The sequence below is a fragment of the Alphaproteobacteria bacterium genome (assembly GCA_016699735.1).
Classification (GTDB): domain Bacteria; phylum Pseudomonadota; class Alphaproteobacteria; order Micavibrionales; family Micavibrionaceae; genus JAGNKE01.
Map to the genome: position 1 here is coordinate 288,358 of CP065008.1, position 55,749 is coordinate 344,106.

A 55,749-nucleotide genomic window follows, 5' to 3' on the forward strand; every position below is an offset into this window, starting at 1 on the left:
CGGACAAGATGTGATCGTTCTGGCCGACCTGATCGATTTGGATGCTTTCGATCCCCTCACCCAATCCATCAACGACTTCATCCTGACTCTGGAAGTGGACGGCAACACGGTCATCGGCGTTGACGCCGACGGCACGGGAACGGAAGCAAGCTTGCAAATAGTGGCAGCACTGGCAGGAGCGACCGGACTCGGCTCCGCCGAAGACATGATCGCCGCTGGCAGTATCGCTATCGTATAAGAAAAATAACGAAACCGAAAAAGGCGGCTTCTGCCGCTTTTTTCTATCAAAGATAGTGCCTTCCAAAGCCCGTTTCTTATTTTTTCTTCGTTTTGGCTTTCTTTTTGGGTTTTGCCTTTGGCATATCTACATTGTCCTCGATATGCTGAATCATCAATCCGGCAATATCAATCTTGGTTGTGCCCTCCACGCCCTCCAACCCCGGCGATGAATTGACCTCCAGTACCTTCGGCCCTTCATGCGAACGGATCATATCGACCCCGCAGACTTTCAATCCCACGAGTTTGGCCGCTTCGATCGCCATTCTGCGCTCCTGCGCGGTAATCTCAACCTTATGGCCCGATCCGCCCAGATGGATATTGGCGCGGAACTCCCCCTTGGCGGCCCGCCGTTCCATAGAGGCAACAACCTTTCCGCCGATCACAAAACAGCGCAAATCAACACCCTTGGATTCCTTGATAAATTCCTGCACGAGAATATTCGCCTTAAGACTCTTGAACGCGTTGATCACACTCTCCGCCGCTTTTTCGGTTTCCGCCAAAACCACGCCCTTGCCCTGTGTCCCTTCCAGCAGCTTGATAACGACGGGCGCCCCGCCGACCATTTTGATCAGGTCTTTCGTATCCAGTGGCGAATTAGCAAAGCCCGTTTTGGGAATGTTGATATGCTTGTCGCTGCAAAGCATCTGAAGCGTTCTTAACTTGTCCTGAGCCCGCGTAATCGAAATCGGCCCGTTCAGGCAATAGGAGCCTTGCAGTTCAAACTGACGCAAAACGGCACAGCCGTAAAACGTCATTGAGGGACGGATACGGGGAATCACCGCATCAAACCGCTCCAGAATTTCCCCCCCGCGATAATGGATTTCCGGTTTGCGCGCCGTGATATCCATGTAGCAATTTTTGATGGCGATGAAGCTCATCTTATGGCCGCGCTGTTCCCCGGCCTCCATCAGACGCTTGTTGGAATAAAGCTCGGGATCGCTGGCAAGAACGGCAATTCTCATAAAATTCTCTCTCTGTAGAAGATCATTCGTAAAGCTTAATAACGTCAGTCATGCGTCCCAGAAGCAAGGATTTGGAGGGATCGACGATAAACCGTGCTTTTTTAAGCGCCTCACGCCCCAGAAGCATCCGGAACTGCATCTTGTGGCGGGACGTCAGGGTAATCTCGGCAGGAAAAGTGACGCCGGAAAAAACCAGCGTCGTTCTGATCACGCAACGCTTTTCCCGCTCTCCGTTGGAACTGATAACATCGCGCTTCTGGATCAACGGTGCCTCGCAATCACAAACAAGATCACTGTTATTCTGCAGGGGATTGATCTTGAACCGGACAAACCTGTGTTCTCCCTTTTTTATAACGCGGATATCAAAGGCATGAAGCGCGGACGTCCGCGCTCCTGTATCCACCCGCGCCTTCACCGCAGGAAGACCAAGGTCAGGCAGCGCACACCACTCAGACTTGCCGATCAGGGTCTTATCCGGCCGCGATCTCTTGACCTTGCGCCGTCTCTCGGGTTTGTTGAATAATTCCATACTGGGGTTTATTACTCACAAAACAGGCAATTTCAAGAACATATAAACAACGAACCTACGACTTACGCCCCAGAATCGCAAAAATCAGCATCCCGAGTGCCGCCAGCCCCAGCATAGCCATCATCCGCTCGGGCCGAGCGATGATATGCGGATGGACTTTGATCCCCTGCGCGAGCAATCCGGCCCGGGCCTTGTCGGCATCGCCCAAGAGCTCATGCGGGCTGGTTCCCAGAACATCGCAAACCCGCACCAGCAAATCCATAGACAAACCGGTCTGGCCCCGCTCGATCCGCGACCAGGCCGACTGAGTCAACCCGAGCAAACGGGCAAGCTCCTGCTGCTTGAGGTTCTGATTCTTCCTCAAATTTTCCAGCAATTTACCGACGATGGCCGGGTAAGACGTTTCAGCTTGCATAAAAGCTCATATATGCGTAATATGAATATATGCTATTGTAGCAAATAATAGGCAACATATGAAACTGAAAAAACTGAACCCTCTCAAGAGAAAACGCGCCAAACGGAACAAACTCAAACTGGGCGATGTAATATATGTTCCGCTCTTAGGAATCTGGCGACACTATGGGATTATCGTCAACGAATGTTCGTTCGGAAACCATACGGTCAGAACCGTGCATAGAAACACCGAAACCCCTCTCAATCAAAGCTATGATGAATTCGCCAACGGCGAAAAAGTATACAGAATCTCCTACCCCTCAAATAAACAAAGGGAAGAAGCCGTCCGCAAAGCGCTGTCCGAAAACGAATTCGACTATCACCTGCTGTTTAATAATTGCGAGAACTTCGTAAGACGGGCACACGGGCTAAAAAATGTGAGCCTTCAGGTCTTGGCCGGGACGGGGCTAGTTTCGGCAACATTAATTTTGGCACTACTAAGGAAAAGATTTCCCTCAATTTAAAATCATTTCGGGGGCTTCTTATCCGAAGAAAATTCTGCAGCTTTCTTTTTCTGATATTCCTCAAGCAACTCGCTGGCAGGCTTATATCCAAGCTCTGAAGAAAATTTTAGCCAGAGAATACAATCTTCATAAGATAAATCCCCCCACTCACCTGAAAAACAGCCCTTTCCAGCCCTGAATTCATTGCTGCCTTTGATGCAACCAGAAATCCCTTCACAGGAAAACCACTGCGTTGCAAGCATTTTGTCTCTGCTGGTGCCGACCCCAAAGGCTGTCATAGACCCTATGATAAACCTAGCCTCACTATCCCCGCTCATCGCAAACGGCATGATCTCACGATACGCAGTTGAATAGTCTTTGTTATGAAAATAACTAAAGGCGTCGTTTTTTCTTCGAAGAGTTATGACATAATCCATTGCACCCCATAAAAAGTACGGCACAAAAACAAGGCCAAGAAACAGAATGATGACGTTCTTTTTTAGAAAGCCGGAAGGAATCTTGTGATGTTTGGTAGCAGGATTCATAACAACTGATTATTACATAATAAAAGTCCGAAACTATATTAACAAATTACAACATATTACCCAACACTCAAGAAAAAATATCAAAAAGCGGACCCCCTCATACAGGGAATCCGCTCATAAAGTAACTTTAAAAAAAACCAGACTAGAACCGATAAGAAACCCCGGCCCCGACAATCCACGGATCCATATCGACATCGGCCTGAATAGCCCCGTTGTTCAGGGAGGCATCAACATCGAGCCAAAGCTTCTTGACATCTAGGTTAACGCCCCAATGCTCGTTGACCCAGAAATCCGCCCCGGCCTGCAAACCATACCCGAAGCCGTTATCGACCTTAAGATCGGTAAATCCTGTGGCCGCATCCTCAGAATAAAAGACCGAATAATTCACACCGGCCCCGACATAAGGGCTGAATTGCTTATCGGGGGTAAAGTGGTATTGGAGCATAAGGGTCGGAGGAAGAACCCATGCATCGCCCAACGCCACATTCCCTGTATATTCAAGATCATGCTTGGAAGTTGCCGCGATCAGCTCAGCAGCGATATTCTGTGTAAAGAAGTAGGAAACATCAACCTCAGGGGTAATCGCATAATCGGCGTCGACTTCGCCCCCGATATTAACACTGGAATCCACATCGGGAATGACGTCAATCGCACGGACACGGACCTGAAACCGTTCCTTGGACCACGGACCGCCAAGATCCTTTGCAAAAACAGGCGTTGCGAAAGCGGCAACCGAAACGGCGGCAGCAAGACTGAGAGCAAGAGCTTTATTAAACATAACCATTATCCTTTTCTGATCAAAGGCTGTTTCTAACCTTGCCGGAAATATGATCGAAAAGGCGTGGTAAGGAATTGATTTTCGTCAAAAAATCTATTGTTTTTCAGATTTCACAGAATTTTTTTCAGGCATCTTTTGAGGCCCGCCATCGTCATCCATCAGGATACGGATGGCTGCACCCTCAAGATCATCATATTGCCCGCTCTTGATGCTCCAGATAAACGCCCCAAGCCAGATCAGCCCCAGAAGAAGGGCAATAGGAATCAGATACATCAGAACGCTCATATCCGTCCCCGCAGCCTGAACGAATTGGCAATGACAACGATCGAAGAACCGGACATGGCCAGCGCCGCCACCATCGGCGTCACCATCCCGGCAAACCCCAGCGGGATCGCAATCGCATTATAAATCATGGCCAGAACAAAATTTTCCTTAACAAGCTTCTGGGAAAAAGCAGCTACACGGCGAGTTTCGCAAACGGGGCCAAGATTTTGTCCCATAAACACAATATCAGCGGCGCTTTGCGCCATATCCACGGCTGTTCCCGGCGCCATAGAGACATCCGCGCCAGCGAGGACAGGAGCATCGTTTAGCCCGTCCCCGACCATCAGAACCTTATGTCCGCCTTTTTTATACCCCTCTAGAATGTCAAACTTTTGCGGCGGTGTACGCTCGGCAAAAACATCCTCGGCCCCGATCCCCGCCTGCTGCGCGATATCAAGAGCCACATCACTCCGGTCTCCGGACAAGAGAACAACCCTCAGGCCATCGTCCTTTAAATTCTGGATCGTGTGCCGCGCATCCTCGCGTAAACGGTCGCTGAAAGAAAAAACAACGGGCACTCGTCCCTCAACCGCCAGCCACAACTCCGGCCCCTTGGCGGCAGGAGCGTCCACCGGGCCACACCATTTCCGGCTACCGATCTTGATGCTCTTGGCCTCATAAACCGCCGAAAGCCCCTCCCCCGGATGCTCCTGCACATCCGAAAATTTTAAAAGCCTTCCCTCATAAGCCTCCACCAAAGCTAGTGAGAGCGGATGACGGCTGTGAGACGCCAGGGAAGCCGCCAGCTTCATATCCTCCGGCGCGGCCTCCTTCTCCAGCTTGGGATGCCCCAAGGTTAAAGTGCCCGTCTTATCAAAAATAACCGTATCCGCCTTTGCCAGCCGCTCCAACGCATCGCCCGACTTAACCATAACATGAGCTTTCATCAAACGGCTGGTCGCCAGCACCTGCACGACAGGAACGGCAAGACCCAAAGCACAGGGACAAGTGATAATCAAAACGGTCACGGCAATCATTAGCGCTTCCTGCCAGGCAATGCCGATCACCGCCCACCACAACAGGAAAGCCGAAGCAGCCAGAATATGCACGATGGGCGTATACATCTTGGCCACCCGGTCCGCCAGACGCACATAATGCGCCTGCCCCTGCTCCGCCTTTTCCATCAGCCGCACGATATCGGAAAGCAAAGAATCTTCGGCGGCTTTAGCGACACGTAACGTCACCGGGCCGGAGAGATTCATTGTCCCTGCATAAACATCCCCGCCAACAGGAACAAGACGCGGCAAGGTCTCCCCGGTCACCAGCGACGTATCGACCTCCGCAGCGCCGTCAAGCACCACCCCGTCGACCGGAAATTTTTCCCCGGCGGAAACCAGAACCACCATGTCTTCCTTTAAATCCCGAATAGGCACATTGCGCGTTTGCCCGCTTTCAACCACACGCGCAAAACCCGAAAGGGTGGACATCAGGTCGGTCGCCGCGCTCCGCGCATGACGCCGCGCCCGGAAATCGAGATACCGCCCGATCAGAAGGAAAAACAAAAGCATCACCGCTGAGTCGAAATAAACATGCTCGGCATGGCGCAGAACTTCAAAGACGCTCATCACACAGGCCAGAATGACCCCGACCGAAATCGGCACATCCATATTGGTATGCCCATGGGATAAGGCCTTGAACGCAGAGCGAAAAAAGGGCCGACCGGAAAATATCACGGCGGGAATGGCAATAAGCGCCGAAACCCAATGCATAAAATCACGGGTCACCAGCCCCATCGTCTCGTTATCAGTCGTCCAGAGCGCAGAAGACAGCAGCATGATATTGCCCATCGCAAAACCGGCAACACCAAGGCAGATCAGAAGAGACTTCTCCTCCTCTGTCTCCTCCAGATGGGCGCGGGCATCAAAGGGCCGAACCTCGTAACCGAGTGTATTGACCAGCGCAACCAGCTCATTCCCACGCTGCGCGGGGCCGCGCCAGCGTATATTCAAACGCCGCGTGGAAAAATTCAGCCGCGCCCCCTCGATATCCGGCAGCGCGGAAAGCGAAGATTCGATTTTCTGGATGCATCCCGCGCAGTGAACACCGCTCACGATAACATCAAGTGAATACGAACCCTCGGGTGTCAGTCGCACCAGCGACTCATAACCGGAGAGAGGATCGCCGTTCATCGTAGAATTTACTTCGTGACAAACCGATACGTTGTCCGATACGACTGCCCGTCCCATTGTGCCTCCATCTTCGCAGTCCATACGCCAGACAGGGGCGCATGGAGTTCGGCAGCATAGACGCCGCTGTCTATGGGCGTCAAAATAAGTTCGAAATCATACCCTGCCTGCACAGGCCGGATCATTTTTGCGGTCACTTTGGCCGCCTCAATGGGGTGTCCGTCCCTATCCTTTAATGAAAGTTTCAGCAAAGGCGCATCATAGGAAACCTCATGCTGAACGCCCAATTCCTTCTGCAAACGGCTTTCTTCCAACAAACTATCGTAAGCCAACCCCTTCTCATAGGCCTTGTCGGTCACAACTCCGGTTTGCGTAGTGATGGCGATATAAACAAAAATGGAATCTAAAATGATGAATACCGCAAAAAACAGAACAAAATACCAGGGAATCCATTTATCGCTCGGCCTCGGTCCGGTCTCCGGCTTCATGGAATAAACCTCAGGGTCTCTCGCTGATAAAGACGCTCTCATAGGCATCCTGCACTCCTGTTTCGATATCCGTCAAGGTAAACACAACCGGACGGGCTTCCCCCGGCTTGACAGGGGCGCTGACGAAGAGATGATAGTCGCCGACACTATCCGCTTGAACGGGCAAAGAAACAGCACTTAACTCCCCTGCACCCTTGACCTCAATTTGCGTCTGCTCCAGGCCGGAAACACTAACCTTGAAGTTTTTGTCATCGTGCGTCTTGTTGAGAATCTTCAGCGTATATCCGTTACGGATCGTCCCGTCCGACAACTGAACGAATAAGGGATTGCGGTCGTGCAGAACATGCAGCTCCAGAGGCGCCCGCATAATCAGCCCGTAAAGCATGATACCGCCCACAACGGCCAGAATGATGGAGTAATAAATCGTGCGCGGACGGATGATCCTGAATTTCTCCTCAATCCCCTGCGCCCTTAATTTGATATGCCGTTCCGTATCGTATCGGACGAGCCCTCGCGGCAGACCGACTTTATCCATAATGTTGTTGCACGCATCGACGCACAACCCGCAAGCAATGCATTCCATCTGCAGCCCGTCACGGATATCGATTCCCATCGGACACACCTGAACGCACGCCGTACAGTCCACACAATGGCCGCGCCCGTCCCACGGATCGCCCTGCTTGTGCTTGCCACGCTTCTCGCCCCGCGCTTCGTCATAGCCGATGATCAGGGTATTATCGTCAAACATCGCCGACTGGAACCGCGCATACGGACACATATAAATGCACACCTGCTCCCGCGCAAACCCGGCCATCAGATAGGTGCTGAAGGTCAGTCCGCCGATAAAGGCCAGAACGGTCGGAGAAACATTAAATTCAAAGAAACTCCAGACCAGTGTCGGCGCATCATTGAAATAAAGAACGAACGACCCCGCCGTACACCACGCAATCGCCAGCCAGCAAAAATGTGTCACGGCAAGCTTCCAGACTTTCTCCCAGTTCCACGGACCTTCCTGCAGCTTCTTGCGCTTGTTCCGGTCGCCCTGAACGATCCGCTCCACCCAGACAAACAAATCCGTCCAAACCGTCTGCGGACAGAAATACCCGCACCACACCCGCCCGAACAGGCTGGTTACAAAGAACAGGGCAATCGCGGCAAGGATAAGGATACCCGTCAGAAAATAGACTTCCTGCGGCCATATTTCGATAAAAAACCAGTAGGCGCGGCCATGAGAGAGATCGATCAGTATGGCCTGATCCGGAGCATTCGGCCCCCGATCCCAGCGTAGGAAGGGCGCCAGGTAATAGAGCCCTAGCGTTCCGACCATCGCGACCCATTTGAGCTTCCGATACCGTCCCCAAACCCGCTTGGGGTAAATCCGTTCCTGCTTAGCAAAAAACGTGATGGGCTGTTCGTTATTCTCCGTCATGACCAGATGTTTCTGTGTTGTCGACCGCAGGCAAAGTCTCCATAGCTTTCACCGGATTAACTTCGGCCCCCTCGGAAGGTGCAACCTCAGTTTCTACCGGAACGGTCGGCGGCACAAGCTCGTTTTGACCCTGCTTTTCCGGTCCGGAAACCACAGGCTCTTCTTGCGGAACAGCCTCAGGAACTTCGACAGGTGCGGCTTGTACGGTCTTTCCGGTCTCCCCGCCGCCCAACTCGTGAACATAGACGGCAAGCTGCCTGATCGTATTCTCATCAAGCCGCCCGACCCAGTTCGGCATCATTCCGGCGCGGGCATAGAAGACCGTATTGAAGACGGATTCACGGTCACCGCCATAAAGCCAGATCGAGTCCACCAGATTCGGGGCGCCAAATTCACGCAATCCTTTTGCATCCTCGCCATGGCAGGAAGCGCAGTTCTGCTCGAAAATCCCCTGGGCTTCTGTGAAATCCTTACCCGCCGCGTTCTGAGGATCGGAAAGGCTCAGGACATAATCGACGACTTTCTCGATCTCCTCTTTGTTGAGCAGATCTTCGACTCCGAACGCAGGCATCTGTGATACACGTGTATCATCATGCTTGGACCGGACACCAAACTGAATGGTCTGATAGATAGACTCGATATCCCCGCCCCACAGCCAGTCGTCATCATTCAGGTTGGGATAACCCTTCCCGCCCATGCCGCCGGTCCCGTGACAGGTCGCACAGTTATCCTTGAAGAAAGCCGAACCTCCGGCCATAGCAAAGGCATAAAGCTGCTCGTCCTCGAAAATTTCGTCGAAAGAAGCCTTCTCGAATTTCTCCAGATAGGCTTTCTGGCGGTCCACAATCTCCTGCTGCTCAGCAGCCAATTTCTTATACTGGGTCCAGCCGTAAGTGCCCTCGGTCGCACCGCTCAAAGTCGGCCAGGCCGGATAAACCACCCAATACCAGATCGACCAGATCACGCAGATATAAAACACCCACAACCACCAGCGCGGCGCCGGATTATTTAACTCTTTAATTCCGTCCCAATCATGACCCGTCGTCTCCACTCCTGAAACGCTGTCGATCTCTTTTTTGGGTGGAGTGTGCCCTTTTTTTGCGTCACTCATAATCGCTCTCCTTAAGGGGAATACCTGCATAATCTTGATAAGTTTTCTTCGAGCCGGGCCGGAAAACCCACAACGCCATCAGCACAAAGAAGCTAAAGAAAAACAAAAGTCCGATCAGTCCGGCGTTCTGTGCAAACCAGTCCATCATGGCGCAGCCTCCTCAATCTCTTCGGTAGCGTTGAAATCAACCATGGTTCCGAGAACCTGCAGATAGGCCACCAGAGCGTCCATCTCGGAAATAAGGTTTGGTTGCCCGTCGAAATCCCGTGCATTGACGCTCTCGCCGTAGCGGGCTGTCAAGCCGGACGTATCCATCTTGGCCTCTCCGGTCGCTTGGGCAACGGCGTCTTTCTCGGCGTTCTCGATCATCTCGTCCGTGTAGGGAACGCCAACAATCCTGAGCGTTTTCAGATGCTGGTCCAGATCGTCGATCTTCGCACCGGTACGGAGCAGGAAGCTGTAAGAGGGCATGATCGACTCAGGCACAACATCACGAGGACGTTTAAGGTGCGCGGTATGCCAGTCATCGGAATACTTGCCGCCGACACGGGAAAGATCAGGTCCGGTCCGCTTCGATCCCCACTGAAAGGGATGGTCGTACATGGACTCGGCCGCCAGAGAATAGTGTCCGTAACGGGCAACCTCATCCCGCAAGGGCCGGACTTGCTGCGAATGGCAATTATAACACCCCTCGCGGATATAGATATTATACCCGGCCAGTTCCAGCGGCGTATAAGGCCGCACACCTTTCACAGGCTCGATGACCGTCTCCATCCGGAACAAGGGGATGATTTCCACCAGCCCTCCGATCAGGACGACCACGACCACACAGACAAGAAGCAAAATGGAATTTTTTTCCAGTTTTTCGTGTTTTTTCAAAAAGCTCATGCGACTGCTCCTTTTAATACGCCGTCGTTTTTATATTCTTTTTCACAGACATCGCCCTTGATCGTCCGATAGAAATTGTAGGCCATGATCAGGGCGCCAATCAGGTACAGCGCACCGCCCAAAGCCCGGATCAGATAGAACGGATGCATGGCCATGACGGACTCGACGAACGAGTATTCAAGGAAGCCCATGTCATTGTAGTCCCGCCACATCAGACCTTGCATGATGCCGGAAACCCACATCGCGGCGATATAAAGCACGATCCCGATTGTGGCGACCCACAGATGCAGGTTAACCAGCTTCATAGAGTACAGCTTCTCGCGGCCCCAAAGTATGGGAACCATGTAGTAAAGCGCTCCGAAACTGATAAACCCGACCCAGCCCAGCGCACCGGAATGCACGTGACCGATGGTCCAGTCTGTGTAGTGGGAAAGCGAGTTCACCGACTTGATCGACATCAGCGGCCCTTCAAAAGTACTCATCCCGTAAAAAGCCAGCGAGATAATCATGAAGCGCAGCACAGGGTCTTCGCGCAGCTTGTGCCAGGCACCTGAAAGCGTCATCACCCCGTTAATCATCCCGCCCCAGGACGGCATCCACAGCATGACCGAGAACGTCATGCCCAGAGTCTGCGCCCAGTCAGGCAAAGCCGTGTAATGAAGATGATGTGGTCCCGCCCAGATATAGATAAAAATAAGCGACCAGAAATGCAGGATCGAAAGCCGATAGGAATAAACCGGACGCTCAGCCCGCTTGGGAACGAAATAATACATCATGCCCAAAAACCCGGCAGTCAGGAAAAATCCCACAGCATTGTGCCCATACCACCACTGGATCATGGCGCTCTGAACCCCGGAGAAAACCGTATAGCTTTTGGCACCGGTCCACGACACCGGAATAGACAAACCGTTTCCAAGGTGCAGAACAGCCACCGTGATGATGAAAGAAAGATAGAACCAGTTCGCCACATAAAGGTGCGGCTCTTTGCGTTTCATGATCGTGCCCAGATAAACCAGCAGGTAAGCCACCCAGACAATCGTCAGCCAGAGATCGACAAACCACTCCGGCTCGGCATATTCTTTTCCCTGCGTAGCCCCGAGAACATAACCCAGAGCCGCCATGACGATCACAAGCTGATACCCCCAGAAGGTAAACATCGCCAGCCCGTCATTCCATAATCTTGTCCGGCAGGTACGCTGCACGACAAAATAACTGGTGGCAAACAGCGCGTTCCCCCCGAAAGCAAAAATCACCCCGGAAGTATGCACGGGCCGCAAGCGCCCGAACGTCAGGTAAGGCTCAAAATTAAGATCGGGAAAGGCAAGTTGCAGGGCGATAAGAAGACCCACGAGAAACCCGACGATCCCCCAGAAGACCGTGGCCAGCGTAAACAGCCGGACGACGTGATAATTATACTCTTGATGCTCTGTGACGGCCTGTGCACTCATCTTGCCATTCCTTTTCCTTTAAAAAACAAAAGCGCCCGCCAGCAAAACCAGCCACAGAGCACTAAAAACCATAAAACCCTGCTTCACCTTGACAGTGCCCAGGAACCTGAAACTTTCCAAAAAACTGCCGCCCAGTGCCACCGCGATAAGCGCCGGAACCGTTCCCAGCCCGAAAGCCGCCATGGCCACCCCGGCTTGCAAAGCGGACGGTGCAGTGGAAGAGGCCATCAAGGCGGACACAACCAGACCGCAGGGCATAAAACCGAGCAAAACCCCAAGAGCATAGCGGGACGCCGCATCACGCTCACGCACTAAGGGCTGATAAAATCGCGATATCCAGCGAAAGGGCACGGAGAGACGTACCCGCGCAACCCAAGGAAAAGCCTTGGCAATCGTAGGAAAAGCACTGACTAGAAACATCAGGGCCGCCAGCAGGAGCATCGGCGCCACCAGAACGGTCCGCAAGGGTTGAAAGAGGAAGGCAAGGTTAAGAACGCTGCTGAAAAGAACCGCAAGGAATACGTAAGTAGTCAGACGGCCAAAATGATAAGGCAGAAGCAAGGAGTTTCGAACCCTCGATAACGCGCCAGCACGACGCTCAATGGACCCACTTTGAGCCAAAACAAAGGGTGAGCACATCAGGGCGCAATGCGTGAATCCGCCCGCCAATCCCGCCAAAAAAAGGCTGAGGGGCAGACCATACCCGGTCACAAACTGATGGATGCACTCTCCAAACATGGGAATCCCAAAGATAATTTCGCGGCAATTCTGGCCTCAAGACCACAGCCATGCCTTGACCTTTATCAAGTGAATCCTATAAAAACACAGGATGAAACAAGTTAAAGTTAAAGTCAAAGAGAAAGCATCAGCCGCAAATTCCACGGATTTCCTGAAATCAATACCCTTGTTCAGCGGATGCACCGGAAAAGAGCTAGAATTCCTCTTGGAGGGGCACGTTCTTGAACTCTGCAACAAGGACCGTATGCAGTTTGTGAACGGCGATAAAGCCGAGCGCTATTACATTATCAAAAGCGGCTGGGTTAAAGTTTTCCGCGAAACACTCGACGGCGCACAAGCCATTATTGATATTTTGACGCAAGGACACGCATTCGGCGAAACCTCGATCTTCGAGGAAAACCGATACCCCTACAGCGCCGAAGTCGTCGAACCGTCTGAAATTCTATCGCTGTCCCTGAAAAAACTTCAGCACCTGATAGAAACGAACCCAAAATTCGCCCTCTCAATGCTCAGTTCGATGGCGCGTTACCGTCGCCAGCAGGATCAGGAAATCGAACACCGTTCTTTGCAAAACGCGCCGCAGCGCATTGGGTGTTTTGTCTTGAGGCTGGTTCCCAACCAGAACGAACTCAAGGGTCGCCCGATCACTATTCACCTACCCTACGATAAAACCCTGATCGCCTCACGACTGGGAATGCAGCCGGAGACTTTCTCCCGCGCTCTTTCCAAATTGAAAGCGGCAACCGGAATCACCATAAAGGGCTCAACGCTGGAAATGGTGAGCATCGACTCGCTTGTTCAGTTCACCTGCACGGCTTGCACGTCCGAATATCCATGCAAGGACACCGGCTGCAACGCCTGTACCTGACGCTCATTCCACCCTGCTATGAAGGCTATGAAGCCACTCCCAGTCGATCTTGGCGGGATTATTGATATACTCATAAGGATTACGGATTACGCCTTCAAGATAGCTCTTCGTGACCTTCCATTTTTTTTGCGGGAGTGAGTTAAAGCGCTCCTCAGCCAGAACAACCCGGCAGCTTTTCTCATAAACGATACAAAACCCCTCCGCAGGCTGGTCATCGACAATTAAAACCTGAACGGAATTACCACTCAATGCTTGCCGACCCAAACCGTCAAGAATCTGCCGAAAGGGAAAACGGTGCTTATTATTATCCAACGCCTCGTTGCAAACAGAGATATAACGCTCAAAAAGCGCACGGTTGCTGGGATCATTAAGCGAATGCACGGATAATCCTCTGAAAAAATAAAGACACTATCCCCAAACGATCCCACAAACGCGAAAAAATAGCCTTGATTTTGGTCAAAAACAGAAAAAACGGGAAACAGTCCTAATGGGGAAGCAAGTCCGGAGCAGGAACCAGATGGTTTTCATCCCTGATCCTTTCAAGAGTATGCATCAGCGCCTCCTTGCGCTCCTCGCGTAATTCCCGCGCATCCCGCCCGTCAAGCGTTTCGCCGATATAATCAAAATACGGCGAAAGTTCGCGCAGTTGCTGCGCCTCCGTCTTATCGGAAATATTGCTGGTTACAACGTTGAAGGGGGTATTTTCGACATACCCGAGCATGATCTGGCGCAGGTCACCCATCGCATCAGGGGGTGTATTGGCCTCTCTATCGGCACCAGACCCGTAGAAAGGAACCGGAACGAAGACATGCCCGGATTGTTCCGCAAACAGCCAGCTTAAACCATGCTCGTAAGGGCTGGGTTCAGGCAGAAGCGCATGATTTCCGGTTATATGCGCCCTCCCGGCCTGAAGAAATAGAATCTGAATATCCGGGTTGCGGTCCAGAATATCCTCGGCCTCGTGAAGCATATAAAGATTCCGTGCCAGCATCCCGAACTGGTGCAGCGCATTGACAGAGGGATAGCCGATTTCGCCCGGCTTGATATGTAAGAAATAAGCCGCCTCGGCAATCGCGGCGGCGGCCTTGGGATCATCCGCAAGCAAATGCTGGGCCGTCCGGTCATCCGTGATATATCGAGACCAATCCCTCGGGGCATCCGCACAGAACACTGGAATTCCATGATTGTCGAGATATTGGTGTAAAGCCGTCCGGCTCAGCCGCGCATTGTTACTTCGAATGGGCGTCGTATCAGCGGACAGCTTTTCCCGCAAACGCTCGTTCCCGGGACGACGGAGAAAGGATTGCAGACCCGCCTTATCGGCAGTCCCGCCCTTCATTTCATCATCAATATGCAGATCGATGTTGTTCGGCGGCCACTCCACGGCAAACGCGCACGAAACGCCGTTAACCACCATCTTATGGACGACATCGTGTTCAAGCACGATATGGGCGCCATTCTCGTGCAACTCCCCGAACCCCACGACAAGCTTCTGTCCGGATCGAGCCGTATCAAGGCGGGTCAAAATTTCCTGCGAAACCAGTTCGCCGTTAAGCCTTATGGAATCGATAAGATAGGGCGTCGTATGCAACGAAGGAGTATGCTGATAACTGAAGCTGTACGACGTGAACTGCGGATTGACAGATTGCACCTGCTCAACCTGCCCGCTACCTCCGGCTTTATCCGCAGGCTCGTCCATAACCGCCCCTAAAACTGTCCGCCTTGGTCCATGACAAAGTGTAAGGCTTTTGGGCCCAAAAGTCTATTTTTGCGATAACAAGACCGGATCGGCTAATCTTTCCGGATATAGGTCGCTTCAGGAAATCTCACGCTCTGCACAAAAGCCGAGGATGTTCCGTCATCCTTGGGTTTTGTCGTATCGAACTCGAACGCGATGCCGGAAAGCGGCGGCGGCTCTATCCCGAAGATATCCTTAAAGGTCTTCTTAAGGTTCAGCCGCGTGGTCACCACCTCTCCCGGCTGGGGGTGCGCGGCGCAGATAAACCGCCCGCCCTTGTGATAAAACCGCCCCTTGAGCGGCGCACCGATGGGGTCGTTCTCACACAGATGCAGGGCAAGGAAATACGGGCTGTCCGGCACGATGGCCGACCCGCTGTCGATCATCTCTTTGCCGAAAAAAGCATAGAACATGATCGCCTCGTTCCGCCGCCCGTTCTGATAAGACGCCCCCGCCGGAAACTTGTTCACCCCCCACACGATCTCCACATCCTGATCGCCGGTCAGCTTCCCTTTCTTGAGCGCGATGATCGACTGCGCGGGCTTCAGCGCCTCCATCGTCAGCCCCTGATCGGTCAGAGAAATTTTTGTCTTCTTACGGTTATCCGCCGAACGCTCCAGCATGAAATTCCGCTCCGCCAGCCACGCATAGGCGTCCTGCCCGCTGAACTTGCGGAAATCGACCTCGGCCTTGTCCGCGAAGGCTGGATAAGAAAAAATCACGCAAAAACAGAAAAATAATAAATAAAAGGATTTCATAAAACCCACTGCCTAAAAATAATACCTGTAAGGAGCTCATATACTAAATCTTTATAATGCCAAACAAATAAAAAAATAGTTATGTGTGCGCTTTTTTCTTTTTATTCCGCCGCCAAAGACCCCGAAAGAGATAGATTGCCTTCATTAATTTCTATTTCTAAAATTTTCCTACCAATAAATTCTGCTATTGGTGGTGCTACTGCGTTGCCAATGAATCTCCCTCTGCGACCGTCCATCCCTCTGGGAACCCCATCAGTTTCTCGCACTCTGTCCAAGTCAAGTTCCTGGCCACATAAAATTGGTCTGTCGGTATGGCCGCCTTGATGTTTTCCAGTTTGGGCACGTATCGTGGGGCTATAGCTTTTTGCTTTGGTATACCCGAAGCCTCCGCGACGCTGAACCAAAAGCGGAGTGTTTGAAATAAACTTTTCCGAAAAGTAGGATCGAGTTTGCCTCCTCTTCCTGCTCTCCTCTCCCGCCGAATGATCCCTAAGCAATTCGCCGCCGTTAGAATAGAACTGATAGGCGGACTCTGATCTATAAGATCCAATAAAGAAAACTCTTTCTCTATTATGGGGAAGGCCCGTGTCGAGAGTGTTGCACGTAAACCATACCCCCAGATACCCGATTTTTTCAAGTTCGTCGATAACTGACTCAAACGCACATCCTTCGTCTGAGCTAAGGAGCCCTGACACATTTTCCAAGACAAGCCACTTTGGCTTAAGCTTTCCAGCAAGGTGTGCAAGCTGGAAGAACAACCCACTTCTCTCTCCGCCAATACCTTTTCTCTGCGTGTTTGCATGGCTAACATCTTGGCAGGGCCACCCTCCTGCCCACAAGTCTGCTTGAGGGATGTCGAACTCTTTGAGCGTAAGGATATCGCCATGTAAAGGTACCTCCGGCCAATGTCTTTTTAGAACTTTTTGGCAATACGGGTCTATCTCGCAATGAAAAACTGGTGTCATCCCGGCTCTTTGAAAACCAAGATCGAAACCACCTATACCTGCAAAAAAGGATGCAAACCGCATTGATAACTATGCTAAATAAGTTAAGATTTATCGTAAGTTTCTATTTTGTTCTTTATAGCTTAACTTGCAAGGAATTTCCATGGCCAAAAATAGAGCCAGTAAGGGCTTTTTATTGGAGCCCGCAGAAAAAGCCAACATTTCCGTTGGCAGAAGAGAAAAGTGGTTAAAAGATGCTGTTGATAATTTTGTAACGACTACACCAGCTAACAAAAAATATTATGAGGTTATTTTGAATGCACTCTGGCCGAGTAACCATGGAATACCCGGCCCTATTCTTACAGAAAAAGAAATTCGTGCAGAGGTCGATAATTACAGAAAAACTATAGGTAAAGAACCATACAAAGACGTATTTCGAAGATTAAGGGAGTTGCAGGGGGAGGAAGGTTTTACCTGTATTATAAAAGAGGGAACAAAATACCAAATTCAGTCCTTAGAGTTAGGCTCCAAACGTGAGCCGCGAATAAAACCTGACAAAAAACTCTGGGCTGAAATCAAAAAGAGGTTTGACTACAAGTGCGCTCATTGCGGCTCCCAAGAACCAAATATAAAACTTAGCCCAGACCACAAAGTTCCTCGATCTCGGAGTGGTGGCAACGAAACAGAAAATTGGCAACCTCTTTGTGAACAATGCAACAACCTTAAAAGCTCGGCTTGTCGCGGCTGCAATTTAAATTGTTATGTGTGTTCGTGGGCCTTCCCAGAAACATACAAACCTATTGTTATTTCTGATGAAAACAAAGAACTGATCAAGCGAGAAGCAGAGCGCAAAAAAATTCATCAAGCAGAATTGGCAAACGAAATTATCCGCAACTACTTTAGCAAACAAAAATAACCCAAGCATGATTTTACACAATACTCAAAAAAGGGCTGTCACTCCTCCCCCTTCTTGCCCTCATAATCAGAGCGTATTGTCCCAAGTTTGCGCGAACGTGCTTGTTCCTCTTTCAGGCGCTGCTTCTCCTCCGCCCTCTCGAGCGCTTCGGACCACTCGTCCGCGGAAAAATCCGGCATCCGGTTCTTCTCCGGTGATGATTCCTTCCCAGGAGCCAGGCTCCGCTTCATGGTTGACGACAATTTTTTGCCATCGTCTGAAGACTCCGTCATAGGCATCGACCTCTCTTTCAACTGTTCCGCCCTCGGGCTGCTCAAATTTTAATGTCACGGGCGCACCGACATTCATCACCGGCTTCCCCAGCGGATCCAAAGTATATTCAGCGGCCTTCACCAGCCGCTCCTTCGTATAGCGTGTCCATTCCTGCGCGTTGGCGGGCTTGACCCGGTGAAAAAGCAGCGCATGGTCGAAAAGCCCCCGGCTCATCAGATCGTCCCAGTTCCGTGCGAAATCCTTCACCATCTGCACGGAAATGGGCGTCAGCGCCCCCAACTGGTTGTTTTCCGTCCGGTGACGCCGCATCGTATCCTCGTCCAGAAACAGCCCGGTCGCATAAGCCTTGTATCCCGCCTCATGGGTCTCGTTCGCAAGAGTTTCAATCCATTCCGGATCCTGAAGATGATCCTGCAAAACCACCGAATACTTGTTCTCCACCGCCCAGTGGACCAATCGGTTAACCGCCTGATGGTAATCACCGACATGCTCCTTCAGAAGCTCCGGGTGAAAATGCCGGATTCGGTCATCGTCCGTGAAACATTCGGCGATCATGTCATGCCCGATGAAGAGAGTGTTTTTCGGGAAAAACCCCTTGCGCTCCATCAGATCGACCATGGCGCTCTTCCCGACGGCCGCCCCTCCGGCGGAAATAAAAAACACCGGCGGCGCACTGGGATCGGTATTGGCGTTGCGCTCTCCGGCATGGGGCTGCGAAATCATAATCAGCTCGGTGAACTGGTTGATCCGCATCTCGTCATAGAACTGCTCGACAGTAATCGCCGTTCGGTCGCCAAGCTCCAGACTGTCGCGCCCGTCATCCTCCATGAAGGCGGACGCCCCGAGTTCATCTTTAAGATCATTGTAAAATTTCTCAGCTTTGGGATCGGTGCGGTCCACAAACAGGCCCGCCAGAGTTATCAACTCACGGTTGGTCAGGCTGTCATAAGACATTCCCGAGAGTTCCAGAGCATTATTGAGCCTGAGCATCATGTCGGGAAGAGGCTGCGTCGAACCCACGATCCGCCTGTTGTGCCACAACGCCCGCGAAATGACCGTCCGCACATCCGCCTTCGGCTCAAGACTTAAGGATTCAGACAACGCCCCAAACGCAGCAATACCGACAACCTTGACTCCGGCGTGCTGCGCGGCATCGAGCTGGTTTTTCAGCGACGCGCCGGTCTGCACATGGTCATCGGCCAGCAGGACAAAATCACCCGCCTTGAATTGCGAAAAATTATAGATATTCTGGCGGCTGAACCGCTCATAGGTAGTGGCTTCCCGCCGCGGCAGTCTTTGGTCGCTGTCCGCCCGTAACAGACGATGCTGATCGTCCGAGACAAAACGGATATTCTCTCCCCTTTGCCGCGCAAGCTCTGTCAACACCTCTGCCAGTTCCAGTGAATAGGCCGTAGCCAGCGCATTTTTACTTGTTTTTCCCAACACCGTCGGTTCATCGGCTTTATAGTCCCGGACGATCGTGGGAACATAAACGGTCAGATCGGTTTGCCCGGAAATCCCGCCGTCCGTCATATTTCTTTTGACGCTTTCATAAACTTGCTCCGCATGAACGGACGGTCTGCCGTCCGCCCACAAAGCCTTAGAAGCCAGTTCGAGAGCCGCTTCTGCAGCCTCCTCGGGATCGGTCACGCCCTTACCCTTGGCGATTAGACGCCGCGCATGAAAAGCCTCCGCAGCCCCCTCTTCGTTATAAACCTCGGAAAAATTCATATAAGCAGGAACGATTTCAGGAACAGACAAACTGTCCTGCCAGGGAATGCGCTGCGGAATTTTAGGACTGGTCATCGAATGGGCTTATCACCAAATTATTATGTCTAATTTAATGATAAAAGCGTACCCGATCAGATGATTTTCGGCAAGCTTTTCGCTCGAATCTGCCCCTTGATCACCGGCAACCGACTAAAAACCGTTATGTGACCGCTCCTAATGATTCACGGGCTCTCTGTACCAAGGATTCTCTTTCTTTTTAGCCTGCTTGGCCTCATAGGCCTTCTTATCGTTGGCCAGAGCCGATTTCCGCGCACTCATGTAATCCTGATGAATCATATTCCACAGATCAAAATCCCCATGCCGTGCGGCTTTCTTGAGCTTGGGCAGATAGTCTCGATCCACCCGCTTCGCGCTTTGCGCGTGGTTAGCCCTGTTTTCCTTTCGGACCTGATTCTCAAGATACTCCGTCCGGTCACAAAGATAACGGATATCCCGCTCGATCTGCTCCTTTTTGATCTCGGCAAGTCTCTCCTTATCGATCTTATGGGCGCTCACAGGCAGGGTAAAAACGCATAAAAAAGACAATAATACAAAAGCCATAATATGTTTCATCTTAAAATCCTCATATAAATCCGCGAAGATTATACGTTCATGAAAGAAATACCATTCGCAGAGAAAAGGCTCAATTTAAACTGACGGAAAAATATGGTGCCGTTGGGGAGATTTGAACTCCCGGCCCACGCATTACGAATGCGTTGCTCTACCCCTGAGCTACAACGGCGTACCCTGGAGAATAGCGTATGAACTACACAAAACCACCCATGAATTCAACGAAAACTTGAAATTTTCCGCCAACACCGCTATACCCATACGCGGAAGGTTGCCGGGCGGATGCTTGTGCATACCCGGTCAGGTCCGAAAGGAAGCAGCCAACGTCGAGTTTTTCGGGTCGCGCAGCCTTCCACTTTTCCCCCTCTTCCCGGCTTATACAGCCCTAAAACCCCAAAGTTATTGCGGCCAAGCCTGAATCGCATTAAGAATCAGGAATGACCTCGGAAAAACAGCAAGCCTACCGCGTTCTGGCGCGCAAATACCGCCCGCGTAACTTCGATGAGTTGATCGGACAGGAAGCCCTCGTCCGCACCCTCAAGAACGCCATAGGATCCGGCCGGATTGCCCATGCTTTTATGCTCACAGGCGTTCGCGGCATCGGCAAAACGACAACGGCCCGTATTATCGCCAAGGCGCTGAACTATAAAGGCCCGGACGGCACATCCGGTCCCACCACAGGGCCGACCGACGATTGTCCCCTCTGCCGCGCAATCACGGAAGACCGCCACCCCGACGTGATCGAGATGGACGCCGCCAGCCATACCGGCGTGGATAATATGCGCGATATTCTCGATGGTGTGCGCTACGCCCCCGTGGAAGCCCGTTATAAAATCTATATCATCGACGAGGTGCATATGCTCTCGGCCTCGGCCTTCAACGCCCTGCTGAAGACGCTCGAAGAACCGCCCGAACACGTCAAATTCATTTTCGCCACCACGGAAATACGCAAAGTTCCGGTGACCGTTCTCTCCCGCTGCCAGCGCTTCGACCTGCGCCGCGTCAGCTTCGAAACCCTCTGCGCCCATTACAAGGATATCTGCGCCAAGGAAAACGTGGCCGCACAAGACACCGCCGTTGAAATGATCGCCCGCGCCGCCGATGGCTCGGTGCGCGATGGGCTGAGCCTGCTGGATCAGGCAATGGCACTCTCCGGCGAAAGCGTAACCGGAGAACTCGTCCAGAGTATGCTGGGCCTCACCGACCGCCTGCTCACATTGGACCTCCTCGAAAACATCCTGACCGGAAAACTGCCCGAAGCCCTGAAACTAATGGACGATATCTACCGCAAGGGCGGCGCCCCCATCGTGATTATGCAGGATCTTCTGGGGTTCACCCATCTTCTGACAAAATTCCGCGCCGTCCCTGAAATCGGTAATGCATCGGAAACTCTCTCCGGCCTGATGCTCGAACGCATCAAGAACCTTGCAAACCGCCTGACCATGCCAACGCTCGGCAAGACATGGCAAATCCTGCTCAAGGGACTGAGTGAAGTCCACGAAGCGCCAAACCCTCAAGCGGCGGCAGAGATGGTCCTGATCCGCCTGTCCTATGCCGCCGACCTCCCGGACCCCGCCGATCTGATCCGCAGCCTGAAAGACGGGCAGGCGCCCGCATCAAAAACCCCGGCAGCCTCCCCTTCGCACGAGAAGGCGACCGAGCCTGTAGCAACCCTCGCCCCAGACATTCAAACGCGAGATCAAAGCCCCGCCATCGAAACGTTGCAGGACATGATCGCTCTTCTGGAGACCAGCCGCGAAGCAAGGACCGCCGGAGAGCTTTATCAATACGCTCATCTTGTAAAGCTCGAATACAAAACAGAAGGCGAAAATCCCTTTGGCCATCTTGAATTCCGATTGAAGCCCGAGGCCTCACCAAAACTGGCACAAAATCTGGGAAAAACGCTTCAGGACATCACCGGCCAACGGTGGCTGATCTCCCTCTCCGAAAAGCCGGGGCAGCCAACCTTAGCGGAACAAAAAGAACATGCAGAAAAACAGGAAATCGAGCAGGCATCCAGACATCCCGTAATTACGGACATTCTAAAAATCTTCCCCGATGCCCGCATCATCAGGGTTGAAAAAACGCCTGAAGATCAGGATAATGCCCCGAAAAATAGCAACACCCGTCAAAGTAAGGAAAAAACAGGATTATGAACTTCCAGCAGATGATGAAACAGGCGCAGGACATGCAGCTGAAAATCCAGCAGATGCAGCAAAAGCTCACGGATGTAGAGGTTCAGGGTGAGTCCGGCGGCGGAATGGTCAAGGTCGTGATGACCTGCTCCGGGAAACTCAATCGCATCACCATAGACTCTTCTTTGATGAACGGAGATAAGGAGACTCTCGAAGACCTGATTGTGGCCGCTGTCAACAAGGCCACCGAAGCCAAGGATGAAAGAATAAAATCCGAGACCAAAAGCATGATGGAGAGCCTCGGCCTTCCGGGCGATATGAACCTCCCGTTCTAAGTCATAATTCTCATGCGGCTCCTCACATGGAACATAAATTCTGTCCGCCTGCGGCTCCCGCTGCTTCTTCGCCTCATGCAAGAACAGCAGCCGGATATCGTGTGCCTGCAGGAAACCAAATGCCCGGATGAATTTTTCCCCGCAGAAGACATCCGTAACGCCGGATACCCACACATCCACATACAGGGCATGAAAAGCTATAATGGCGTGGCCATCCTCTCCCGACACCCCTTTCAAAACCCGCAATTCCATCACCGGGTAGGCAAAGAGGATTGCCGACACATTTCTGTCCAGCTTACAGATTTTGAACTGCATAATCTCTATATCCCCGCAGGCGGCGACGAACCCGACCCGGATATCAACGATAAATTCGCGCACAAGCTCGGCTTCATCGAAGAAATCGGCGGATGGTTTAAGGACCGCTATACGGACGACATACCCCTGATCGCCGCCGGCGATTTCAACATCGCGCCAAAGGAACATGACGTCTGGTCGCACAAGCAACTTCTGAACGTCGTCTCTCACACGCCGATTGAAGTCGAAAAACTGGAAAAAATGAGAAAATCGCTAAATTGGACGGATTCCAGCCGCCATTTCATCCCCGATAATGAAAAATGTTACACGTGGTGGTCTTACAGAAACAAGGACTGGAAAAAATCGAACCGGGGCCGTCGCCTTGACCATCTCTGGGTTACGCCCCCGCTGAAATCAAGGCTGAAAGCGCATACCATCCTGACAGAAGCCCGCGACTGGGAAAAAGCCAGCGACCACGTACCCTTGATTATTGATTTGGCAGCGTAACGGGAAGATTGCGATTTTGTTTATCACTATCGATAGAGGGCGAGGCACCTTGTATATATTGCGAGGACATTCCGGGCTTCAACTCACCCACCGCCAAAACTGGACCTGAAGAGCCAGACTCATGTAACACAGCAACATAGCCAAGACTGCCCGGATCATAAATCGAATTCACCAGTCCGGACAAGGAATAAGAAAAACTTAAGGGCTCACCATTCCAGTCAGCCAGCTTAACAAGGTCTATCACTGGACGAAAAGCAACCGCAGATGACGCAGTAGCTATGTACGAATCACCGTCAATAGAAGCCGAATCCACAACAGGCTGACGAACATTATGCTCGATCGGCAAGTAGGAGTATAGAAAGAGAGAACCTTTTTTCGCATCGGAAGAAACACCCTCAAGACTAATTTCAAGAGCAGAACCTGTTCGGCGAACATCAATTTTGGCTACACTGTCCAAAGATAACGCTGCCTTAATCGCTGTATCTACTTTTTCTGAGTTAGCCTCATAACGGCCATTAATGACGACCATAGGCATATTCAGGACCATAGTATTAAGACTACGATAATAACCAACCCTTCCTTGATTACAGAACTCCTGCCCGAAAGGCTCCACTTCTTTAACCGTTAGAGGGTTTTTTAAACGGCAATTCAGAAAAACAGCCTCTGAATGTTGGGAGAGAATCTCTTTGATATTTTTTTCCACTTCTTGACTGGCATCACACTTGTAAGAGCTTCCATACATCTCGATAAGAACAGGCTGCATCCCCTGTGCATAATTCGCGTAAAGAAACCAGGAAAAAACAAAACCTGAAACAGAAAAAAAATTCCTAAGGCCAAATTTCATGTCACTGCCCAAAAAATCAAAAATCTGAACACCGCCCGCCGACCTCCCAATCGCCGTATCGCGTGGGTTCAGGAAGCTTCTTATCCGCAAACCCACCAATCTCCCGCACAATCTCAGGAGCATCCGGTTCGTCCGGTCTAACGAGTTTTTTATTCAAACTTGTCGTCATCCAACCCTCTCTCCTTAAGCATCCTTTGCGTCTCGGTCTTGATAACCTCTTCTTTTGCCTCCACGGCATTATTGAGGGCCGTCAAAACCAGATTCTCGACAATCTCCCGATCCCACCCGACCATAGAGGGATGAAGCTCAAGCTTCAAAACCTTGCCCGCACAGCTCATGGTAACATGAATCAGCCCGTCCCCGGAATCGGCATTGACCTTCAGATCCTCCAGCTTTGCCTGCAACTCCATCGACATGAAATGCATCCGCTGGATGCGCTTCAACATTTTTTGCGGATCAGGCTCTATCGTGCTTGGTTTTTCTGTTTCCATACATAATACTAGAATGAAAGGTCTAACGGGTACAATTTATTATGCCGACGCAAAAAAACAAAGACACTATTCAATCCCCCGGCTTTTCTGAGGAGGAAAAAAGCAACGCTGAATCCGACATTCTGGCCGCCCGCCTCTGTGCCCTTGAAATTCTTGATCTTGTCATAAACCAGCGCCAGATGCTCGATCATGCCCTTGAAAACACACAGGATTTTATAAAACTAAGCCCCCGCGACCGCGCCTTCGTGCGGATGCTGGCGGCCACCACCCTGCGCCGCATGGGCCAGATTGACGATCTTATCGCAAGGGCGCAGGAAAGGCCCGAATCTCTCAAATCTCTCCAGTTAAAAAATATCCTGCGCCTCGGCACCTGCCAGCTCTTTTTCACCGACGTCCCCGACCACGCCGCCGTAGACACTTCCGTCAACCTCGCCGAACTGATCGGCATGGACCGCCAGAAGGGCTTCGTGAACGCCCTGCTCCGCACCCTGATCCGCAGCGGCAAGGACTGGATGGGCAAGCAGGACGCCTCCCGTCTGAACACCCCCGAATGGCTGCTCAAAATCTGGATCGCCGACTACAGCCTGAGGGAAGCCGCCGAAATCGCCGCCGCCAACATGGCCGAAGCCCCGTTGGACATTACGGTGAAGGACAATAAGGACTCCGCCTACTGGGCCGCCACGCTCAAGGCCTCCGTGCTCTCGACGGGAACCCTACGCCGCATGGCCGGCGGTAATATCCGCGAAATGGAGGGCTTCGATCAGGGCCAATGGTGGATTCAGGACGCCGCCGCCGCCCTCCCCGCAAAGCTTCTCGGCCCGCTGGAGGGCGAAACGGTGCTCGACATCTGCGCCGCTCCGGGCGGGAAAACCCTCCAACTCGCTTCTATGGGCGCACACGTCATCGCGCTCGACCGCTCCGCCCAGCGCCTCAAAAGGCTGGAGGAAAACGTCAAACGCATGAACCTGCAGGACAGGGTGCAGGTCATCGCTGCCGACGCCACCGTCTGGTCCCCGCCGAAAAACGAACCCGCTCCGCAGCGAATCCTGCTCGACGCCCCCTGCAGTGCGACCGGAACCATCCGCCGTCACCCCGACCTCCCGCATCTTAAAACCCCAAGGGATATGGAGGGGCTGATCGCCGTCCAGTCCCGCCTTCTCGCACAGGCCGGAAAGATTCTCGGTATCGGCGGATTGCTCATCTACTGCGCCTGCTCCCTGCAGAAGGACGAAGGCGAACGGCAGGTCGACTCCTTCCTCAGCCAAAACCCGAACTTTCAGCGCGTCCCCATCGCGCCGGAGGAAATCGGAAATTATGCGGAACTGATCGACCCCAACGGCGACCTGCGGATTCTCCCCTTCCACCTCGCGGCTCAGGGCGGGATTGATGGGTTCTACGTGGCGCGGTTGACGCGGAATTCCTAAAAATAGACACACAGACAGTTCTTGTGAGAGGCCTATGAAAACAATAGCTGTAAAATTAAAGCTGCATTAAGCAGACATTATCCTTTTGAACATATTGATGAAGACACGTTTCAATAACAGCCTTCACAGAAATACTGAAAACTCCCTCTTCTGCAAAAGTTAAAACGGAGCAAAAAAGTGCCAAAACTAAAACTAACTGAAATTGAAACGCTGGAAGATGCGTTTAATACAGGAAACGGGGCTGGATATGTTCTTGATTTTTCTGACAGAACCTTTGGATTATTTTTTGAAGAAGAATTTAATGTAGACATTGATGCAGAAAAATATCGCCAAAATGGATCTTCCAAAGGTAAACGGCTCAAATCTTTTATCGAACAAGAAAATTCGAAAATTGTGGCTCGTGTATTGCGTACCCTATGGGATTATCGAGCATCTATCTTAGAAAAACGCGGCAATGGAAATGCTAAACCATCTCTTACAGATGCGTATTTTAAGATTGTTCATAGGTTGGAATGTGACGAAGGTCTTGCCAGTACTGATGCGATAGAAAAATTTAGCAATAATGAAACATTGGATGAGTTGATAGAGGCGATTCATCGTGACATAGCGGCCAACAAGCCTCAGGCTGCGTTAGACAGATTACACACCTACTGCATGAAAAAATTTTCTCATCTTTTGTCAGTGCGTAATATAGCCTGCGAACAAAATGAACCATTGAATAGCAGGGTAGGAAAATACATAAAGGCCTTGGAGGGTGAGGTTGAAATTCATGAAATTTCCCGCCGCATAATGAAGAGCAGTATTAGCATTTTTGATGAATTTAATGATGTAAGAAACAACAAGTCTTTCGCCCACGATAATGAAATCATGGGCTTACACGAAGCAAGATTTATTTTCGATTCTGTAAGCAACATCTTACGCTTTATTCGTTCATTCGAGTCTAGTCAATTTGGCGGATAGGATTGTATAAAGAGCTGTACCCCATAACTGGGCAGGGTTTCTTAGGAATGAGAAAGAGGCCTTTATCACAACACCATACCCCACCCCCGGAAAAAATGTTACCGTAATCCGGCGTTCGCCGCCCTCGCCGGACGCCGCAACTCGCAAACCACCACCTTAAGAAAACGCAAATGCCCCCCCAACCCCCGCACCGTTTCACCGTTCTGGACAGTTGGCGCGGCATCTGCGCCTGCATGGTGGCGCTCTTTCATTTTCACGCCTATAACCACTTCTACAACATCCCCTTCTTTCTCAACGCGGGCCTCTATGTCGATTTTTTTTTCGTCCTCAGCGGCTTTGTCATCTTCATCAATTATTTCGACCGTCTGAAGGAGGGCTACAGCCTCGCAACCTTCATGCGCCTGCGCTTCGGGCGACTCTATCCGCTGCACCTCTTTACGCTTCTGGCCTTTGTCGCGGTCGAGCTGGTGCAGATTCTCATTCCCCCGCTGGCCAAGCTCAGCCAGACCCCGCCCTTAACCGGACCGGGCGCGACCCCGGATTATATCGTCACCAACCTGCTCATGCTCCACGCCCTCGGCTTCGGCGAACGCCTCTCCTTCAACAGCCCAAGTTGGAGCATCAGTGCAGAGTTCTGGACCTACCTCATCTTCGCGGCAACGATCCTCCTCTTCAAAAACCGCACCCTCTGGGGAATATTGGGCCTGATTGCCCTGTCCTTGGGGTTTTTGATGTTCTACGGGGAATTCATGACCACGGTGAATTTCGGCATCATCCGCTGCATTTACGGCTTCGGAACCGGGGCGCTGTGCTGTCTGGTCTGGAGGCGCACCAAGGAAATCCTGCCCGAAAAAATAAAATCGGCTACGATGTGGAACCTTCTGGAAATCGCAGCGGTGACCTCGGTGCTGCTGTTCGTATCTCTCGCCAAGGAAACCGCCTGTGTCTATGCCGCACCCTTTGTTTTTTTCATGACCATTTACATCTTCACCCACGAAAGGGGCATGATTTCAAAACTGCTCCTGCACAGGTTTTTTGTCCTTTTGGGCACACTCTCCTATTCCATCTACATGACCCACGCCTTTATTGCTGGCAAAGTCTTCATACTCGGCGGAAGGATCGTCGCCAAGGTCACAGATATTGACACCTTTATGACAATCAATGGAAAGGAGCGTCTGGCCACAAACATTTGGACGGGGGACGCCCTCACCCTGCTTTACCTCGCCGTCGTGATGGCCGTCTCGGTCCTCACCTACAAATACATCGAGGAACCCGGCCGCAAATATTTCCGCAGGACAGCGCCAGCGACAAAATCTCTTCCAGCCTCTGCATAACAATGGCTTAACCATGGAATTTACCCTCTGAAAATGTTACGGTAATTCTATGATTCGCTCCGTTCGGGGCGGTCTTGTTATATCTTGTCGAATCTGCTCTGGTATTCCCTCTTCTTTTGTTAAACATAACCGTAAAAACCATGCCCGCTGCCCGCCCCGTCCGCATCGCCCCCTCCATCCTCTCCGCCGATTTTGCGAAGCTGGGCGAAGAGGTGCGGGCGATTGACAAGGCCGGAGCCGATTACATCCATATCGACGTGATGGACGGCCATTTCGTGCCCAACCTCACCTTCGGCGCGCCCGTCGTCAAATGCCTCCGCCCGCACAGCAAAAAGATTTTCGACGTCCACCTCATGGTCGCCCCCGTCGATCACCTGATCGCCGATTTCGTAGCGGCAGGTGCAGACATCATCACCGTCCATCAGGAAGCCGGATCTCATCTTCACCGCACCCTGCAATCCATAAAGGCACATAAAATCAAAGCGGGCGTATCCCTCAACCCCTCAACCCCCTCCGCATCCATCGCGCACGTCATGGACATGGTGGACCTCGTCCTGGTCATGACCGTCAACCCCGGCTTCGGCGGCCAGAGCTTTATCCCGTTGCTCGATAAAATCCGCGACATCCGCGAAATGATTGACAACACCAAACGCCCCATCGACCTTGAAGTCGATGGCGGCATCACACCCAAAACCGCCAAACAGGTCATCGCCGCCGGAGCCGACGTTCTGGTCGCGGGCACCGCCATCTTCAAGGACGGGCCGCAGCACTACGCGAAAAACATCAAGGCCTTGAGAGTGTGAGGGAAGACGCGCCATGCCTTTACGCATATTGCAAAATCTGAAAAGCAAGGCGGGCCAGATGGCCTGCGGCACCATTCTTTATAACTGGAGCCTCAGCGAAAAAGCCCCCGAACGCCTGCTGGTCAAGCCCGCCGACGTCTGGGAGGGCAAGCCGGAAAAAGGGCGTTATTTTCTAGAATCCTGCGGCGCGACTGAAGACAGCGGCCCCGTCTGGTATGACCACTGGTGGTACTACGAGAACGATGACCCGGCCCAGTCGGAATTTCTCAACAGCTTCGAATGGCTGCGTGACCTGCGCGCACAATGCGGCTCCCTCGCCCGCAATCAGGGCCAGCAGATGATCAGCAGCTGGGCGCGGTCCTTTCCCAGCTGGCACAAGGATGCGTGGCGCGGCGATGTGACGGGCCGTCGCATCGCCATGTGGATTTCACACCACGAATATTTCTGCGCGGGCCTGCCCGAAGACGATGAGGATTTGTTTTTTTCATCCATGATAAAACAGGCCAAGCACCTTTACAACACACTGGGAACACTCGACGAAATCCCCCTGCTGCAAGCCGCCAAGGGTCTGATCTACGCAGGCCTCGCCATAGAAGGCCGCGAACGCTGGGTCGAACACGCCTTGACCCTTGTCGGAAAGAGCCTTGAGGAACAGATATTGCCCGACGGCGGCCACGCCTCCCGCTCACCCCAAAGACTGATGCAGAGTTTGCAGCTTATACTGGACATAAAATCGGCCCTGACCGCTGGCGGTACCCCGGTTCCTGAAAACCTCGTAGAAACCATCGCAGCCATGGGTACGGCGTTGCGTTTTTTCCGTTATGGCGACCGCCGTCTGGCCGTCTTCAACGCTTCTCTGGAAAACGAACCGGAGGAAATCGACAAGACGCTGGCACAGGCCGGTTTACGCGGAAAAACACCCCAATCTCTGACGGACAGCGGCTACGAACGCATGGAGATGGGGCGCTCTTTGGTGTTATTTGACTATGGCGCCGCCCCGAAATACCCCTGCGACCGCTATACTCACGCCGCCCCTCTGGCCTTTGAGTTCAGCTATGGCAAGGAACGCCTGTTCGTTTCCTGCGGAACGCACCTGACTTCGCCGGAATGGCAGGAAGCCCTTCGCGCCACCTCCGCGCACAACACCGCCAGCCTCGATTACCGAAACGCACAGGAAATACGCAAGGACGGTCACTTCGGCCGCCGCTCAAGCGCGGCAAAATGCGAACGGCAGGAAACCCGCGAGGCCATCCTGCTCGACGCTGCGCATAACGGCTACGCCTCACTGAACGGCATCACCCATGCCCGCCGCCTTTACCTGACCGGGGAAGGCCACGATTTCAGGGGAGAGGACAGCTTCATCAGCAGCATCAATCTGGTGCGCCCCGTGGAAATCGCGATCCGCTTCCACCTCCACCCGCGCATCACCGTCTCTCTGGTCAACAACGACACCGAAGCCTTGCTCCGTATGCCCGGCGGCATCGGTTGGCGCTTTAAATTCGGCGCCGGAATTCTGGTACTGGAGGACAGCATTTATCTCGGCGACGAATCCGAAGCCCGCAAGACAAAACAGCTCGTGATCTACGGCCACACTTCGGGCGAGTTCGCCAGCGTCCAGTGGTCCCTCAAGAAGGAAGGATAGCCTTTGGATGATGCCTGAGAGCCTCTATCCGCGCATTGAGGATTTGGCCATCAGGATCAGGAACGTCCATGCCCGCGCAGAAACAGAAACCGAAGAAAAACAGGCGCAAGTCATGCACACCGCCCTTCGCTCCTTGTGCAAGGCGGTCGATAATCACAAACCTATTTTCGGGACCGAACCCTGGCATCCGGTCAACCCGGAGAAAAACCTCGGGACGCCCGCAGAATTTCTCCTGCGTCTGCCCGATGAAAACGGCGATCCGCTCCCCGCCTACAACGTCATCATGGCCTATTACGACAACGGCCTGACCGAGCCGATCGACACGCTCCTCGTCCTATGCGCCTTGCGCCAATTCCGCCAGAGCGCCGAGCGGCAGGTTTCCATTAATATTTCCGCGCGTTCCCTGCTGTCCGCCGACTTCATCAAGACCGTCCTCTCCCATCTTGAAAAGCTCCGCCTCGACAACCTGATACGCGAAGGCGTCATCATCGAAATCCACGAAAGCGCTCCGACTCTGGTCATGAGCAAACACGTTTTGAGCCTCTTCCACCGCTTCGGTGCCCGCTTTGCGATTGACGATGTCGAACTCAGCCTCGGCGATGCTTTCCGCTTTTCCGAATTCGATGAGATCGCAAGCTTTATTAAAATTGACCGCAAACTCGTCTGCGCCCCGCCGGAATCGCCGAACTCCCTGCCCGCCGCGCTGTCCTTCGTCCGTTCCGTCCTCCCCGATGCGAAAATCGTAGCCGAGGGCGTCCAGAGCGTCGAACACGCAAGGGAGTTGCATGAATTCTATCCCGAAATTGACTATATGCAGGGTCTCCACCTCCCCGACCGCGTGAACTTCCGCGAACGGTGGAATGAAACCTCCTCCTCACCAAGACTGGTAAGCAACAACTAAAAAAATCAACCTGTTTGATTAGAAACTACTGTACCCCAAGACATATTATGGTTATAAATTCGCAGGGGCAAAAGCCCCGAACCTTTGAGTTTGTTGACGCACGCCATGGCAGACGGCACTCTGAAAACGGTTCCCAACACTACTCTCTCCCCCGCAGATCGTCTGCTGAACAGGGAGCTTCGTGGTTGGCGTTCAACCAGCGCGTTCTCGAAGAAGCCCTCAATCCATATAACCCGCTTCTTGAGCGCGTAAGATTCCTGTCGATCGCAGCAAGCAATCAGGAGGAGTTTTTCATGGTTCGCGTAGCCGGCCTGAAAAGCCAATCCTGCAAAAAGCGCCCGCCCTTGAGCCCGGATGGCCTGACCCCCGCGCAACAGCTAAAACTTATTCTTGAAGTAACGACACCCTTTGCGGAACAACTCCTGAAAACATGGAAAAATATAAAAACGGAACTGGGAGAGCAGGGAATTAATATCGTCAAACCCGAAAGCCTTACGGATAGCGAAAAAACATGGGCCAAACGTCATTTTATGGTGGAGATTTTTCCACTGATTACGCCAATAGCATTAGACTCCTCTCAACCCTTCCCTTTCGTTTCTAACAAATCCGTGACATTGGCTTTAGGCCTGAACAACCGCAATACGTCCGAAAATCTCAAGACCCTGATTATCCTACCGCCCAGCCTAAAAAGATTCGTTCATCTGCCCGGCAAGGAGCATCGTTTGGTCATGATGGAGGATTTTATACTTCTTCACCTGGATCTGATTTTCCCGCTTCCTCTGGTGTACGAAGAGCATACAGTCTTCAGCATTCTGCGCGACGCCGAAATGGAGGTCGATGACAAGCACGGCAACCTCGTCGAAACGGTCGCTATGGCGATCAACCGCCGAAAGCACGGCAAAGTCATCCGCCTGACAGTCAACGACGGTTGCTCCAAAAAAATGAAAGAATTTTTGACCGCAAATCTGCAACTGGCCAACGAAGATATCCTGACCTTCGGAGACCTGATCGGCTTGGCCGATATACGCGAACTGACTTCCCTGCCTGAGCCTAAACTTCTTTTTAAACCCTTCGAACCCCGTTACCCGGAAAGGATCGACGACTTTGGCGATAATTGCTTCGCGGCAATCAAGAGCAAGGATATTCTTCTGCATCATCCCTACGAAAGTTTCGAGGTTTTTGTCGATTTCCTCCAGCAGGCTGCACATGACCCGGATGTCGTTTCGATCAAGCAGACGATTTACCGAACGAACAGCCGTTCTGCGGTGGTAGAATCCCTCATAGAAGCAGCAAGAAACGGAAAAGCCGTGACCGCTGTTGTCGAAATCAAGGCCCGATTCGATGAGGAAGCAAATCTCCGCTGGGCTGTGAATATGGAGAAAGCCGGTGTTCAAGTCGTATTCGGTATTCTGAAACTGAAGACCCACGCGAAAGTCTCTCTCGTCACCCGCCGCGAAGGCCAGAATCTCCAGCACTACGCACATTTCGGAACGGGCAATTACAACACCGACACCGCGAAAATTTATTCAGACCTCTCCCTGTTCACATCCGACCCCGGCCTTTGCCGTGACGCTGCAGTGCTCTTTAATTACATGACGGCTTTGACACCGCCAGTTGGCCTCAAGCATCTTACACTGGCACCCTTCAATTTAAGAGAAACCCTGATCGCCCTGATACAAGCGGAGGAACTGAACGCAAAAAAGAACCGGCCCTCGGGGATATGGCTCAAATGCAATGGCCTCGCAGATCCGGATATTATAGAGGCGCTCTATAGTGCCAGCCAGGCTGGTGTGAACATCCAACTGATAGTTAGGGGCATCTGCAAGCTCCGTCCGCAGGTTCCAGGCCTTTCCGAAAATATCACGGTCAAAAGCATCGTCGGCCGCTTTCTCGAACACGCCCGGATTTATTGCTTTGCCGACGGCCATGAGTTGCCCTCATGCAAGGCTAAAGTGTTTATTGCTTCGGCAGACCTCATGCGCCGCAATCTGGGTTTCAGGATCGAAACGATGGTGCCGATCCTCAACGAAACTGTTCATAAACAGGTTTTGGATGAAATCATGGTTGCGAATCTCAAGGATACAGCGCAAAGCTGGTATATGAACGCCGATGGTACTTATACACGCAAAAAATATAAGACGGACGCGTTCAGTGCTCACAATTATTTTCTGGAGCACCCCAGCCTGTCAGGCCGTGGAAAAGCCTCAGGCAAAAAGAACTGATACAAAAAAGATCGTATTGCGTAATCGGGATTAAAACGACGGTATGAGTATTTTTTTTAAAGGGCAGCCGGACCTGCCCCCCATAGCAATTATAGACATCGGCTCGAACTCCGTGCGGATGGTGATCTTCAGGAGCGCCGATCCTGTTCTAATTGAAAAAGAACAATGCTTTCTAGGCCGCGACCTTCTGAAAACGGGCCTTCTCCCTCCTAAGGCCTGCAAGAAGGTCCGCAAGACGATCAAAAAATTTATTGAAATAACGAAAGAACATAATATCAAAACAATAATAGCGATAGGAACCGCCGCAGTCAGAGCCGCATCCGACGGGCGGGAATTTGTAAAGTCTCTGGAAAAGGAATTCGGATTATCCATCAGCATCATCCCCGGCGATGAGGAAGCCCGACTATCGGCTCTCGGCGTAATCTCCAGAGCGCCCTCGGCACAGGGCATAGTCGCAGACCTCGGCGGCGGCAGCATTGAACTGGCGCATGTGAAAGACGGCAAGGTCGGCAAAGCCCTGAGCCTTCCTCTGGGATCGCTGATTTTGGCCGACTACGGCAAAGATCTTCGTAAGGTTCTCAAGGAAAGTTTTTCGGGGCTATCACCTGACTTTCGTCAAAAAGAACCGCTTTATGTAGTGGGCGGAACCTTAAGAGCAATCGCAAAGATCAGCATCAAGATGACCAAGCAGAAATATGAACTGCACGGCTACCGGATGTCCCGTAAACAGATCGCGGAGGTCTGCGAACACATCCGCGAGTTCACTCCCTCCGCCCTCGTAAAAAAATACAAGGTTCAATCCTCCCGCGCCAAAACGCTCAAGCCCAGTACGATCTTGCTAGAGGAGCTGGTTGCAGAACTCGAAATCCCCGAAATCATTGTCTCTCTCGGCGGCCTTCGGGATGGGGTATTGCGGGAGTATTTTGAGCGGCAAAAGAAAACGAATAATAATGTGTCGTAAACATTTCTTTATTATTGATCTAGGTATTGGTCGCTCAGACTTAGCAATGCTTTTTTGAGATAAACACCTGTGTAATGCAATCCTTCTTGCTCAGTGTATGTTAGCAGCAGGGCGATTTGCATCTTGATCAACAAATACTCTTTTCTGCGCTCTCCAAGGTTGCCTGCTTGTGTAGGCGAATGATAATTCGTCATATGATTTCTCTAGGATATCTTGAAAATGTGACTGAGGGATTCATCGGAAGAAAGAACTAGTAGTGAAAAAAAACGCATCTGAATAGACTAACAAAAAAGGGCACTTAATCTATGACAGAATCCTGTCATACGATTAGGCTAAGCCCCTTGCTGCCCGCCCCGAACAGCTAACTGGAACTCTTAACTTGAACTAGGGAATAATAAGACCATGAGTAATAGCTTTGGCAGTAGCATGCACACAACTGGAAACGCCGAGAGCAGAAAAAATGTTTCGCATATGATTGTTGACCGTAGACTCCTGAATATTCAAAATTTTTCCAATTTCCCAGTAAGTTTTTCCCCGTGAAGCCCAAGTGAGAATCTCAGTTTCTCTTTTGGTCAGGGCCAAGTGCTGATTCTGTCTGTCCAGACCAAAAATCATAATTTTTTCATGAGCATAGGCAGCCAGAAGATAAAGTCGATGGTGATGAAAAGAAAAAAGCGCATCAAAGTCTTCTGTTTTCCAATCATTCGCAACTGAAAGAGTTGCCTTTACCTGTCGGGGACCGTGCAAAGGAACACTTCCGCCAGAAGCCATTCCAACGGACCGTTTGGCATCAAATAGATGTTTTTGTACCGAAGTAAGAGGCATCAGAGTTTCTATAGACGACCATTTGAAAGGAACGATGGTGCTGATTGAGCGGCGACATACAAGATCATGGCTTTGAAAATCATTGGCAAGGTAGTAATCAATATAATCCTTGGTATAGTTCGTAAGAAGTACAGGCTCTATTTGTTCCTGACTGGGCCAACGCAGCCAATAGGCAAACCTGTCAAAGCCCATACTTTGTATATGCGCCTGCAGAATTTTAAGAATCTGGTCAAGACCCTTAGCGCCGTCAATAGCACGAATAGCAGTATCAATTTCGTCGATTGTATAGTCTTTTGCAAATTTCATATTCGCCACTAAAGTCATACTGACCTAATATCACGCAGCGACTATTTAAGTATACTGATACAAACACCACTTTACTCTCCCAAAGAGTATATCATATTAAAAGTATGACCTTGATATTGATCAAAACTGATTACCTACGCTTGCCCTCCGTCCCCTAAAATAATAGCTTCAACCGGAGATTCGCACCCATGGCCAAACCTCAGAAATCCTTCGTCTGCCAGTCCTGCGGCGCCGTCACCCCGCGCTGGGCGGGCCGCTGCGAATCATGCCTCGAATGGAACACAATATCTGAGGAAACGGCGGCAGCCTCGGTCCCCAAAGGACTCAACACCAACAAGAAGGGCCGCGTCATCGACTTCGTGGACCTCCGCGCCGGAGCCAACGCCACCTACCCCCGCTATATCACCAAAATCGGCGAATTCGACCGCGTGACGGGCGGCGGCCTCGTCCCCGGCTCCGCCACCCTGATCGGCGGCGACCCCGGCATCGGCAAATCCACGCTTCTCCTGCAGGTCGTGTGCGCCCTCAGCCGCAACGGTATACCGTCCGTCTATGTCTCGGGAGAGGAAGCGGTCGAACAGATCCGTATGCGCGCCGAACGGCTCGGCCTCGCCGACTCTCCCGTCCAACTCGCCGCCGCCACCAACGTCCGCGACATCATCGACTCCGTAAAGGCCGCGCAGACACCGCCCAAAATCCTGATCATCGACTCCATCCAGACCATGTATATCGACAATATCGACAGCGCTCCCGGCACGGTCACGCAGGTGAGAACTTCGGCGCAGGAAATCATCCGCATGGCCAAAAGCCGTAACATCGCGGTCCTGTTTGTGGGCCATGTGACGAAGGACGGCCAGATTGCGGGGCCAAGAGTCCTCGAACACCTCGTCGATTGCGTTCTTTATTTCGAGGGCGACCGCGGCCACCAGTTCCGCATCCTCCGCGCTGTGAAAAACCGCTTCGGCCCCACGAATGAAATCGGCGTCTTCGAAATGGCACAACAAGGACTGGTAGAGGTCGAAAACCCCTCCGAACTCTTCCTCGCGCAGCGCAGTGAGGACGCCGCCGGAAGCGCGGTCCTCGCCGCTTTGGAGGGCACAAGACCGCTGCTCGTCGAGGTGCAGGCGCTCGTCGCCCGTTCTACCCTCGCCGCGCCGCGCCGCGCCGTCCTGGGCTGGGATCACAACCGTCTGGCAATGATCGTCGCCGTGCTGGAAACGCGCTGCGGGATTTCCCTTTCCGGTCACGATATCTTTTTGAATATCGCAGGCGGAATCCGCATCGCCGAACCCGCCGCCGACGTCGCCGTTGCCGCAGCTCTTATCAGCGCCTTGAAAAATGAAGCTCTGCCCGCTGATACGGTCTTCTTCGGAGAAATCGGTCTGGCCGGCGAAGTCCGTCCGGTCACACAGGGCGATATCAGACTGAAGGAATCAGAAAAACTGGGCTTCAAAAAGGCAATTATTCCCAAACCCGGAAAGAAAGCGGATAAGGAAAAGGATGGAAAAATTATCCTCCGCCCACTGACCCACATCCGCGAACTTGCTGAATATCTGGGCTAGAGGCAAAATCACCGCATCCGGCTGATCCCCAAAATCGCCTGCGCGCAGAGCGTATCCACGGGCATGGCCGTCTGCTTGCACTGCGCCTCCAATTCCAGAAGCCGCGACAAAATCCGGTCCAGAGAAACAATCGTCCAACTCTGCACCTGCGCCTTGAAAGAATCCTCGACTTTAAAAAAAAGCGGCGGTTGGAGTTTCTTGAGGGCTTCTTCCGTTCCGCTGCCCGCCGCAACCTCGGATTTCACGCGGTGCAGCCGCCGGAAATGACTCTGCAAAGCCCGCAACACGGCAACAAAAGGCACCCCCTCTGCAGTCAAAGTCATATACGCTTTCAGCGCCGCTTCCGTATTCCGCGCGCCCACACTGTAGACCAGATCGTCGAACGACTGCGCCCCCGCCGCCCCGCACGCCGCCATCGCATCAACAACCGATATCGGCGTCTTCTCCGCGCCTTTATAAATGGAAAGCTTTTCAAGCTCACTCCGCACCTTCGCCCGGTCGCCGGAGATATTCGCCGCCAGCCATTGCACCGCCTCCGGCTCGATACCATGCCCAAATTCCTGCAAGCTCTGCCGGATGATCCGCCCCAGATCGCGCACATCATCGACATAACAGGGCAGCGCGACCGCGGCCTTGCTTCGTTCACACAAATCCCTCAGCTTCGAATTCTTGCCCAACTCCCCGGCAATCAATAACAGGAGCGAGTGTTTCGAGGGATTCTCCAGATAGGTCTTAAGAAACGTGACGATCTTGTCTGCCGCATCCTCGACACGGATCAGCCGATCCCCGCCCATCATGGACAGGGCGCTGGCCTCATCCGCCAATCGCGCCGGATCGTCGATAATCTGGTCGCTGGTCAAAACCGCAACGTTAAAGGGATCGTTGAGATCAGCCACAACGCTCTTGCCGATTGTCGCCGCCCGCTCCTTCACCAGCCCCGCATCCGGTCCGTAAATCAGGATAACGCGGGCCGCAGGGTCGGGCTTCGCCACAAACGGCTCAATCTGTCGGAATGTAAGCTTCATGAGTCCTTATGGTAAGCCAACAGCCGAATTCGTCAAGCGCAACACGCAACGGCCGACGAACCATCGCTCATGCGCGATAGATCCTTCTCAAATAGAATTTTCCCGCAGATATTCGGATTTTCAAAAACGGCTGGATCATAAAACTTCTGGTAATCCAGCAGATCCAAAAGCTCAGGAAACAAAATCCGGTTGACCTTCCCGTCCGTGCACCCGCTCCGGCAGATGGTCAGAAGCGGAATCATCTCCTCCTCAAACCCCATCGCATCCAGCGCAGGTTCGATGATATCCGCGAACTGCTTGGCGAATTCCCGCATCGTTCCTTTCCCGTAAGCAATATCGAAAAATTGCCCGTCATGGTTCCGCGCCGCATGATAAGCCTGATCCAGCAATTCCCGCGCAGCCTCAGGATTCTCAGGATCAAACCCGAACGCGGCCAGCAACCCGTCAACTGTCTGCGCCAGAACATCGTCCTTGGCCAAAGCCCCGACAACCATGAGAGCGGTTTGATGCTGATGCAGCCCGACCCCGAACATCCGCGCCTCATAACGATGCCCAAAAACCGCGCCATGGGAATCACGCAGAGCCGCGATCTTCACATCCGGCCACAGCACCGTCTGCGCGAAGAAATAATTGGTGGCCGTGTTCAGCCCCTTGTCCTTCAAGGCATTAAAACTCGTCCACTCCCCGGCGGACACACGCACGATTTTTCCATCCGCGTCATAATAAACATAAAGCGGATTGTTCATGACATGATTGATATGCGCGGCGATATATTCCTCACCGCTCCGCGCCGTCAGGACATACGAGGGAACACCGCCGCGCCCTTCCTTCAGCCCGTTGTGCCGTAGATTCATGCCGCTATGCCCGCGCAAGACTTTGCCCTGCGAGAACCCGGCGCTGTTATCCGTCAGCAAAAACAAAAACGGCGCCAGCAGGTAAAGCCGCCGCACATTGTCCAGCAAATGATCGGGCGTTGAATAACTCACCGACACCTGATTGGATTTGCTCACCGAGAAATATTCCGCAAACCCGCGCATATCGCTGCGGTAGGGTTTGAAGAACGCATGATACCGCTCGACATTGACGATACTGGCCAGCAAATCGTCCGCGCTTTGCTCCGGCAATTCCTGAAAATACGACCTCTTGACGCCAATCTGCTCGGCCACGTCCGCGACGACGGCCATCTTCTTCCGCAGATCATCCATCACCACACGCAGAGAACCCAGAGGCGCGGCGATGGAACTGACCTCCACCGTCTCGCTCGTCGGCTCGTTATGAACCCAGACCCCGGCCCCCAGCGCATCATGCGCCATATCTTTCAGCATATTGTTCTGAGCCACACTGATGGGCTTCTGGCTGGTACGGTCAAAAAACGCCAGCTCGACCTCAACCCCCGCCTTGGCCTGATTGCCAACGCCGGAATAAAGCGAGGACACATCCTCCGGCCTATTGATGGTTCTGAGATCGCCGGCATTTACATCGGACATGGAAAACTTTCCTTATTCGTCAAGGCAGAAACTATACCTCTTTTGCTATTCTTTTGCCAAACAAGGAAAGTTACAGAGTAACACTATGAAAAACAGAGTTACCCCGCGCTGACCTCCCGCGCCTCCACCCCGTCCAAACCCACATGAAGCTCCGGCAAAACCTCAATCGACTCGATCTCGATATAAACCCCGTCCTTGAGATCCTGCGCCGTGATGCCCAGTTCCTCGCGCAGGGATTTGCCGATCATCGCCAATTCAAGGAACCGCGGATCGTCCTTGGCCGAGTCGGCAAAAGCCCCTGACGATCCCGGCGCGATCCCGTAATGGCCGGACTTCGCATCAAACATATGCTCGCGGATTTCCGCCTCGCAGGAGTGCCCGTTAATAACCACATTCAGCCGCTTTCCGAACCATTCCGGCTTCGCATCGCTCACCGCGATGCTGAGCTTCAAATTCCCGTGCGTGTCTACCCGCGCCACTACGGGCTGCTGGCTGAGATTGGGAATATGCTTCAGATCCAGAACCTGTTCCGTGTCGATAAAATTGAATTGCTGCAGGAAAGCGCGGCGTTCTTCAACGCTCAATCCATCCTTCCATCCCTCATGCGCCTGCGAGAGATTGTAGGTCAGCAACTCCGAATACCACGGAAAGAAATCCCGCGACCGGAACTGGCTGCCCTCCGTCTGCACATTGACCTTGTAGATTTCCAGATCGCCCTTCTCCACCAGATCGCGGAAAAACGCGAAACTGTGCGGGCTGACGCCGGAGACGACCGCCCCGTTCGGTAGCATCGCCGCATAGACATCCTCACCTCTGTTATTCCCCTCGACTCCCCGTTGCGCTAAACGTGGAGCGCAGTTGATAAAAAACGTATTCCCCGCCCCGCGCAACCGATACCGCGAAAGCTGCGCCAGATCGAACGCCCCCGCCCGCCAGTCCTGCGAGGGGATGTCGTGATAAACGCGCTGCGGCGGCGTCTGCCCGCTCAGCGTGGTGACGATGGCATGGATATCCGCCAGATTGACCTTGATCTCCCCCACCGCCAGATCGGGATACCCGCCATTATCGCTGATATAGGTCGAGGTCACCGGCGACCACGCCGGAAGGTTCGCATGAACTTTAAACGCAGCGGAGAGAGCCCCCGCCTTTTTGTAATCGCCCTGAAGCTGCTCGATCAAATTCTTCCCAATAAATTCGGGATTGGGAAGTGTGTGTCCCGCTGGAGTGTCTTGTGTCATTTGTTTTTCTCCTTACACAAAAAATAATAAACGCGCTTTCGCGCTGGCCCGTGAAACCGGAATGTAAGGGGGGAAAAGCTTTTCGGCTCTCGTTCACGCCCCGGCTTCAAAATTTGAAGACCACAGGCGGAGGAGTCCGGTCCGTGGTCGCTTTAGCTTTGATCTCGCGGTGCAAGCTGAACCTTCAAATGCCGCGGCCACCCGAAGGCGACAAGACAGAAAATACGCCCGAAAGCCTTTTTCTGTCAAATATTTTCTAAAAAAGGCTTATTTCTTGAGATAAAGCCCAACCTGCAGCTCAATCTGCCGCGCCAGATCGTTAAGGGCATTATCCTTCGTATTCTGCTCCGTCACGCGGTTGGCGAACTCGCTGCCCAGAATATTATAGCTGCCGATGGAAACGAGGTTCCGCTTCAAAACCGTCTCCCCCGTCGCCACATCGACCAGAGCCATAGCGGTATTAAGTTTAAGCTGCCCCCGCGTTGCATCCGAAGACTTGGTGATATCGAGATCGGTGGTCGTTTCCCGGATCGTCTGCACGGTCAGCTTGTATTTCGGCTGCGCGGGCCGCCCGTTCTGATAAAATCGGTCGATCAGCGCATTCCGCAGATACTGCCCGTCCCGATCAGGAATATTTTCAATCGCAACCTGCCCGAAATCGGACTGGATGGACGAACTCTGCGCCCCCTCGCCGGAAGAGGCACCGTACATCGGCGTAAATCCGCATCCCGAAAGCCCCAGCGCAGAACCACACAGCAACACGGTCAAAGCAATCTGTCTCATCCGATCACCACATTCACAATGCGGCCCGGAACCACAATCACTTTCCGAACCTGTTTCTCACCAATCGCACGCTTCACATTTTCCTCGGCCAGCGCGATATCCTCCGCCGTCTTCTGATCCGCATTCGCAGGCAGAGTGATGGAGGCCCGCAGCTTCCCATTCACCTGCACCCCGATGGTCACCGTATCGGCCACCAGCAGCGCGGGATCAGCCTCCGGCCAAGGCTCCTGCGCCAGCAAACTCTTATGCCCCATTTTCTCCCACAACTCCTCCGCCAGATGCGGCATCATCGGGTTGATAAGAATGATAAAAACTTTCGCCGCCTCAGCCAGCGCCGCCTTCTCATCCGTGGAAGCAGCGGAAAAAGCCGTAAACCCGTTATAAAATTCGCGGATTTTCGCCACCGCCTTGTTCATGTGAAAAGCTTCGATATCCTCGCCCACGCCTTTGATCGTCTTGTGCGTGAGGCGCCGAAGATCAAGAGCCTTCGGGGAATATTCACCCTTGAAATTCTCGACCCCCGACAAATCCAGATCGCGGATCGAGGTATAAACCCTGTTCACGAAACGCCACGCGCCCTCGATCCCCGCTTCCGTCCATTCCAGATCGCGCTCCGGAGGCGAGTCGGACAGAATAAACAGCCGCGCCGCATCCGCCCCGTAAGTCTCAAGAATGTCTTCAGGATCGACGACATTCTTCTTCGACTTCGACATCTTAATCGTCGGCCCAACCTTTATGGGCGCTCCGGTCTGTGCGTGAACAGCCGCACCATCTTTCTTGACGATATCCGCAGGAAACACCCATTTGCCCTCAGCATCCTGATACGTCTCATGCGTCACCATCCCTTGCGTGAACAGACCAAGGAAAGGCTCGTCGCAATCCACATAACCGCAATCGCGCATGATCTTCGTAAAGAACCGCGCATAAAGCAGATGCAGAACCGCGTGCTCCACTCCGCCGATATACTGCTCCACCGGCATCCAGTATTGCGCCTTGTCCTTGGCGACAGGAAGCTTTTCGTTTTTCGGATCGCAATACCGGAACTGATACCAACTCGACTCAAAGAACGTATCGAACGTATCCGTCTCGCGCCGCGCCGCTTTCCCGCATTTCGGACAATCGACAGTCTTCCATGTCGGATGATGCTCCAGCGGATTCCCCGGCTTATCGAAGCTCACATCGTCCGGCAGAGTCACGGGCAACTGGCTTTCAGGCACAGGCACGACGCCGCACGCCGCACAATGAATGACCGGAATCGGACAGCCCCAATACCGCTGCCGCGAAACGCCCCAGTCCCTTAAGCGGAACTGCGTGGTCCCGAAACCAGTCTTGTTAGCTTCGCACCGTTTAATAACTTCCGCCTTCGCGCCCTCAACATCCATCCCGTCCAGCCATTGCGAATTCGCCAGCTTTCCGGGACCATTGTAAGACTCTTTGGAAAGATCAATTCCTTCTTCGGGAATCACCACAGGCAAAATGTCAAGCTTGTATTTCGTAGCGAACTCATAATCCCGCTGATCGTGCGCCGGAACGCCGAAAATCGCGCCCGTCCCGTAATCCATCAAAATGAAGTTGGCGATATAAACCGGAACCTCCCGCCCCAATAACGGATGCGTGGCCTTAAAGCCTGTATCGAACCCAATTTTTTCCGCCTGCTCGATAGCCGCTTCCGAAGTCCCCCCCGCCCGACATTCCTGTTGAAATTCCTCGAAGCCCTTCTTGTCTGCGGCCAGCTTCGCGCTCAACGGATGATCCGGCGCCAGAGCGAGAAAAGACGCACCGAATAGCGTATCCGGCCGCGTCGTGAACACTTCGATTTTCTCTTCCCGTCCGACGATATCCCACTGGAATTGCAGCCCTTGGGATTTCCCGATCCAGTTCGCCTGCATGATCCGCACCTTCTCCGGCCAGCGCGGCAGATCGTCGAGGCACGACAGCAACTCCTCGGCATAATCTGTAATTTTTAAAAACCATTGATTGAGCTTGCGCCGCTCGACCGGAGCGCCCGTGCGCCATCCCTTGCCGTCGATCACCTGCTCGTTCGCCAGAACCGTATTATCGACCGGATCCCAGTTAACGATGGATTCCTTCCGGTACGCAATCCCCTTCTCCAGAAACTTGAGAAACATCGCCTGTTCATGGCGGTAATAATCGGGATCGCACGTCGCAACCTCTCGCTCCCAGTCAATCGACAGTCCCATCGACTGCAGCTGCGTCCGCATCGTGCGGATATTCTCATGCGTCCATTTTTTCGGATGCTCCCCGCGCTCAATAGCGGCGTTCTCTGCAGGAAGCCCGAACGCATCCCAACCCATCGGGTGAATGACGTTAAAACCCTTAGCCGTGCGGTACCGCGCCACCACATCGCCCAGCGTGTAATTCCGCACGTGCCCCACATGAATCCGCCCCGAAGGATATGGAAACATCTCAAGCACATAATATTTCGGCTTGTCCGACTGCTCGGAAACGGCAAAAGACTGACGCTCGTCCCAGATGCGCCGCCATTTCTTCTCGGTATCCTTGATATTGTAACGCTCACTCATCCCAAAGACTCCGGGCCGTTATCCGGCCCGGTCCTGTATCAATTACAAATAAAACAGCTGTATTATTAGTCGGTCTCGCCCAGATGAGCAACCCGCAACTGCCGCGCACGGGTCAGGATCGCATCCTCAAGCTTACGCGTCGTATCCTCAGCCACCTTGGCATCGGCCCAGCCGCTGCCGCTCTTGACCTGACGGAAAGCCTTGACCTTAACGCCGTCAGACTTCAACTCCCGCCCCATGATAAAGACGTTAAGTTTTAACCGCTCATTGGGGGTCTCGGGCGCGGTATACCATTCGGTCAGGATCACCCCACCGAACGGATCGGCGCTGGCCAAAGGTATGAACGAGACGGTATCCAGAGCCGCCCGCCACAGAAACCCGTTAACGCCCACAGCGCTGGCCCCGGTATCGTCCTTCTTTTTCTTGCCCAGAAGCCCGCCCTCACCGAAAATACTGTCCGGCTTCTCATAGATATTATTGTCGCCCGACAATTCGCGGTTGGTGCTGGTGGGATACTTTTCCTCACCTTTGATAACGCCGCACCCGGAGAGCGAAAGTCCGGCCAAAGCGCAGACAATAATATGACAAGCAGAACGACGCCGATTTGATTTCATTATGATGAATCCCTGAAAAATTTCTCTTCATTTAGCACGCGCCAACAACGCGCTCAAGCCATGTTTTTTCGCGCTTGCGCTTGATGAACAATACGAATTAAACTGGGTTTCCCTACGGAAGAAAATCATGTGGCAAAAATACCACGACTAAAAAGTTTTTAAAGCCGTCCTCCCGCAAAGTGCGTTGACCCCCTTATCCTTTGCTGGCCTAATGGCATGGTTCACTGCTCTGGTGAGCATTTTTAATCCTTTAAGGTATCTGACAGGGTTAGTATGCAAACCGCAGCGGTATACGCTCTAAGCAAAGTTTTAACTGGAGGAATATTATGAAAAAACTTCTTTTGACCAGCGTCGCGGTCAGTGGTTTGGCTCTCGCAGCCACCCCTGCACGCGCAGAGGTCGAACTCGAGCTCGGTGGTTACTTCAAGGGCTACATGGCTTGGGTTGACCAAGACGAGCTTCCTGGTAGCGAACTCAATGACATCGACATGGTTCGCGACACCGAAGTCCACTTCGGCGGCGAAACCACCCTCGACAACGGCCTGACGGTCGGCGCACACATCGAAGCAGATGCCGATGGCGGCGATGGCTTCGGCGTTGACGAATCCTACCTCTACTTCTCCGGCGACTGGGGCCGCGTAAACGTTGGTGCCGAAGACGGCGCAGCATACCTCCTGCAGGTAGCCGCTCCCTCTGCCGACAGCAACTACGACGGTCTCCGTCAGTTCGTATCTCCGTTCAACTCCACCGTTGCTGGTGTTGATCTGAACACGGACTACGCTGTTGACCCTTCCGGCAAAGCCGACAAGCTGACCTACCTGTCGCCTGTTTTCAACGGCTTCCAGGCGGGCGTCACCTTTTCGCCTGATACCGACTCTGCTGGTAGCTTCGGCATCGGCACCGATGACGTTGCTGGCGAAATCGGCCGCACCTATGAAATCGCCGCTCGTTACGAAGGCGAATTCAACAACATCGGTCTGATCCTCGGCGGCGGTTACTCTTACGGCGATCTGGAAGATGAATCCACTCCTTCTGATGACGACCGCGAAGTCTGGAACGCTGGCCTCGATATCGATGTTGGTCCTGTTGGCGTGGGCGCAGCCTATGTCAGCGACAACAACGCGACCGATGACAATGACACCGACACGATCGTGGTTGGCGTGGACTACACGACCGGCCCCTTCAAGATCGGCGCTTCTTACCTGAACGAAGATCGTGAAGACGATCAGGAACTCGACCGTTACTCCGGCGGCGTTAACTACGAATACGGCCCTGGAATGAGCTTCCGCGGTACGCTCACCTTCGTTGATGCTGAAGAAGACGGAACCGCTGGCGACGACGCCGATGGCGTTGCTCTGCTCGTCGGTACCCAGGTTGAATTCTAATCGAATTCACTGCCTATAAAATTTCCGAAGGGGCGCTTCATCTGCGCCCTTTCTCTTTTTCTTCGCTTGTTTTATCGTGCCCGTATGTCCGTCAGCGAAAATCTCAAAACAATCAGAGACAATATCGAAAAAACTGCCCGCAAATGGGGCCGCATCGGTAACGACATCAACCTCGTCGCCGTCAGCAAAACGCAGCCGCCCGAAAAAATCCGCGAAGCGCTGGACTCCGGCCACCGTCTCTTCGGCGAAAACCGCGTACAGGAAGCCATCGCCCATTGGAGGGAAATAAAACCCCTTTACCCTGATCTGAAGCTTCATCTGATCGGCCCCCTCCAAACCAACAAGGTAAAGGAGGCTGTGTCCCTTTTTGATATGATCGAAACGCTGGACCGCGAAAAACTCGCGCACGCTTTGGCGGCGGAAATGCAAAAACAGGGGCGAAATATCCCCTGCCTGATTCAGGTCAATACGGGCGCAGAAGACCAGAAGGTCGGCATCGCCCCCGAAAATCTTAGTCAATTTCTGAAATTCTGCCGCGAAGATTGCCGCCTTGATATCCGGGGTTTGATGTGCATCCCCCCCGTCGATGAGCCCGCCGCACTGCACTTCGCTCTTCTTAAAAAACTCGCGGAGGAAAACGGCGTCAAAGACCTCAGCATGGGCATGAGCGCTGATTACGAAAAGGCCATCCCGCTGGGCGCAACCTACATCCGCATCGGAACAGCCCTCTTCGGCCCCCGTCTTTAAAGTGAAATCAAGCGTTAAGATTTAGAAAATGGGAAGAACGGCTCGGCTCCCCCTGCGCTTTCGCATATTGATGCGCCGCCAGCCCCGCCTCACCCTTATACCGCAGGGAGGGCGCATCTTCCTCATCCCGTCCATCAACAAGTGACAGGGCCAGCCCCAGCGGCTCCTTTCCCGTCCCATCCTCAATAACCGCACTCACCAGCCCGCTCGCCGCTCCCAAAGGTCCGCCGAAAACCCCGCCCCCGATAATCTGGCTGATGGGCTTGATCTCGTCCCCGGTGATCGCCCGGTAGAAAAAGCTTAAAATCGGGATATGCTGCAACGGATTAACCATATCCAGAAGATCGAAAAACCCGAACGGCTCTTCTTCTGTATTTAAAGATGCGTTTTGTGGTTCCTTTCGCACCTCCTCCAGCGTATCCCGGAAACTATTGCCGACCGCATAGACCGAAGACTCCCCCTCGACCAGCTCCAAATCCTGAACTTTTGGCGCCCCCTTCTCCCAGAAAGGAATGGCCCCGGCCGTTCGATCACTGCGGATCATACGGAAAACATGAGAGTTTCCGCCATTTTGGGAAGAATATGTGTCGGCTTGTGTGGTCGCAGAAGAATCCAGCATGGAAACCCCGTTTACGCATTAACTATCAAAACTTTGCAACCCCTGTGCCAGCCGTTCCAAGGCACCCCGTTTCAGGCTAAGATAAGGATATGGACAAAGAACATCCTACCCGATGGACCCTGTACGCAGACCCCGGCTCATGCGTATTTCTCGCCGATTTCCTCAAAAATTCCGGGTTTCAGGAAAAGATAAAACTGGAGCCCGCCACGGACACGAACGGGGTAATCCGGGCCGAAGCGGTGAACCTCCCTCCCCTGACATTCAAAACTCCGGTCAGACTGGGCGAATTGCTGGACACACTAAACAAAACAAAACCAAGCGATCCCAAAAACAGGAACGTAATCGATCACAAGGCCTTTACCCTGGACAAAGCGTTCGGAACCCTGAATCTGAAAAAGTCCCCAAAATCACAAGAAATAAGGCTGACGGAAAAGGAAGTTGCAGTTATTGATTATCTCTACAGCAACAGCCATCGCATCGTATCGCGCAAGGAGTTACTGACCGCAGTCTGGGATTACGCTGAAAGCGTTGAAACCCACACGCTGGAAACTCACATTTACCGTCTGCGCCAGAAAATCGAAGCCGACCCCTCGGACCCGCAAATACTCTGCACCAACGAAAATGGCTACACGCTGAAAGAATAGAAATTAAACAGGCAGCTCCTGCTTGGCCTTAACAATAGCCGCTGCCAGACTCTCTATGAGGGTTGCCCCGCGCTCGACTTGAAGACGGTCAACGCTTTGCGCCGAAAGCAATCTTAAATCCCGGATCAAACGGGTGATTTGCTGGATGTCCTCGGAATAACTCGGGGTCTGTTCCGAAACGTCCGGCTTTTGATTTTTTCGGGCAACTTTACGCGAAACATGGGCCGCATGGGCATAGGCTTTCGCCGCCTCCGCAGCCTTTAGGCGCAAAGCCTCAACGCCTGCCGTTGGCCTTTGTGCAGAAGCCTCGGGAACGTAATCTACGGACAGACTCTCCTCAGCCGTAAGCCCATACTGCCGGATCAGAATGCTTTCAAGAAACAGGAGCAGCGCCTCGGTAGAGACAGTAGCCTCATCCTCGTCAAAACGGTCGAGGGAGGCCTCCTCCCGCCCTTCTCTCCTGTATCCGGAAAAACCAGAACCTTGCCCCAATAGCCCGTAACGCGTATCAGCGCTTTCGGCCTCACGCGGCTTGTAAGGACCAATGATCGGACCCAGCTTCGTATCCATCGTGCATAAGCATTTCTATAATATATGCCCCCACAATAGCAGAAACCTCAGGAAATCTGCAAATATTTCAGCAAAACGGGCAAAACCTCATTTTTTGAGGTCAAAGGGATGGGGGTACTTAAGATCCTCGGGCAGATTCTTAAGCTTATACTCTTCGGCATACCACGGCGCGACAAAATCCCAGAGCTGCACCATAGAGTCGGTTTTGTCACTTTTAAACTCACATTTCATGTAAGCAATATCGCCGATCATTATCCACTGAGACATAGTGCCAATTTTAATGGGCGCAGAATGATCAGCATTTGTTGGCCTAACATCAATAGTAATCAAGGCATCATAATTATTATTCGGTTCAGGTAGTTTTTCTTTAATGACCTCATAATGCTCCTGCTTAAGCGATATATCGGCAAAGAAGGCAAGTCGGTTAACGATCAACGAAACCCACTCATTGTGGCCATATGGATAGGAAAAAGTTGGAATATACTCATCATCTTGCTCTGGAAACTGAAAAAAAATCCTCGCAGGCTGATCACCAACCGGTGGCGTGTAATGAACTTGAACAATTGTCTCAATATGAAGAACATCCTTTTTTGGATCAAATTGTCCGTAACCAGAACCTAAACGGATAGTTTCATTGATAAGAAAATCTTCTTTGTCCGACTCCGGCAGCTCCTTATAACGCTGGCCAGATTTAACCCAAAAATCAAAATCAGGCGACTTCTGACCTAAATGAAAAAAAGCAAAAACACCCCTCTCAATCTGAGAACTGCCCCCAATCGACATGGTTTCGGAAAATGCACAGAGCGCAAAAAAAGTGCTAAATGCCCAGCAGAAAGAAAAAAAAACGAAACAATTTCTCATAAAAGTGCAAGACAGGGGCTAAAGCTTTTTTTATGCTACTATTAATACCATGACTGAGGATATTCACAAAGTGCCGTTTTACAAAAAGACAAATATAGACGAAACAAGCCTATGGCTTAAAGAAACCTTTGACGTAAAAAAGTTGGAATCACCAAATTACATACAGACAAAAACTAGATCAAAAATAAAAACAAAAACATTATTAGAAAATACGGCCATCACTGTTTCATATAATCAAAAAAATGAATATTTTTCAGCACAGATAACAAATAGCAAAGTAAAAAAAACCTATAGCAAAAAGAAAAAAAGGGAAAATCTGCCCAGAATAGACCACCAAATCGACCTGCATTATTTAAGTCAGGCCCAGTCTTATGAAGTTATTATTGCAGGATTGCAATACGCATACGACAATAACAAGACTTGTGTTCTCATCATAACAGGAAAAGGCTCAATAAAAAGCAAGGATTCCGATACAACTAAGGGAATACTTCGTAAGAATGTGCCAAAATGGTTGGAGAGTCATACCTTAAGCAAAATTATTTTAAAAGTATGTCCAGCAGATAACTCCCACGGCGGAGAGGGCGCATTATATGTACAGTTAAGAAAAAAACCTAAACTTAAAGCCAACACTGACTGGCCGTATTAAATCGGATCTGGACCCAATAATTACCCACATCCCTGTTGGAAATTAGGTAGGACTTGCGTAACTATTCAATACACCTATGTCAGCCCTTTAAAAAAGCCTTGGATTTCTCCTTAAGGTAAGGAAACCAACCTTTTGGTAGAGCCAGACTTATCTGTAAATTCTATATAGGGATCTTCTGTTGCAGCATTTAAACCGATAACCATTCTATCCTGGCCATAAGAATCTTTAAATATCAGCGTCGGAACATCTGTAAGATTATTTAAGCGTAAGAGCATCCTGAGCCTCTGCTTACGATCATGCAATCCAATCAGAGGTTGGCCTTTTTCCTTATAACCTGGGTACGTCCCCATTTGTAGACGAACATTTTCCCTCTCATCAAAAAGGAAAAAAGTACCTTGTGAAATCTGCCCAGGCCCTAAATACGCGATTCTATGAGACTCTGAATTATAAAGATCGACCATACTTCGAGCAGAATCGATTTTCTCCTCAGGAGCAGCGGCCAGAAGTGGGGAAGAGTTAAAAATTATGGCCCCCGCAACCCCGCCGATAAAACCAGTCAGCAGAGTAACAAACGTCCGTATAAATTTTTTCATCGCAACCTCAAGAATAACAAGTACTAAGCCTCAAAGAATAAACTTGCTCAAATCGGCCGATTTGACAAGCTCCTCGACATTCTTGCGAACATAATCGGCCGTGATCTTAACGCTCTCTCCGCCCCGGTCGCTGGCCGTAAAACTGATCTCCTCAAGAAGTTTTTCCATAACCGTATGAAGCCGCCGGGCACCGATATTCTCGACATTTTCGTTAATTTCAAAGGCCAAGCGAGCGATTTCATCGATCGCCTCTTCCTCGAACTCCAGGGTCACTTTCTCGGTCCCGATCAACGCCTTGTATTGCATGATCAAACTGGCCTCGGTTTCCTTCAGGATACGCGTAAAATCCTCCCGGGTGAGCGCCCGCAACTCAACCCGGATCGGCAAACGCCCCTGCAGTTCAGCCAGCAAATCCGAAGGCTTGGCATAATGAAACGCCCCGCTGGCAATAAACAGGATATGATCCGTCTTCACCGGCCCGTGCTTGGTCGCCACGGTCGTCCCCTCGATCAGGGGCAGCAAATCCCTCTGCACCCCCTCGCGGGAAACATCGCCCCCTCGCAAATCCTGCCGCGCTGCGATCTTGTCCACCTCGTCGATGAACACGATCCCGCTTTGCTGGACCATATCCAACGCGGTGGAAACGATTTTATCCTGATCGAGAAGCTTATCCGCCTCCTCCTCGATCAAAACCTCATAGCTGTCCTCAACGCTCATTTTCTTGCGCTTCTTGCGGTCGCCGCCGAACGCCTTGCCGAAAATATCGTTCATATTGATCATACCCATGGAGGCACCAGGCATCCCGGGAATATCGAGCATTCCACCCATGGGGTTTCCGCTGTCCCGAACATCAATATCAACCTCGCGCCCGCTCAATTCGCCTTTCCTCAACTTTTCCCGGAAAGCCGCCCGCGTCCCCTCGCCCGCCGTCTGCCCGACCAGAGCATCCAGAATACGCTCCTCAGCATAAATCTCCGCCTGCGCGATGACCGATTTCCGCAGGGTATCCTGCGTCATGCGGATAGCGACCTCAGTCAAATCACGGATGATGGACTCAACATCCTTGCCCACATAACCCACCTCGGTAAATTTCGTAGCCTCCACCTTGATAAACGGCGCTTGCGCCAGCTTAGCCAGCCGACGGGCAATCTCCGTCTTCCCCACCCCCGTCGGCCCGATCATCAGGATATTCTTGGGGTAAACCTCCTCCTGCAAAGCGGGATCAAGCTGGCTGCGCCGCCAGCGGTTCCGAAGCGCGATAGCCACCGCCCGCTTGGCCTCCTTCTGCCCGATGATAAAACGGTCAAGTTCCGAGACGATCTCGCGGGGGGAAAACGAAGCAACGGTGGTGGAAGACGGATGTTTTGATTTGTCTGTCATATGAACTCTGGAGGCCAGCATGCCCTAACCTAGCGTGTTTGAATACTGTTGGGAATAGCGCCATAAGCACCAAACGTCAACAGAAAGACAAAAATGGAATTGAGAATGATTTGCTTTGTAAGACCAAAAAAAAACAGGCATAATGCCACCTGAAAACTCAATACACATATATAAGATTAAATATTCCTGCCTATACTGTGAATTGAATACCATGGATAATTGAGAGAAAAATATGGAAGAAGTATCGCTGACGTTCGGCCAAGAAGCTTTTATGTGGGCCGTCTTTTTTGTGATTGTCCCTGTCGTATTATATCTCGATCTTCATGTTTTCAATAAAAAAGACCATGTGATCGGGCTGGAGGAAAGTCTGAGAATGAGCGGCGCCTACTTCGGCCTCGGCCTGCTCTTTGGCCTGTATGTCTGGTATAATATGGGCGACGACCACGCCCTGAACTACTATACGGCCTTCGTCATCGAATATTCCCTTTCTCTCGACAATCTGTTTGTCATAACGGTAATTTTCTCGACCTTCGCCATCCCGAAGGAATACCAGCACCGTGTTTTGGTATGGGGCATCATCGGCGTGATTCTGATGCGCGGGGTGATGATCGGCGCGGGCGCAGCGATAGTTCACCAATATTCCTGGGTGTTGCTGCTGTTTGCGGCGATCCTGATAGTGACCGGAATAAAAATGCTGATGATGAAAAGCCACGATGAAGAAATTGATAGCTTCGAAGACAAGGCATATGTCAAGTTTTTGAAAAAACACATTAATTTCACCACAGAGCTTCACGGCCACGATTTCTGGGTTCAGAAAAAAATCTCCGAAACATCCGAAAAGATGGGCTGGTTTGCAACTCCCCTTCTCCTCGCCCTGGTCATTGTGGAAGTCACCGACCTGATGTTCGCCTTCGACAGCATCCCGGCAGTCTTGGCGATTACAACCGAACCCTATGTTGTTTACGCCAGCAATATTTTCGCCATCCTAGGCTTGCGGGCCTTGTTTTTCGCCGTGGAAAATCTTCTAAGCCGCTTTATCTTGATGAAATACGCCCTCTCAATCGTACTCATCTTTATCGGCGGCAAGGTTTTCTATAACGAATATGTCGGCCATATCAGTCCTGCGATTTCGCTGGCCATCACGCTGTTCATCCTTCTGTCAGGAATGGTCTTCTCCGTCCTGATTACCAGTAGCCGGGAAAGCGCCCAAGCCAATTCTCAGGGGAATGAAAAACACTAGACGCTTGATTTTTTGGTAAATTTTAGCTGATAGCGGCAACCGCAAAAAACTCAAAGAGTTTCAACGACAACATTCTCGTTGGTATAAACGCAGATATCAGCCGCAATTTTCATCGCTTTGTGCGCGATATCTTCAGCACTGAGGTCTTCACGGTCATAAAGCGCCCGCGCCGCCGCAAGCGCATAATTGCCGCCCGACCCGATCCCGATCACGCCATCCTGCGGCTCCACAACATCACCGTTGCCCGTCAAAATCAGGGAAGTCTCCTTATCCGCCACAGCCATCAGAGCTTCCAGACGTCGCAGATAACGGTCCGTCCGCCAATCCTTGGCCAACTCCACGCACGCCCGGGTTAACTGTCCCGGATGCGCCTCCAGCTTGGCCTCCAGCCGCTCGAACAAAGTAAACGCATCGGCGGTCGATCCGGCAAAACCCGCGATAATGTTATTATCCCGCCCGAGTCGCCGCACTTTCCGCGCATTAGCCTTCAGAATCGTCGGGCCCATAGAGACCTGACCGTCTCCGGCCACAACGACAACGCCGCCCTTGCGGACGGAAAGGATTGTGGTTCCGCGCCAGTTCTGCGCCTTCGCATAATCAAGGGATGGATATATCATGCGTAAGGTATTGCGCCATAAGCAATCCAAGTCAAGAGCCCAAAATTTTTCTCGCCTGTGCCCGAAAGCCGGAATATGTTACGGTTCTTTAACGCTTTTGGCGTATTCAGTAGGACATGAGTGAGCAAAATGCCCAAAGATAAAAGCGGCAGGGCGCGGCAAGCGTCCGTAACCCGCAAAACCAGGGAAACCAGCGTATCCGTCACAGTCAATCTGGACGGGGCAGGGGTCTTTGACATAAAAACGGGAGTAGGGTTCTTCGACCATATGCTCGAACAACTCGCCAAACACGCCCTCATTGACCTGACCATAAAAGCCGAAGGCGATTTACATATCGACGCCCATCACACCGTCGAAGATACCGGAATAACCCTCGGACAAGCTATAAAGCAAGCGCTCGGCGATAAAACCGGAATCCGCCGCTACGGTCATTTCGACCTTGTGATGGACGAAGCCCGCTCAACCGTTGCCCTCGATCTTTCGAACAGACCTTATCTCATTTGGGATGTCCGCTTCTCGCTCCAGCGGCTGGGCGATATGGACACCGAACTCTTTCAGGAGTTTTTCAACGCCCTCGCCCAAAGCGCAGGAATCACACTCCACTGCGAAAACCGCTACGGGACAAACAATCACCACATCATCGAAAGCCTGTTCAAGGCCTTTGCCCGCGCACTGCGTATGGCCATGGAAACGGATCCTCGCAACACCGACACACTCCCAAGCACCAAGGGCGCTCTGTAAATAAGCCTACCAGAAACGCTTGTCGCTCTCTTTGTTGCCGATCGTCATGATCCCCCAGGACACCGCCGCGCACAAAACGCCGCACTGCAGAC

At 52.2% G+C, this 55,749-nt stretch carries 57 protein-coding genes, 1 tRNA gene and 2 pseudogenes (2 of these 60 cut by a window edge); 22 read left to right on the forward strand and 38 right to left on the reverse strand.

What is annotated here, in order from left to right; translation table 11 throughout:
- On the forward strand, nt 1-238 hold the final stretch of the coding sequence (locus IPN28_01365; protein QQS57495.1) for a calcium-binding protein. The gene continues 1,085 nt to the left of window position 1, outside the view; only the last 238 of its 1,323 coding nucleotides appear in the window; the start codon falls outside the window, past its left edge; its stop codon occupies nt 236-238.
- 76 nt (nt 239-314) lie between these two features.
- On the opposite strand, the pseudogene rimK reads toward IPN28_01365, so the two are convergent.
- A pseudogene (gene rimK, locus IPN28_01370) lies at nt 315-1,770 on the reverse strand (30S ribosomal protein S6--L-glutamate ligase).
- A gap of 55 nt (nt 1,771-1,825) precedes the next feature.
- A complete protein-coding gene (locus IPN28_01375; protein QQS57496.1) occupies nt 1,826-2,185 on the reverse strand; it encodes a helix-turn-helix transcriptional regulator in 360 nt (119 codons plus the stop codon).
- A gap of 58 nt (nt 2,186-2,243) precedes the next feature.
- Here IPN28_01375 and IPN28_01380 point away from each other — a divergent pair, with 58 nt between their 5' ends.
- Nucleotides 2,244-2,687 (forward strand): hypothetical protein, encoded by a 444-nt coding sequence (locus IPN28_01380; GenBank protein ID QQS57497.1) that lies wholly within the window; start codon nt 2,244-2,246, stop codon nt 2,685-2,687.
- Nucleotides 2,688-2,689: 2 nt separating this feature from the next.
- On the opposite strand, the gene IPN28_01385 is transcribed toward IPN28_01380, so the two are convergent.
- The 11 genes from IPN28_01385 to IPN28_01435 all read right to left on the reverse strand — a co-directional run bounded on the left by IPN28_01385 (nt 2,690) and on the right by IPN28_01435 (nt 12,541).
- The gene (locus tag IPN28_01385) at nt 2,690-3,211 is read right to left on the reverse strand and encodes a sel1 repeat family protein (protein QQS57498.1); all 522 of its coding nucleotides are present in this window, start codon (nt 3,209-3,211) and stop codon (nt 2,690-2,692) included.
- 142 nt (nt 3,212-3,353) lie between these two features.
- The gene (locus IPN28_01390; GenBank protein QQS57499.1) at nt 3,354-3,989 is read right to left on the reverse strand and encodes an OmpW family protein; all 636 of its coding nucleotides are present in this window, start codon (nt 3,987-3,989) and stop codon (nt 3,354-3,356) included.
- Between the two features lie 93 nt (nt 3,990-4,082).
- Nucleotides 4,083-4,274, reverse strand: coding sequence for a cbb3-type cytochrome oxidase assembly protein CcoS (gene ccoS, locus IPN28_01395; protein ID QQS57500.1), 192 nt, complete (start codon nt 4,272-4,274; stop codon nt 4,083-4,085).
- A complete protein-coding gene (cadA, locus tag IPN28_01400; protein QQS57501.1) occupies nt 4,271-6,442 on the reverse strand; it encodes a cadmium-translocating P-type ATPase in 2,172 nt (723 codons plus the stop codon). Before cadA ends, ccoS begins: the two co-directional genes overlap by 4 nt.
- 8 nt (nt 6,443-6,450) lie before the next feature.
- Entirely contained in the window at nt 6,451-6,927 is a 477-nt protein-coding gene (locus tag IPN28_01405; protein QQS57502.1) for a FixH family protein, read from the reverse strand.
- 10 nt (nt 6,928-6,937) lie between these two features.
- Nucleotides 6,938-8,356: a cytochrome c oxidase accessory protein CcoG gene (gene ccoG, locus IPN28_01410; protein ID QQS57503.1), complete on the reverse strand. Its 1,419-nt coding sequence runs from the start codon at nt 8,354-8,356 to the stop codon at nt 6,938-6,940.
- Nucleotides 8,343-9,467 carry a cytochrome-c oxidase, cbb3-type subunit III gene (ccoP, locus tag IPN28_01415; protein ID QQS57504.1) on the reverse strand — a complete coding sequence of 375 codons (1,125 nt, stop codon included), beginning with the start codon at nt 9,465-9,467 and terminating at the stop codon, nt 8,343-8,345. Before ccoP ends, ccoG begins: the two co-directional genes overlap by 14 nt.
- Nucleotides 9,460-9,615, reverse strand: a complete 156-nt coding sequence (locus IPN28_01420) for a cbb3-type cytochrome c oxidase subunit 3 (GenBank protein ID QQS57505.1) — start codon at nt 9,613-9,615, stop codon at nt 9,460-9,462. The genes ccoP and IPN28_01420 overlap by 8 nt, the downstream gene beginning before the upstream one ends.
- The gene (ccoO, locus tag IPN28_01425) at nt 9,612-10,355 is read right to left on the reverse strand and encodes a cytochrome-c oxidase, cbb3-type subunit II (protein ID QQS57506.1); all 744 of its coding nucleotides are present in this window, start codon (nt 10,353-10,355) and stop codon (nt 9,612-9,614) included. The genes IPN28_01420 and ccoO overlap by 4 nt, the downstream gene beginning before the upstream one ends.
- Nucleotides 10,352-11,803, reverse strand: coding sequence for a cytochrome-c oxidase, cbb3-type subunit I (gene ccoN / locus IPN28_01430; GenBank protein ID QQS57507.1), 1,452 nt, complete (start codon nt 11,801-11,803; stop codon nt 10,352-10,354). The genes ccoO and ccoN overlap by 4 nt, the downstream gene beginning before the upstream one ends.
- Nucleotides 11,804-11,821: 18 nt before the next feature.
- Nucleotides 11,822-12,541 carry a sulfite exporter TauE/SafE family protein gene (locus tag IPN28_01435; GenBank protein QQS57508.1) on the reverse strand — a complete coding sequence of 240 codons (720 nt, stop codon included), beginning with the start codon at nt 12,539-12,541 and terminating at the stop codon, nt 11,822-11,824.
- A gap of 91 nt (nt 12,542-12,632) precedes the next feature.
- Between IPN28_01435 and IPN28_01440 the strand changes: the two genes are divergently transcribed.
- The gene (locus IPN28_01440) at nt 12,633-13,409 is read left to right on the forward strand and encodes a Crp/Fnr family transcriptional regulator (protein ID QQS57509.1); all 777 of its coding nucleotides are present in this window, start codon (nt 12,633-12,635) and stop codon (nt 13,407-13,409) included.
- A gap of 3 nt (nt 13,410-13,412) precedes the next feature.
- Here IPN28_01440 and IPN28_01445 read toward each other — a convergent pair whose 3' ends face one another.
- The 4 genes from IPN28_01445 to dcm all read right to left on the reverse strand — a co-directional run bounded on the left by IPN28_01445 (nt 13,413) and on the right by dcm (nt 16,933).
- Nucleotides 13,413-13,790: a hypothetical protein gene (locus tag IPN28_01445; GenBank protein QQS57510.1), complete on the reverse strand. Its 378-nt coding sequence runs from the start codon at nt 13,788-13,790 to the stop codon at nt 13,413-13,415.
- Between the two features lie 103 nt (nt 13,791-13,893).
- The gene (locus IPN28_01450; protein QQS57511.1) at nt 13,894-15,108 is read right to left on the reverse strand and encodes a hypothetical protein; all 1,215 of its coding nucleotides are present in this window, start codon (nt 15,106-15,108) and stop codon (nt 13,894-13,896) included.
- 92 nt (nt 15,109-15,200) lie between these two features.
- Nucleotides 15,201-15,905, reverse strand: coding sequence for a hypothetical protein (locus IPN28_01455; protein QQS57512.1), 705 nt, complete (start codon nt 15,903-15,905; stop codon nt 15,201-15,203).
- A gap of 101 nt (nt 15,906-16,006) precedes the next feature.
- A complete protein-coding gene (gene dcm / locus IPN28_01460) occupies nt 16,007-16,933 on the reverse strand; it encodes a DNA (cytosine-5-)-methyltransferase (GenBank protein ID QQS57513.1) in 927 nt (308 codons plus the stop codon).
- 79 nt (nt 16,934-17,012) lie between these two features.
- Here dcm and IPN28_01465 point away from each other — a divergent pair, with 79 nt between their 5' ends.
- Complete coding sequence (locus IPN28_01465; GenBank protein QQS57514.1) at nt 17,013-17,765, forward strand: HNH endonuclease; 753 nt, start codon at nt 17,013-17,015, stop codon at nt 17,763-17,765.
- A gap of 66 nt (nt 17,766-17,831) precedes the next feature.
- On the opposite strand, the gene IPN28_01470 is transcribed toward IPN28_01465, so the two are convergent.
- The 3 genes from IPN28_01470 to IPN28_01480 all read right to left on the reverse strand — a co-directional run bounded on the left by IPN28_01470 (nt 17,832) and on the right by IPN28_01480 (nt 20,550).
- Nucleotides 17,832-19,844 (reverse strand): zeta toxin family protein, encoded by a 2,013-nt coding sequence (locus IPN28_01470; GenBank protein ID QQS57515.1) that lies wholly within the window; start codon nt 19,842-19,844, stop codon nt 17,832-17,834.
- A gap of 138 nt (nt 19,845-19,982) precedes the next feature.
- A complete protein-coding gene (locus IPN28_01475; protein QQS57516.1) occupies nt 19,983-20,369 on the reverse strand; it encodes a hypothetical protein in 387 nt (128 codons plus the stop codon).
- A gap of 106 nt (nt 20,370-20,475) precedes the next feature.
- Nucleotides 20,476-20,550: transfer RNA gene (locus tag IPN28_01480), tRNA-Thr, on the reverse strand.
- A gap of 265 nt (nt 20,551-20,815) precedes the next feature.
- Between IPN28_01480 and IPN28_01485 the strand changes: the two genes are divergently transcribed.
- The 3 genes from IPN28_01485 to xth are packed head-to-tail and all read left to right on the forward strand — an operon-like array spanning nt 20,816 to nt 23,649.
- Nucleotides 20,816-22,534 carry a DNA polymerase III subunit gamma/tau gene (locus tag IPN28_01485; GenBank protein ID QQS57517.1) on the forward strand — a complete coding sequence of 573 codons (1,719 nt, stop codon included), beginning with the start codon at nt 20,816-20,818 and terminating at the stop codon, nt 22,532-22,534.
- Nucleotides 22,531-22,848 (forward strand): YbaB/EbfC family nucleoid-associated protein, encoded by a 318-nt coding sequence (locus IPN28_01490; GenBank protein QQS57518.1) that lies wholly within the window; start codon nt 22,531-22,533, stop codon nt 22,846-22,848. The genes IPN28_01485 and IPN28_01490 overlap by 4 nt, the downstream gene beginning before the upstream one ends.
- Nucleotides 22,849-22,860: 12 nt before the next feature.
- Nucleotides 22,861-23,649 carry an exodeoxyribonuclease III gene (gene xth / locus IPN28_01495; protein ID QQS57519.1) on the forward strand — a complete coding sequence of 263 codons (789 nt, stop codon included), beginning with the start codon at nt 22,861-22,863 and terminating at the stop codon, nt 23,647-23,649.
- Here xth and IPN28_01500 read toward each other — a convergent pair.
- The 3 genes from IPN28_01500 to IPN28_01510 are packed head-to-tail and all read right to left on the reverse strand — an operon-like array spanning nt 23,630 to nt 24,984.
- Nucleotides 23,630-24,493, reverse strand: coding sequence for a hypothetical protein (locus IPN28_01500; GenBank protein ID QQS57520.1), 864 nt, complete (start codon nt 24,491-24,493; stop codon nt 23,630-23,632). The genes xth and IPN28_01500 overlap by 20 nt on opposite strands.
- Nucleotides 24,494-24,509: 16 nt before the next feature.
- Entirely contained in the window at nt 24,510-24,662 is a 153-nt protein-coding gene (locus IPN28_01505) for a DUF1674 domain-containing protein (GenBank protein ID QQS57521.1), read from the reverse strand.
- Nucleotides 24,643-24,984 (reverse strand): YbaB/EbfC family nucleoid-associated protein, encoded by a 342-nt coding sequence (locus tag IPN28_01510; GenBank protein QQS57522.1) that lies wholly within the window; start codon nt 24,982-24,984, stop codon nt 24,643-24,645. Before IPN28_01510 ends, IPN28_01505 begins: the two co-directional genes overlap by 20 nt.
- Nucleotides 24,985-25,025: 41 nt before the next feature.
- Here IPN28_01510 and rsmB point away from each other — a divergent pair, with 41 nt between their 5' ends.
- The 8 genes and pseudogenes from rsmB to IPN28_01550 all read left to right on the forward strand — a co-directional run bounded on the left by rsmB (nt 25,026) and on the right by IPN28_01550 (nt 35,231).
- The gene (gene rsmB / locus IPN28_01515) at nt 25,026-26,408 is read left to right on the forward strand and encodes a 16S rRNA (cytosine(967)-C(5))-methyltransferase RsmB (protein QQS57523.1); all 1,383 of its coding nucleotides are present in this window, start codon (nt 25,026-25,028) and stop codon (nt 26,406-26,408) included.
- 177 nt (nt 26,409-26,585) lie between these two features.
- On the forward strand, nt 26,586-27,368 hold the full coding sequence (locus tag IPN28_01520) for an abortive infection family protein (protein QQS57524.1): 783 nt from the start codon (nt 26,586-26,588) through the stop codon (nt 27,366-27,368).
- A gap of 170 nt (nt 27,369-27,538) precedes the next feature.
- Nucleotides 27,539-28,702, forward strand: a complete 1,164-nt coding sequence (locus tag IPN28_01525; GenBank protein ID QQS57525.1) for an acyltransferase — start codon at nt 27,539-27,541, stop codon at nt 28,700-28,702.
- 140 nt (nt 28,703-28,842) lie between these two features.
- Nucleotides 28,843-29,505: a ribulose-phosphate 3-epimerase gene (locus IPN28_01530; GenBank protein QQS57526.1), complete on the forward strand. Its 663-nt coding sequence runs from the start codon at nt 28,843-28,845 to the stop codon at nt 29,503-29,505.
- A gap of 13 nt (nt 29,506-29,518) precedes the next feature.
- Nucleotides 29,519-31,147: a heparinase II/III family protein gene (locus IPN28_01535; protein QQS57527.1), complete on the forward strand. Its 1,629-nt coding sequence runs from the start codon at nt 29,519-29,521 to the stop codon at nt 31,145-31,147.
- 7 nt (nt 31,148-31,154) lie between these two features.
- Entirely contained in the window at nt 31,155-32,048 is an 894-nt protein-coding gene (locus IPN28_01540) for an EAL domain-containing protein (GenBank protein QQS57528.1), read from the forward strand.
- 105 nt (nt 32,049-32,153) lie between these two features.
- A pseudogene (locus IPN28_01545) lies at nt 32,154-34,270 on the forward strand (RNA degradosome polyphosphate kinase).
- Between the two features lie 43 nt (nt 34,271-34,313).
- Nucleotides 34,314-35,231 carry a hypothetical protein gene (locus tag IPN28_01550; GenBank protein QQS57529.1) on the forward strand — a complete coding sequence of 306 codons (918 nt, stop codon included), beginning with the start codon at nt 34,314-34,316 and terminating at the stop codon, nt 35,229-35,231.
- An 11-nt stretch (nt 35,232-35,242) separates the two neighbouring features.
- On the opposite strand, the gene IPN28_01555 is transcribed toward IPN28_01550, so the two are convergent.
- A complete protein-coding gene (locus IPN28_01555; GenBank protein ID QQS57530.1) occupies nt 35,243-35,425 on the reverse strand; it encodes a hypothetical protein in 183 nt (60 codons plus the stop codon).
- 190 nt (nt 35,426-35,615) lie between these two features.
- Nucleotides 35,616-36,362, reverse strand: a complete 747-nt coding sequence (locus IPN28_01560; protein QQS57531.1) for a LuxR family transcriptional regulator — start codon at nt 36,360-36,362, stop codon at nt 35,616-35,618.
- A 188-nt stretch (nt 36,363-36,550) separates the two neighbouring features.
- On the opposite strand from IPN28_01560, the gene radA reads away from it, so the two are divergent.
- A complete protein-coding gene (gene radA / locus IPN28_01565; GenBank protein ID QQS57532.1) occupies nt 36,551-37,924 on the forward strand; it encodes a DNA repair protein RadA in 1,374 nt (457 codons plus the stop codon).
- A gap of 8 nt (nt 37,925-37,932) precedes the next feature.
- Here radA and IPN28_01570 read toward each other — a convergent pair whose 3' ends face one another.
- From IPN28_01570 to IPN28_01595, 6 genes are all read right to left on the reverse strand, one after another.
- The gene (locus IPN28_01570) at nt 37,933-38,949 is read right to left on the reverse strand and encodes a DNA polymerase III subunit delta (protein QQS57533.1); all 1,017 of its coding nucleotides are present in this window, start codon (nt 38,947-38,949) and stop codon (nt 37,933-37,935) included.
- Between the two features lie 32 nt (nt 38,950-38,981).
- A complete protein-coding gene (locus tag IPN28_01575) occupies nt 38,982-40,436 on the reverse strand; it encodes a hypothetical protein (protein QQS57534.1) in 1,455 nt (484 codons plus the stop codon).
- 98 nt (nt 40,437-40,534) lie between these two features.
- A complete protein-coding gene (locus IPN28_01580) occupies nt 40,535-41,674 on the reverse strand; it encodes a hypothetical protein (protein QQS57535.1) in 1,140 nt (379 codons plus the stop codon).
- A gap of 267 nt (nt 41,675-41,941) precedes the next feature.
- Nucleotides 41,942-42,457: a hypothetical protein gene (locus IPN28_01585; GenBank protein QQS57536.1), complete on the reverse strand. Its 516-nt coding sequence runs from the start codon at nt 42,455-42,457 to the stop codon at nt 41,942-41,944.
- A complete protein-coding gene (locus IPN28_01590) occupies nt 42,454-45,000 on the reverse strand; it encodes a leucine--tRNA ligase (protein ID QQS57537.1) in 2,547 nt (848 codons plus the stop codon). Before IPN28_01590 ends, IPN28_01585 begins: the two co-directional genes overlap by 4 nt.
- Before the next feature lie 65 nt (nt 45,001-45,065).
- Nucleotides 45,066-45,614, reverse strand: a complete 549-nt coding sequence (locus tag IPN28_01595) for a DUF3576 domain-containing protein (protein ID QQS57538.1) — start codon at nt 45,612-45,614, stop codon at nt 45,066-45,068.
- A gap of 326 nt (nt 45,615-45,940) precedes the next feature.
- Here IPN28_01595 and IPN28_01600 point away from each other — a divergent pair, with 326 nt between their 5' ends.
- Both IPN28_01600 and IPN28_01605 read left to right on the forward strand, forming a co-directional pair.
- On the forward strand, nt 45,941-46,999 hold the full coding sequence (locus tag IPN28_01600) for a porin (protein ID QQS57539.1): 1,059 nt from the start codon (nt 45,941-45,943) through the stop codon (nt 46,997-46,999).
- A gap of 84 nt (nt 47,000-47,083) precedes the next feature.
- Nucleotides 47,084-47,746: a YggS family pyridoxal phosphate-dependent enzyme gene (locus tag IPN28_01605; protein ID QQS57540.1), complete on the forward strand. Its 663-nt coding sequence runs from the start codon at nt 47,084-47,086 to the stop codon at nt 47,744-47,746.
- Nucleotides 47,747-47,753: 7 nt separating this feature from the next.
- Here IPN28_01605 and IPN28_01610 read toward each other — a convergent pair whose 3' ends face one another.
- On the reverse strand, nt 47,754-48,365 hold the full coding sequence (locus tag IPN28_01610) for a hypothetical protein (GenBank protein ID QQS57541.1): 612 nt from the start codon (nt 48,363-48,365) through the stop codon (nt 47,754-47,756).
- A gap of 89 nt (nt 48,366-48,454) precedes the next feature.
- On the opposite strand from IPN28_01610, the gene IPN28_01615 reads away from it, so the two are divergent.
- A complete protein-coding gene (locus tag IPN28_01615) occupies nt 48,455-49,009 on the forward strand; it encodes a winged helix-turn-helix domain-containing protein (protein ID QQS57542.1) in 555 nt (184 codons plus the stop codon).
- A 3-nt stretch (nt 49,010-49,012) separates the two neighbouring features.
- Here the strand turns inward: IPN28_01615 and IPN28_01620 are convergent, their stop codons facing one another.
- Together IPN28_01620 and IPN28_01625 are read right to left on the reverse strand one after the other, a co-directional pair.
- A complete protein-coding gene (locus tag IPN28_01620) occupies nt 49,013-49,579 on the reverse strand; it encodes a hypothetical protein (protein QQS57543.1) in 567 nt (188 codons plus the stop codon).
- An 87-nt stretch (nt 49,580-49,666) separates the two neighbouring features.
- Entirely contained in the window at nt 49,667-50,362 is a 696-nt protein-coding gene (locus IPN28_01625) for a hypothetical protein (protein QQS57544.1), read from the reverse strand.
- Between the two features lie 127 nt (nt 50,363-50,489).
- Here IPN28_01625 and IPN28_01630 point away from each other — a divergent pair, with 127 nt between their 5' ends.
- Nucleotides 50,490-51,086: a Smr/MutS family protein gene (locus tag IPN28_01630; protein QQS57545.1), complete on the forward strand. Its 597-nt coding sequence runs from the start codon at nt 50,490-50,492 to the stop codon at nt 51,084-51,086.
- Between the two features lie 110 nt (nt 51,087-51,196).
- On the opposite strand, the gene IPN28_01635 is transcribed toward IPN28_01630, so the two are convergent.
- Both IPN28_01635 and hslU read right to left on the reverse strand, forming a co-directional pair.
- Nucleotides 51,197-51,679, reverse strand: coding sequence for a hypothetical protein (locus IPN28_01635; protein ID QQS57546.1), 483 nt, complete (start codon nt 51,677-51,679; stop codon nt 51,197-51,199).
- Between the two features lie 30 nt (nt 51,680-51,709).
- Entirely contained in the window at nt 51,710-53,059 is a 1,350-nt protein-coding gene (gene hslU / locus IPN28_01640) for an ATP-dependent protease ATPase subunit HslU (protein ID QQS57547.1), read from the reverse strand.
- Between the two features lie 232 nt (nt 53,060-53,291).
- Between hslU and IPN28_01645 the strand changes: the two genes are divergently transcribed.
- The gene (locus IPN28_01645; GenBank protein ID QQS57548.1) at nt 53,292-54,299 is read left to right on the forward strand and encodes a TerC family protein; all 1,008 of its coding nucleotides are present in this window, start codon (nt 53,292-53,294) and stop codon (nt 54,297-54,299) included.
- 50 nt (nt 54,300-54,349) lie between these two features.
- Here the strand turns inward: IPN28_01645 and hslV are convergent, their stop codons facing one another.
- On the reverse strand, nt 54,350-54,916 hold the full coding sequence (gene hslV / locus IPN28_01650) for an ATP-dependent protease subunit HslV (GenBank protein QQS57549.1): 567 nt from the start codon (nt 54,914-54,916) through the stop codon (nt 54,350-54,352).
- A 129-nt stretch (nt 54,917-55,045) separates the two neighbouring features.
- Here hslV and hisB point away from each other — a divergent pair, with 129 nt between their 5' ends.
- On the forward strand, nt 55,046-55,657 hold the full coding sequence (gene hisB / locus IPN28_01655) for an imidazoleglycerol-phosphate dehydratase HisB (GenBank protein QQS57550.1): 612 nt from the start codon (nt 55,046-55,048) through the stop codon (nt 55,655-55,657).
- Nucleotides 55,658-55,663: 6 nt separating this feature from the next.
- Here the strand turns inward: hisB and IPN28_01660 are convergent, their stop codons facing one another.
- On the reverse strand, nt 55,664-55,749 hold the end of the coding sequence (locus IPN28_01660; GenBank protein ID QQS57551.1) for a hypothetical protein. Its footprint extends 382 nt past the window's final position; only the last 86 of its 468 coding nucleotides appear in the window; its start codon lies off the right edge, out of view; its stop codon occupies nt 55,664-55,666.

What these genes read in the sequence shown, in the direction of transcription:
- IPN28_01375 (QQS57496.1), bottom strand. Translation starts at nt 2,185, where the DNA reads ATGCAAGCTGAAACGTCTTACCCGGCCATCGTCGGTAAATTGCTGGAA.
- IPN28_01380 (QQS57497.1), top strand. Translation starts at nt 2,244, where the DNA reads ATGAAACTGAAAAAACTGAACCCTCTCAAGAGAAAACGCGCCAAACGG.
- IPN28_01385 (QQS57498.1), bottom strand. Translation starts at nt 3,211, where the DNA reads ATGAATCCTGCTACCAAACATCACAAGATTCCTTCCGGCTTTCTAAAA.
- IPN28_01390 (QQS57499.1), bottom strand. Translation starts at nt 3,989, where the DNA reads ATGTTTAATAAAGCTCTTGCTCTCAGTCTTGCTGCCGCCGTTTCGGTT.
- ccoS (QQS57500.1), bottom strand. Translation starts at nt 4,274, where the DNA reads ATGAGCGTTCTGATGTATCTGATTCCTATTGCCCTTCTTCTGGGGCTG.
- cadA (QQS57501.1), bottom strand. Translation starts at nt 6,442, where the DNA reads ATGAACGGCGATCCTCTCTCCGGTTATGAGTCGCTGGTGCGACTGACA.
- IPN28_01405 (QQS57502.1), bottom strand. Translation starts at nt 6,927, where the DNA reads ATGAAGCCGGAGACCGGACCGAGGCCGAGCGATAAATGGATTCCCTGG.
- ccoG (QQS57503.1), bottom strand. Translation starts at nt 8,356, where the DNA reads ATGACGGAGAATAACGAACAGCCCATCACGTTTTTTGCTAAGCAGGAA.
- ccoP (QQS57504.1), bottom strand. Translation starts at nt 9,467, where the DNA reads ATGAGTGACGCAAAAAAAGGGCACACTCCACCCAAAAAAGAGATCGAC.
- IPN28_01420 (QQS57505.1), bottom strand. Translation starts at nt 9,615, where the DNA reads ATGATGGACTGGTTTGCACAGAACGCCGGACTGATCGGACTTTTGTTT.
- ccoO (QQS57506.1), bottom strand. Translation starts at nt 10,355, where the DNA reads ATGAGCTTTTTGAAAAAACACGAAAAACTGGAAAAAAATTCCATTTTG.
- ccoN (QQS57507.1), bottom strand. Translation starts at nt 11,803, where the DNA reads ATGAGTGCACAGGCCGTCACAGAGCATCAAGAGTATAATTATCACGTC.
- IPN28_01435 (QQS57508.1), bottom strand. Translation starts at nt 12,541, where the DNA reads ATGTTTGGAGAGTGCATCCATCAGTTTGTGACCGGGTATGGTCTGCCC.
- IPN28_01440 (QQS57509.1), top strand. Translation starts at nt 12,633, where the DNA reads ATGAAACAAGTTAAAGTTAAAGTCAAAGAGAAAGCATCAGCCGCAAAT.
- IPN28_01450 (QQS57511.1), bottom strand. Translation starts at nt 15,108, where the DNA reads ATGGACGAGCCTGCGGATAAAGCCGGAGGTAGCGGGCAGGTTGAGCAG.
- IPN28_01455 (QQS57512.1), bottom strand. Translation starts at nt 15,905, where the DNA reads ATGAAATCCTTTTATTTATTATTTTTCTGTTTTTGCGTGATTTTTTCT.
- dcm (QQS57513.1), bottom strand. Translation starts at nt 16,933, where the DNA reads ATGCGGTTTGCATCCTTTTTTGCAGGTATAGGTGGTTTCGATCTTGGT.
- IPN28_01465 (QQS57514.1), top strand. Translation starts at nt 17,013, where the DNA reads ATGGCCAAAAATAGAGCCAGTAAGGGCTTTTTATTGGAGCCCGCAGAA.
- IPN28_01470 (QQS57515.1), bottom strand. Translation starts at nt 19,844, where the DNA reads ATGACCAGTCCTAAAATTCCGCAGCGCATTCCCTGGCAGGACAGTTTG.
- IPN28_01475 (QQS57516.1), bottom strand. Translation starts at nt 20,369, where the DNA reads ATGGCTTTTGTATTATTGTCTTTTTTATGCGTTTTTACCCTGCCTGTG.
- IPN28_01485 (QQS57517.1), top strand. Translation starts at nt 20,816, where the DNA reads ATGACCTCGGAAAAACAGCAAGCCTACCGCGTTCTGGCGCGCAAATAC.
- IPN28_01490 (QQS57518.1), top strand. Translation starts at nt 22,531, where the DNA reads ATGAACTTCCAGCAGATGATGAAACAGGCGCAGGACATGCAGCTGAAA.
- xth (QQS57519.1), top strand. Translation starts at nt 22,861, where the DNA reads ATGCGGCTCCTCACATGGAACATAAATTCTGTCCGCCTGCGGCTCCCG.
- IPN28_01500 (QQS57520.1), bottom strand. Translation starts at nt 24,493, where the DNA reads ATGAAATTTGGCCTTAGGAATTTTTTTTCTGTTTCAGGTTTTGTTTTT.
- IPN28_01505 (QQS57521.1), bottom strand. Translation starts at nt 24,662, where the DNA reads ATGACGACAAGTTTGAATAAAAAACTCGTTAGACCGGACGAACCGGAT.
- IPN28_01510 (QQS57522.1), bottom strand. Translation starts at nt 24,984, where the DNA reads ATGGAAACAGAAAAACCAAGCACGATAGAGCCTGATCCGCAAAAAATG.
- rsmB (QQS57523.1), top strand. Translation starts at nt 25,026, where the DNA reads ATGCCGACGCAAAAAAACAAAGACACTATTCAATCCCCCGGCTTTTCT.
- IPN28_01525 (QQS57525.1), top strand. Translation starts at nt 27,539, where the DNA reads ATGCCCCCCCAACCCCCGCACCGTTTCACCGTTCTGGACAGTTGGCGC.
- IPN28_01530 (QQS57526.1), top strand. Translation starts at nt 28,843, where the DNA reads ATGCCCGCTGCCCGCCCCGTCCGCATCGCCCCCTCCATCCTCTCCGCC.
- IPN28_01535 (QQS57527.1), top strand. Translation starts at nt 29,519, where the DNA reads ATGCCTTTACGCATATTGCAAAATCTGAAAAGCAAGGCGGGCCAGATG.
- IPN28_01540 (QQS57528.1), top strand. Translation starts at nt 31,155, where the DNA reads ATGATGCCTGAGAGCCTCTATCCGCGCATTGAGGATTTGGCCATCAGG.
- IPN28_01550 (QQS57529.1), top strand. Translation starts at nt 34,314, where the DNA reads ATGAGTATTTTTTTTAAAGGGCAGCCGGACCTGCCCCCCATAGCAATT.
- IPN28_01555 (QQS57530.1), bottom strand. Translation starts at nt 35,425, where the DNA reads ATGACGAATTATCATTCGCCTACACAAGCAGGCAACCTTGGAGAGCGC.
- IPN28_01560 (QQS57531.1), bottom strand. Translation starts at nt 36,362, where the DNA reads ATGAAATTTGCAAAAGACTATACAATCGACGAAATTGATACTGCTATT.
- radA (QQS57532.1), top strand. Translation starts at nt 36,551, where the DNA reads ATGGCCAAACCTCAGAAATCCTTCGTCTGCCAGTCCTGCGGCGCCGTC.
- IPN28_01570 (QQS57533.1), bottom strand. Translation starts at nt 38,949, where the DNA reads ATGAAGCTTACATTCCGACAGATTGAGCCGTTTGTGGCGAAGCCCGAC.
- IPN28_01575 (QQS57534.1), bottom strand. Translation starts at nt 40,436, where the DNA reads ATGTCCGATGTAAATGCCGGCGATCTCAGAACCATCAATAGGCCGGAG.
- IPN28_01580 (QQS57535.1), bottom strand. Translation starts at nt 41,674, where the DNA reads ATGACACAAGACACTCCAGCGGGACACACACTTCCCAATCCCGAATTT.
- IPN28_01585 (QQS57536.1), bottom strand. Translation starts at nt 42,457, where the DNA reads ATGAGACAGATTGCTTTGACCGTGTTGCTGTGTGGTTCTGCGCTGGGG.
- IPN28_01590 (QQS57537.1), bottom strand. Translation starts at nt 45,000, where the DNA reads ATGAGTGAGCGTTACAATATCAAGGATACCGAGAAGAAATGGCGGCGC.
- IPN28_01595 (QQS57538.1), bottom strand. Translation starts at nt 45,614, where the DNA reads ATGAAATCAAATCGGCGTCGTTCTGCTTGTCATATTATTGTCTGCGCT.
- IPN28_01600 (QQS57539.1), top strand. Translation starts at nt 45,941, where the DNA reads ATGAAAAAACTTCTTTTGACCAGCGTCGCGGTCAGTGGTTTGGCTCTC.
- IPN28_01605 (QQS57540.1), top strand. Translation starts at nt 47,084, where the DNA reads ATGTCCGTCAGCGAAAATCTCAAAACAATCAGAGACAATATCGAAAAA.
- IPN28_01610 (QQS57541.1), bottom strand. Translation starts at nt 48,365, where the DNA reads ATGCTGGATTCTTCTGCGACCACACAAGCCGACACATATTCTTCCCAA.
- IPN28_01615 (QQS57542.1), top strand. Translation starts at nt 48,455, where the DNA reads ATGGACAAAGAACATCCTACCCGATGGACCCTGTACGCAGACCCCGGC.
- IPN28_01620 (QQS57543.1), bottom strand. Translation starts at nt 49,579, where the DNA reads ATGGATACGAAGCTGGGTCCGATCATTGGTCCTTACAAGCCGCGTGAG.
- IPN28_01625 (QQS57544.1), bottom strand. Translation starts at nt 50,362, where the DNA reads ATGTCGATTGGGGGCAGTTCTCAGATTGAGAGGGGTGTTTTTGCTTTT.
- IPN28_01630 (QQS57545.1), top strand. Translation starts at nt 50,490, where the DNA reads ATGACTGAGGATATTCACAAAGTGCCGTTTTACAAAAAGACAAATATA.
- IPN28_01635 (QQS57546.1), bottom strand. Translation starts at nt 51,679, where the DNA reads ATGAAAAAATTTATACGGACGTTTGTTACTCTGCTGACTGGTTTTATC.
- hslU (QQS57547.1), bottom strand. Translation starts at nt 53,059, where the DNA reads ATGACAGACAAATCAAAACATCCGTCTTCCACCACCGTTGCTTCGTTT.
- IPN28_01645 (QQS57548.1), top strand. Translation starts at nt 53,292, where the DNA reads ATGGAAGAAGTATCGCTGACGTTCGGCCAAGAAGCTTTTATGTGGGCC.
- hslV (QQS57549.1), bottom strand. Translation starts at nt 54,916, where the DNA reads ATGATATATCCATCCCTTGATTATGCGAAGGCGCAGAACTGGCGCGGA.
- hisB (QQS57550.1), top strand. Translation starts at nt 55,046, where the DNA reads ATGCCCAAAGATAAAAGCGGCAGGGCGCGGCAAGCGTCCGTAACCCGC.